Annotated in this window: 32 protein-coding genes and 1 pseudogene (3 of these 33 only partly in view); 23 read left to right on the top strand and 10 right to left on the bottom strand. The window is 39.7% G+C overall.

Annotation, left to right across the window (positions count from 1 at the left end; all coding sequences use genetic code 11):
* The 5 genes from PYW34_RS12120 to gor all read left to right on the top strand — a co-directional run.
* A protein-coding gene (locus PYW34_RS12120) for a CtsR family transcriptional regulator (RefSeq protein WP_002289036.1) crosses the window boundary here: on the top strand, positions 1 to 302 show its 3' portion. It extends 166 nt beyond the left edge of the window; the window shows 302 of its 468 coding nt (coding positions 167–468); its start codon lies beyond the left edge, outside the window; its stop codon occupies positions 300 to 302.
* Between the two features lie 6 nt (positions 303 to 308).
* Positions 309 to 2801 carry an ATP-dependent Clp protease ATP-binding subunit gene (locus PYW34_RS12115; RefSeq protein ID WP_002333193.1) on the top strand — a complete coding sequence of 831 codons (2493 nt, stop codon included), beginning with the start codon at positions 309 to 311 and terminating at the stop codon, positions 2799 to 2801.
* Between the two features lie 220 nt (positions 2802 to 3021).
* Entirely contained in the window at positions 3022 to 3945 is a 924-nt protein-coding gene (locus tag PYW34_RS12110) for a peptidase U32 family protein (RefSeq protein ID WP_002289033.1), read from the top strand.
* A 5-nt stretch (positions 3946 to 3950) separates the two neighbouring features.
* Entirely contained in the window at positions 3951 to 5204 is a 1254-nt protein-coding gene (locus PYW34_RS12105) for a peptidase U32 family protein (protein WP_002304804.1), read from the top strand.
* A 133-nt stretch (positions 5205 to 5337) separates the two neighbouring features.
* On the top strand, positions 5338 to 6684 hold the full coding sequence (gene gor, locus PYW34_RS12100) for a glutathione-disulfide reductase (RefSeq protein ID WP_002289031.1): 1347 nt from the start codon (positions 5338 to 5340) through the stop codon (positions 6682 to 6684).
* A gap of 1177 nt (positions 6685 to 7861) precedes the next feature.
* Here the strand turns inward: gor and menA are convergent.
* The 3 genes from menA to pplA form a co-directional block, all read right to left on the bottom strand.
* Positions 7862 to 8815 carry a 1,4-dihydroxy-2-naphthoate polyprenyltransferase gene (menA, locus tag PYW34_RS12095; RefSeq protein WP_002289029.1) on the bottom strand — a complete coding sequence of 318 codons (954 nt, stop codon included), beginning with the start codon at positions 8813 to 8815 and terminating at the stop codon, positions 7862 to 7864.
* A gap of 12 nt (positions 8816 to 8827) precedes the next feature.
* A complete protein-coding gene (locus tag PYW34_RS12090; RefSeq protein ID WP_002294811.1) occupies positions 8828 to 9931 on the bottom strand; it encodes an FAD:protein FMN transferase in 1104 nt (367 codons plus the stop codon).
* An 89-nt stretch (positions 9932 to 10020) separates the two neighbouring features.
* Positions 10021 to 10956, bottom strand: coding sequence for an extracellular electron transfer flavoprotein PplA (gene pplA, locus PYW34_RS12085; RefSeq protein WP_033585186.1), 936 nt, complete (start codon positions 10954 to 10956; stop codon positions 10021 to 10023).
* Positions 10957 to 11257: 301 nt separating this feature from the next.
* Here pplA and PYW34_RS12080 point away from each other — a divergent pair, with 301 nt between their 5' ends.
* The 4 genes from PYW34_RS12080 (at position 11258) to PYW34_RS12065 (ending at position 15654) form a co-directional block, all read left to right on the top strand.
* Positions 11258 to 13192: an NAD(P)/FAD-dependent oxidoreductase gene (locus PYW34_RS12080; protein ID WP_002289023.1), complete on the top strand. Its 1935-nt coding sequence runs from the start codon at positions 11258 to 11260 to the stop codon at positions 13190 to 13192.
* A 456-nt stretch (positions 13193 to 13648) separates the two neighbouring features.
* On the top strand, positions 13649 to 14065 hold the full coding sequence (locus tag PYW34_RS12075; RefSeq protein WP_002294810.1) for a NusG domain II-containing protein: 417 nt from the start codon (positions 13649 to 13651) through the stop codon (positions 14063 to 14065).
* Positions 14066 to 14078: 13 nt separating this feature from the next.
* Positions 14079 to 14645 carry a Gx transporter family protein gene (locus PYW34_RS12070; protein WP_002289378.1) on the top strand — a complete coding sequence of 189 codons (567 nt, stop codon included), beginning with the start codon at positions 14079 to 14081 and terminating at the stop codon, positions 14643 to 14645.
* Between the two features lie 22 nt (positions 14646 to 14667).
* Positions 14668 to 15654 (top strand): polyprenyl synthetase family protein, encoded by a 987-nt coding sequence (locus PYW34_RS12065; RefSeq protein ID WP_002289380.1) that lies wholly within the window; start codon positions 14668 to 14670, stop codon positions 15652 to 15654.
* 154 nt (positions 15655 to 15808) lie between these two features.
* Here PYW34_RS12065 and scm read toward each other — a convergent pair.
* A pseudogene (gene scm / locus PYW34_RS12060) lies at positions 15809 to 17503 on the bottom strand (collagen-binding MSCRAMM adhesin Scm); the annotation flags it as partial.
* Positions 17504 to 17600: 97 nt separating this feature from the next.
* Here scm and PYW34_RS12055 point away from each other — a divergent pair.
* Complete coding sequence (locus tag PYW34_RS12055; protein WP_002334558.1) at positions 17601 to 18560, top strand: IS30-like element IS6770 family transposase; 960 nt, start codon at positions 17601 to 17603, stop codon at positions 18558 to 18560.
* On the opposite strand, the gene PYW34_RS12050 is transcribed toward PYW34_RS12055, so the two are convergent.
* Positions 18542 to 18688, bottom strand: a complete 147-nt coding sequence (locus PYW34_RS12050) for a hypothetical protein (protein ID WP_002334559.1) — start codon at positions 18686 to 18688, stop codon at positions 18542 to 18544. The genes PYW34_RS12055 and PYW34_RS12050 overlap by 19 nt on opposite strands.
* Before the next feature lie 286 nt (positions 18689 to 18974).
* On the opposite strand from PYW34_RS12050, the gene PYW34_RS12045 reads away from it, so the two are divergent.
* The gene (locus PYW34_RS12045; RefSeq protein ID WP_002289384.1) at positions 18975 to 19499 is read left to right on the top strand and encodes a DinB family protein; all 525 of its coding nucleotides are present in this window, start codon (positions 18975 to 18977) and stop codon (positions 19497 to 19499) included.
* Positions 19500 to 19815: 316 nt separating this feature from the next.
* On the opposite strand, the gene PYW34_RS12040 is transcribed toward PYW34_RS12045, so the two are convergent.
* From PYW34_RS12040 to PYW34_RS12025, 4 genes are all read right to left on the bottom strand, one after another.
* Positions 19816 to 20784 (bottom strand): biotin--[acetyl-CoA-carboxylase] ligase, encoded by a 969-nt coding sequence (locus tag PYW34_RS12040; RefSeq protein ID WP_002297289.1) that lies wholly within the window; start codon positions 20782 to 20784, stop codon positions 19816 to 19818.
* A gap of 156 nt (positions 20785 to 20940) precedes the next feature.
* Positions 20941 to 21747: an ABC transporter ATP-binding protein gene (locus PYW34_RS12035; RefSeq protein WP_002289388.1), complete on the bottom strand. Its 807-nt coding sequence runs from the start codon at positions 21745 to 21747 to the stop codon at positions 20941 to 20943.
* The gene (locus tag PYW34_RS12030; RefSeq protein ID WP_002334560.1) at positions 21744 to 22649 is read right to left on the bottom strand and encodes an ABC transporter permease; all 906 of its coding nucleotides are present in this window, start codon (positions 22647 to 22649) and stop codon (positions 21744 to 21746) included. The genes PYW34_RS12035 and PYW34_RS12030 overlap by 4 nt, the downstream gene beginning before the upstream one ends.
* Before the next feature lie 17 nt (positions 22650 to 22666).
* Complete coding sequence (locus tag PYW34_RS12025; protein WP_002289394.1) at positions 22667 to 23635, bottom strand: ABC transporter substrate-binding protein; 969 nt, start codon at positions 23633 to 23635, stop codon at positions 22667 to 22669.
* Between the two features lie 727 nt (positions 23636 to 24362).
* Here PYW34_RS12025 and rpoB point away from each other — a divergent pair.
* Positions 24363 to 27980 carry a DNA-directed RNA polymerase subunit beta gene (rpoB, locus tag PYW34_RS12020; RefSeq protein WP_002295964.1) on the top strand — a complete coding sequence of 1206 codons (3618 nt, stop codon included), beginning with the start codon at positions 24363 to 24365 and terminating at the stop codon, positions 27978 to 27980.
* A 78-nt stretch (positions 27981 to 28058) separates the two neighbouring features.
* Positions 28059 to 31712, top strand: a complete 3654-nt coding sequence (gene rpoC, locus PYW34_RS12015; RefSeq protein WP_002295965.1) for a DNA-directed RNA polymerase subunit beta' — start codon at positions 28059 to 28061, stop codon at positions 31710 to 31712.
* A gap of 594 nt (positions 31713 to 32306) precedes the next feature.
* Here rpoC and PYW34_RS12010 read toward each other — a convergent pair.
* A complete protein-coding gene (locus PYW34_RS12010; RefSeq protein ID WP_002288139.1) occupies positions 32307 to 33332 on the bottom strand; it encodes a LacI family DNA-binding transcriptional regulator in 1026 nt (341 codons plus the stop codon).
* A gap of 274 nt (positions 33333 to 33606) precedes the next feature.
* On the opposite strand from PYW34_RS12010, the gene PYW34_RS12005 reads away from it, so the two are divergent.
* Positions 33607 to 35292, top strand: coding sequence for an alpha-amylase family glycosyl hydrolase (locus PYW34_RS12005; protein ID WP_002322824.1), 1686 nt, complete (start codon positions 33607 to 33609; stop codon positions 35290 to 35292).
* A gap of 13 nt (positions 35293 to 35305) precedes the next feature.
* Positions 35306 to 36589: an ABC transporter substrate-binding protein gene (locus tag PYW34_RS12000; protein WP_002288135.1), complete on the top strand. Its 1284-nt coding sequence runs from the start codon at positions 35306 to 35308 to the stop codon at positions 36587 to 36589.
* Positions 36590 to 36658: 69 nt separating this feature from the next.
* The gene (locus tag PYW34_RS11995; RefSeq protein ID WP_002288134.1) at positions 36659 to 37528 is read left to right on the top strand and encodes a carbohydrate ABC transporter permease; all 870 of its coding nucleotides are present in this window, start codon (positions 36659 to 36661) and stop codon (positions 37526 to 37528) included.
* Positions 37525 to 38361, top strand: coding sequence for a carbohydrate ABC transporter permease (locus PYW34_RS11990; protein WP_002288133.1), 837 nt, complete (start codon positions 37525 to 37527; stop codon positions 38359 to 38361). Before PYW34_RS11995 ends, PYW34_RS11990 begins: the two co-directional genes overlap by 4 nt.
* A 25-nt stretch (positions 38362 to 38386) precedes the next feature.
* The gene (locus PYW34_RS11985; RefSeq protein WP_002288131.1) at positions 38387 to 39454 is read left to right on the top strand and encodes a zinc-dependent alcohol dehydrogenase; all 1068 of its coding nucleotides are present in this window, start codon (positions 38387 to 38389) and stop codon (positions 39452 to 39454) included.
* Entirely contained in the window at positions 39451 to 40278 is an 828-nt protein-coding gene (locus PYW34_RS11980; RefSeq protein ID WP_002288129.1) for a sugar phosphate isomerase/epimerase family protein, read from the top strand. Before PYW34_RS11985 ends, PYW34_RS11980 begins: the two co-directional genes overlap by 4 nt.
* 44 nt (positions 40279 to 40322) lie before the next feature.
* Positions 40323 to 41348: a Gfo/Idh/MocA family protein gene (locus PYW34_RS11975; RefSeq protein ID WP_002288127.1), complete on the top strand. Its 1026-nt coding sequence runs from the start codon at positions 40323 to 40325 to the stop codon at positions 41346 to 41348.
* Positions 41345 to 43528 (top strand): glycoside hydrolase family 65 protein, encoded by a 2184-nt coding sequence (locus tag PYW34_RS11970; protein ID WP_002288124.1) that lies wholly within the window; start codon positions 41345 to 41347, stop codon positions 43526 to 43528. Before PYW34_RS11975 ends, PYW34_RS11970 begins: the two co-directional genes overlap by 4 nt.
* Positions 43528 to 44657 carry the 5' portion of a glycerate kinase gene (locus PYW34_RS11965; RefSeq protein ID WP_002320807.1) on the top strand. Its footprint extends 1 nt past the window's final position, so only the first 1130 of its 1131 coding nucleotides appear in the window; the start codon lies at positions 43528 to 43530; its stop codon straddles the right edge of the window (only 2 of its three bases are visible, at positions 44656 to 44657). Before PYW34_RS11970 ends, PYW34_RS11965 begins: the two co-directional genes overlap by 1 nt.
* Positions 44655 to 44657 carry the 5' end (the start) of a beta-phosphoglucomutase gene (gene pgmB / locus PYW34_RS11960; RefSeq protein WP_002333188.1) on the top strand. Its footprint extends 675 nt past the window's final position, so 3 of the gene's 678 nt are visible here — the first part of the coding sequence; it begins with the start codon at positions 44655 to 44657; its stop codon lies off the right edge, out of view. The genes PYW34_RS11965 and pgmB overlap by 4 nt, the downstream gene beginning before the upstream one ends.

The raw sequence follows: 44657 nt of genomic DNA, 5'->3' as shown, positions 1-44657 counted from the left end.
ATCTAGTAGAAAGCAAACGTGGTGGTGGTGGTTATATACGAATTGCAAAAGTAAGGATTTCAGATAAAAAACAATTACTTGAGCAGATAAATCAGTTATTTGATGATACAATCAGTGAGAAAAATGCTTTTGCTATTATTCAAAAACTTTATGAAGACCAAATAATTACAAAAAAAGAAGGAAACTTGATGTTGAGTGCAATTGCAAAAAACACATTGAATTTCAATGAATATGAAGATCATACACGTGCTCGGATTCTCCGAGCATTTCTGGAACGTTTAAGTTATGAAGATGGGAAGTGAGATTAGATGGAAGAACTTTTTACTGAAAGAGCCCAAGCAGTATTAGAAATTGCACAAGAAGAAGCAAAACGGTTGAAACATCAATCAGTTAGTTCAGAACATGTTTTACTAGCCTTAGTGGTCGAGCAAAATGGAATTGCTGGAAAAGTATTACGTGAAATGGATTTGAATGAAACGGAAATTTATGAAGAAATTGAACATCTGATTGGTTATGGTGGTATCCGTTCTTACCCTAAAGGAGTCTTTCTTCCATATTCACCAAGAATGAAACAAGTTTTTGCTTTAGCTAGCAGCGAAGTGAAGAAAATTGGTTCTCAAAAAGTTGGAACAGAACATATTTTGATGAGCTTATTAAAAGATGAAAGTATCATGGCTACTCGAATCATGATCAACTTAGGTATCAGCCTTTCAAAAGCCCGTCAAGTTCTGAAACAAAAAATGGGGCTAGCTGGTGATTCTGCTGGAAAAGGAATGAATCGTCGTAGAAATGTAAATGTACAAGATAAACGGCAAACACCGCAAGGAACACCTACGCTAGATTCATTAGCACGTGATTTGACGAAATTAGCAAAAGAAAACAAGCTGGACCCAGTTGTTGGTCGTTCGAGAGAAGTGAAACGGCTTATCCAGATTCTTAGCCGACGGACAAAGAATAACCCTGTACTGGTGGGTGAACCTGGTGTAGGCAAAACAGCCATTGCTGAAGGGTTAGCTCAAAAAATCATTTTAGGTGAAGTGCCAGAAGACATGCAAGAAAAGCGCCTGATGATGCTTGATATGGGATCTTTGGTTGCTGGTACGAAATATCGCGGTGAATTTGAAGATCGAATGAAAAAGGTCATCGACGAAATCTATAATGATGGTCAAGTAATCTTATTCATTGATGAATTGCATACCTTAATTGGTGCAGGTGGAGCAGAAGGAGCAATTGATGCTTCGAATATCTTGAAACCGGCGTTAGCTCGAGGAGAATTACAAACGATCGGAGCAACGACCCTAGATGAATATCAAAAATATATCGAAAAAGATTCTGCATTAGAGCGACGTTTTGCTCGCATTCAAGTAGATGAGCCAACTCCTGAAGAAGCAGAAGTGATTCTTCAAGGATTACGTACAAGATATGAAGAGCACCATGGAGTGGAGATCACAGATGAAGCTGTACGAGCAGCAGTCAATCTTTCTGTTCGTTATATCACTTCTCGTCAACTACCCGATAAAGCAATTGATTTGATCGATGAATCAGCAGCGAAAGTCCGTTTGGATCAAACCGATCACTTAACAAAATCAACTGTGATCAAACTAGAAATCGATGAACTAGTACAAGAAAAGGAAGCAGCGATCCAAAAACAAGACTTTGAAAATGCTGCTCAATTACGCAGACAAGAAAAAGCACTACGTAAAAAGCTGCAAAAAGTTTCTGCAATTGAAGCAAAACAGGAGCAAGGTTATTCTGATCGTGTAACAGAAGAAGATGTTGCTACAGTTGTATCGGAGTGGACTGGTGTCCCTCTACAGCAGTTGGAGAAAAAAGAAAGCGAACGCTTGTTAGAACTGGAAGGACTTCTGCATGAACGTGTCGTTGGTCAAGATGAGGCTGTCAAAGCAGTTTCACGTGCGATCCGCCGTGCACGAAGCGGATTGAAAGATCCTGATCGTCCAATTGGTTCATTCATGTTCCTTGGACCAACTGGTGTCGGAAAAACAGAATTGGCCAAAGCACTTTCAGAAGTCATGTTTGGAAGTGAAGATGCCCTGATCCGTGTTGATATGTCAGAATTTATGGAAAAATACAGTACAAGCCGATTAATCGGGTCTCCTCCAGGATACGTAGGGTATGATGAAGGTGGACAGTTGACAGAAAAAATTCGTCAAAAACCATATTCAGTGATTCTCTTAGATGAAGTGGAGAAAGCACATCCAGACGTTTTCAATTTACTTCTGCAAGTATTGGATGATGGTCATTTAACAGATTCTAAAGGTAGAAAAGTGGACTTTAGAAATACAATCATGATTATGACTTCAAATATCGGAGCGACACAAATTCGAGAAGAAAAAAATGTCGGATTCAATGTCCAAGATGTTACTAAAGATCACAAAGCCATGCAAAAACGTATCTTAGAAGAGTTAAAGAAAGCTTTCCGACCTGAATTCTTGAATCGAATCGATGAGACTGTCGTCTTCCATTCATTGAGTAAAGATGAAATCCATACAATCGTCCAAATCATGAGCAAAGCGATTATCAAACGATTGAAAGAACAAGATATTCAAGTGAAAATCACACCATCTGCAATCGATGTGATCGGGAAAGCTGGATTTGATCCTGAATATGGTGCACGTCCAATCCGTCGCGCACTTCAAAAAGAAATTGAAGATCGATTGAGCGAGGCTTTGCTTGGCGGAGAAATTCGTTTAGGTGACCACGTAACAGTAGGTGCTTCAAAAGGTAAGATCACATTGAATGTTCGCGGACCTAAAAAGGAAACAGTAGGTTCCCTATAGTTACTTGGCCTGTGTAGCTGAATTTTTATAATAGTAAGACTTGATTAAGAGGTTGTGACAAGATTTTTGTCACAATCTCTTTTTATATTTGGACAGAATATATCGAACTTTATTTTGATTTTTTGTGAAATAATTTTCAAAAATCCGACTTTAAATAGAAGAAGTATTGGAAAGTTTTTAGAGCTATGCTACTATTATGAAGTTGTAGGAGGAGAAAATTATGATCGAACTCATAACCACAGTAGAAACTATTGAACAAGCAGAACAGTTGCTTGCTGCAGGTGCAGATACACTATATTTCGGTGAAGAGCAATTTGGATTGCGTCTGCCTGCTTCATTTACACGAGAAGAACAGCGACAATTGGTAGAATTAGCACACAAGTATGGTAAAAAAGCGAATATTGCTGTAAATGGGATCATTCATCCTGAAAAAATGAAAAATGTACCTGAATATTTGGCTTTTTTAAAAGAAATAAACGTAGATGTGATCACAGTTGGTGATACAGGTATTATTTATACGATGAAAAAAAATCCTGAATTGCGTATACCGTATATTTATGATGCTGAAACATTAGTAACGAGCGCACGTCAAATCAATTTCTGGGCGAAAAAAGGCGCAGTTGGAGCAGTACTTGCTCGTGAAGTTCCTTTTGAAGAGATGAAGGCGATGGAAGAAAAACTCGATATTCCTGTAGAAACCCTTGTGTATGGTGCTACATGCATCCATCAATCCAAACGTCCACTGCTACAGAATTACTATAACTATACGAAACAAGACGAACAAAAAGATCGTGAAAGAGGTCTTTTTATCTCGGAACCTAAAAAAGAAGAGACACATTATTCTATTTATGAAGATAGTCATGGCACACATATTTTTGCCAGCAATGATCTGAATCTCTCGAATGAATTGAATGAACTTTATCAGCATCATTACTGTACATGGAAATTGGACGGATTATTTACTCCAGGCGAAAAATTCGTAAACATCACTCGACTATTCGCCGAAGCAAAAAAACAAATTTTAGAAGGTAGCTGGGATCAAGAAAAAGCGGAAAAAATGACTAGCGAAATCAGTAAATTGCATCCTGAAAACCGTGAATTAGATACAGGATTCTTTTATATTGATCCTTCTGCTATCAAATAAGGAGTATGATGAAAGAAATGACAGTAAAAAGAAAATTGAAACGACCAGAAATCCTAGCGCCAGCAGGAACACTGGAAAAGTTAAAAACCGCGATCCATTATGGAGCAGATGCAGTATATATTGGCGGGAATGCATATGGTTTAAGAAGCCGTGCAGGTAATTTTACTTATGAAGAAATGGCTGAAGGAGTTGCTTTTGCAAAAGAACATGATGCGAAGGTATACGTTGCTGCTAATATGGTCACCCATGAAGGAAATGAAGATGGAGCAGGGGAATTTTTCCGCAGTTTGCGTGATGTCGGTATTTCTGCAGTGATTGTTTCTGATCCAGCTTTGATCGAAATTTGTGCGACAGAAGCCCCAGGTCTGCCGATCCATTTATCCACTCAAGCTTCAGCAACTAATTTTGAGACATTGGAATTCTGGAAAGAAGAAGGGTTGGAACGTGTCGTTTTAGCTCGTGAAGTTTCAATGGAGGAAGTGGCAGAGATTCGTAAAAATACGGATACCGAAATCGAAGCATTTATCCATGGTGCCATGTGTATCTCTTATTCTGGTCGATGCACATTGTCCAACCATATGTCGATGCGGGATGCAAACCGTGGCGGATGTTCTCAATCTTGTCGCTGGAAGTATGGATTGTTCGATATGCCTTTTGGTCAAGAACGAAACAGTTTAACTGATACAGGCGAAGTGGAAGAAGAATTCTCGATGAGTGCAGTGGATATGTCAATGATCGAACATATTCCAGAATTGATTGAAAACGGCGTAGACAGCTTCAAGATCGAAGGAAGAATGAAATCGATCCATTATGTATCTACGGTGTCAAATGTCTATAAAGCGGCTGTAGACAGTTATATGGAAGATCCTGAAAACTATGTCTGCAAGCAAGAATGGATCGACGAGTTATGGAAAGTAGCACAACGAGAATTAGCTACAGGTTTTTACTACAATACACCAACTGAAAACGAACAATTATTCGGTGAACGTCGTAAAATCCCAGTATATAAATTTGTCGGTGAAGTATTATCTTATGATGAGGCAACACAGATTGCTACGATACGTCAGAGAAACTTGTTTTCTGTAGGAGATGAAATCGAATTTTATGGTCCAGGATTCAGTCATTTCAGTCAAACCGTTGAAGTTATGCATAATGAAGAAGGCGAATCCATTGACCGAGCACCAAATCCAATGATGATTTTAACTATGCCAGTCGCACAGCCGGTGAAACCTGGAGATATGATCCGAAAACGTAAATAAGGAAAAAGCTGATATATCCCTGTTTTAAGCATCTTCGCATACAAAATTCAAGAAAAGTGTTACACTTGTTTTCTGTAGAAAAAGGATCGTTAAATAAAGGTTTTGATTGATCTCTTCAATAAGGAGGAACAAAATGCAAATATATGATTACATCGTAATTGGTGGCGGCTCTGGCGGTATTGCTTCAGCAAACAGAGCAGGGATGCATGGCGCAAAAGTTTTGCTGATTGAAGCGAATGAATTGGGCGGAACATGTGTCAACGTCGGTTGTGTACCTAAAAAAGTTATGTGGCAAGCAAGTACGATTTTGGAAACAATTGAACGAGATGCCTCAAGTTACGGTATCCAAGCAGATTTAAAAAATGTTGATTTCGCCGGTCTAGTAGAAAGACGAGAAAAATATATTGATTTTCTACACGGTGCTTATCAAAGAGGATTAGATAGCAATCATGTCGAGGCTATAAAAGGTTACGCTACTTTTATCGATAGTCAAACGATCGAAGTAAACGGTGAAACCTATCGTGCTCCTAAAATCTTGATCGCTACTGGAGGCCGTGCAAGTAAAATGACCATTCCTGGTGGAGAATACGCAATTGATTCAAATGGATTTTTTGAATTAACAGAGTTACCTAAGAGAGCAATCGTTTTAGGTGCTGGATACATTGCGGCTGAACTTTCAGGTGTATTTCGTGGTTTAGGTAGTGAAGTCATGTGGGCATATCGAAAAGAACGACCACTTAGAACGTTTGATAAAATGCTTTCGGACAATTTGATCCAAATGTACCAAGAAGCTGGAATAAAAACTTACGCACATCATATTGCTAAAGAAATTACTAAAAACAATGACGAATATACGGTGCTATTTGAAAATGGTGAAACCTTAACTGGTGATTGTGTACTTTTTGCCGGTGGACGTGTACCGAATACCGAAAAATTAGGTCTGGAAAATACAAATGTGGAATTGGACAAAAAAGGGTTTATCAAAGTAGATAAATACCAAAATACAACGGATGAACATATTTTTGCTGTTGGTGATGTGATCGGTAAATTAGATCTGACTCCTGTTGCAATCGCAGCTGGTAGACGTTTATCAGAACGTTTATTTAATGGAAAGAAAGATTCTTATCTTGACTATAAACTTGTTCCGACAGTCGTCTTTACGCATCCACCAATTGCAACAATTGGTTTGACAGAAGAAGAAGCATTGGAAAAATATGGCGAAAATGAATTGAAAGTTTATCGTTCACGCTTTACCCCAATGTACTTTGCATTAAATGATTATCGCCAAAAATGCGAAATGAAATTGATCTGTGTCGGAAAAGAAGAAAGAATCGTCGGCTTACATGCTATTGGTGTTGGTGTCGATGAGATGCTGCAAGGTTTTGCCGTGGCTATCAAGATGGGTGCAACTAAAGAAGACTTTGACAATACAGTAGCCATCCATCCAACAGGAGCGGAAGAATTCGTAACGATGCGATAATTTAATATTAACAGTTCCAACAGCTTTTTATTGAACAAACCATGTAAAACCAGAAAATCAGTATACTGATTTTCTGGTTTTTTGTTTTTTAGTTATTTATGTAAGATTGCTTCGATAATTCTCAAAACGAAATAAGTAGGGAAGTTGGAGATTTTGATTATCTTCGTAACTGACGAAGAGTAAATGAATCCATTTGGTATGCACTCTTAAGTTCAAAATATTGGTATCGATGTTTAAAAGAAATAGAAATGTATCGAAGAACAGATGTTTAAAAAAGTGTGACTTTGTATAAATAAATTAGAAGAAGCAAACGAGGATGTTAAAAGAATACCATATAGTTACCAAACCAAGAAAGTTCTCGTCAAGTTCGCTGGTACGAATCAAATCAAGTGAAAAAAGGGACTGTGAAAAAAATTGTGTCATAGTTAGTCACTTTTTCCGAACAAATAGTGTTCAATCAGCTGTCCTTCGGTATTAGCTCAAAAAACGGCAAAATATGAGGAACTATTTTTCCATTTGTTTCTCTAATACTCAGGACAAAACACTGATTTTACAACCTCTGATAAACGGTGTTCAAAAGCCAGTTTCTCGGTATTAAGCCAAATTTATGCAAAAATGTGGAAAGCCATTTTCACAAAATTTTTCTTAATACTCGAAACTAAGCGACTTTTTCACAACCTCCTGATAAACGGTGTTCAAAAGCCAGTTTCTCGGTATTAAGCCAAATTTATGCAAAAATGTGGAAAGCCACTTTCACAAAATTTTTCTTAATACTCGAAACTAAGCGACTTTTTCACAACCTCTGATAAACGGTGTTCAAAAGCCAGTTTCTCGGTATTAAGCCAAATTTATGCAAAAATGTGGAAAGCCATTTTCACAAAATTTTTCTTAATACTCGAAACTAAGCGACTTTTTCACAACCTCTGATAAACGGTGTTCAAAAGCCAGTTTCTCGGTATTAAGCCAAATTTATGCAAAAATGTGGAAAGCCATTTTCACAAAATTTTTCTTAATACTCGAAACTAAGCGACTTTTTCACAACCTCCTGATAAACGGTGTTCAAAAGCTTGCATCTGCGGTAATAAGCCCAACCAAACGAAAAATATAAGGAGCTATTTTTATTTGGCTGTTCTTATTACTTGATGCAGGGCAGTTTTTTCACAACCTCTTCATGCTGTTAAATGGCTTGCATAATGATTGTTAGTAATAGCCCCAATACATAACTGGCATTGAATAAGACCATATTTTTGATGGAATAGCTGAAACTGATAGGCTGGGGTAACGTTTGCTTGAATTGATCCAAATGCTTCTTCACAATTGGCAAGGTCAAGAAGGTGACCAAGATCGGCCATTCATAGATACCGCTCAACAACCCCATTAAAATCACGAAATAGCAAGCATACATCAATAGCTGGAATAAGACTGTTCCCGCAGGACGTCCGATATAAAAAACTAGTGTATAGCGATGATTTTCAATATCACGGTCAAGATCCCGCAAATTATTAGCCAACATGATATTGGCAATCGTAAACACCAAGGGTAAGGAAGCTAATACGATTGCTGCTATAGCCCAAAGATTTCCTACCAAAGCAAATTGTCCAGATGAAAAGTTGACTGTCAGATCATAGACATCTGAACCGAATGTATTGACATAAACGACCATGGCAAAAATTCCAAGGCCCATAGTCACCCCACTGAAAATTTCCCCTAAAGGCATTCGAGATAAAGGAATCGGTCCGAATGTATAGAATACTCCAATAAAACAACAGATAAATCCCATCAAAAGTAAAAGCCAACCCGTATTGATCGTTAGAATAACGCCGATAACAAAAACAAATGCAATCATAGCTAAAATCATGTTTCGAATCAATACAGGAGATAGATTTCTGCGGCCAATGACATTTTCTTCATACTTATATACTTCAGAATGAGCCTTTTCATAATCCATGTAATTATTGATAGCGGTAGTCGCTAAATCAAAAACTAGCATTCCAATAAAAAATAAAAAAGTGTTTAGCCAATGTATCTCATGAAAAAAAGCGATAGAGAATAATACCCCTACCGCAAAAGGAAATACACTAGCCACCTTTGTTCGTATTTCAACTACTTCTAAAAAGATTTTTAGTGTCATGGTTCGTACTCCTTATTTTAGTTCAGAACGGTCACCCATCGTGTAATGGGAGTCCTCCGATAATTTGAAGGTGTCTTTGATTGGATCGGTCACATATACTTTATCGTCTTTTGTCACGAAGATCGCTTCCGTCCCGTTATTCAATTCGCTTTCGACGTATTCCAGTCCTTTTTTCACACCCATTGAAAAGACTGCTGTAGACAACCCGTCACCATCAATTGATTTATCTGTTATGATCGTGACACTTGCGATATCATTGTCGAACGGATAACCCGTTTTTGGATCAAACAAATGATGGTATTTTTTGCCATCTACTTCTAAATAACGCTCGTAAATTCCAGAGGTAACTAATGTTTTGTTCCGTTCTTTAATAGAACCTAAAACAGATCCGCGAGCCATGTTCGGATCTTGGATGCCGACTGTCCAGTCTTGGTTTTCGCCTCTTGGGCTGTGGCCTAAGACATAGACATTACCGCCCAAGTCAACGATGGCAGTGGTCACTCCTTGTTTTTTCAAGACTTTCACTACTTCGTCCGTAATGTAACCTTTGGCGATTGCACCTAAATCGATGATCATTCCTTTTTCTTTTAGATAAACAGTTTTTTCTTTGTCATTTAGTTCGATCTTATGATAATCCACTAATTTCAATGCCTGATCGATTTCTTCTTGGGAAGGTTTTCTGGCGTCATCAAAACCGATTCGCCATAATTGTGTGATTGCACCAATCGCCATATCGAATCCGCCTTGAGAATCTTGGCTATATTCGTAGGCCCGCTTGACTAACGTGTAGACGTCATCAGAAACTTTTACTGGTTTGATCCCAGCTTGCTCATTCACTTCATCGATCTCAGAACCTTTTTGATTGATCGTGATTTTATCACCAAGTTCTTTTACTCGATCGAAGGCAGGTTTCAATGCTGATTCTTTGCCTTCATCATACACACGGATACGAACGTAAGTCCCTAACAAGAACTGTTCATCAGAATATGGATCTTTCAATATCTTGGTAGCTGCTGAACTTTCAGTGGTTGTTTTATTTGCTGAGTTGCTGCAGCCAGTTAGCACCATAAAAGAGATGCCCAGTGTGATTAAGGAAAATAGTAGTTTTTTCCGCATCTTTTTCCTCTCTTCATTTTGAAAGGTGAGACGACTGCCTAATCTGGCTATCGTCCCACCCTCCAACTTTTATTAGTATGATTATGTGATTATTTTTCTGTTACGATATTATCTACTTCGATTGTTTGAGTGTCGCCTTTTTCAGCTGCATTCACTAATTGTTGTGCGTACATGATGAATGAATGTGAGCTGTGTGTAGCACCTGTAACAACTTCTACATTAGCAGGTGAGCCATCTTCTTCGCCCATTGCTTTGACGAATTCGTCGTTCAGAGTAGGGATGTAAGTTTTTGGTTCTGTACCGCTTTTTGCTTTCATATTTTCATTATATTCTGTATCATCTTGTTTTGATTTACCGTCTTTGTCGATATAATCAAAGTTTGATTCAGTTACTTTGCCGCCAGCAACTGTCATTTCGAATTGCACACGGTAGCCGTTAGAGTAGTTCTTTTCTTCAAGCTTGTAAGTGCCGTCTTTCAAATCAGCACCATTGTCGATTTCGATTGTATCTGTGTTACCAGCTTGAGCAGCTTGGATCAATTGTTGTGCGTAGTTTTGGAAGCTTTCAGATGAGTGAGTAGCTCCAGTTACGACTTCCACACCGCTTGCGCTTTGTGCTTTTAAGAATTGGTCATTCAACTCAGGAATGTATTTTTCTGGGTTTGTGCCAGATTTTGCTTCCATGTTTTTGTTGTATTCTGCATCTTTTGTTTTTGATTCGCCGTTTTCATTGACGTTATCATATTTTGATTCAGTGATTTTGCCGTCTTTTACAACCATTTCAAAGACTGCACGGTAACCATTTGAATAATTTTTTTCTTCTAATTTATATGTGCCGTCTTGCAAATCTCCGCCAGCTACAACTTTTGCAGATGATTCTGTTGTGCTTTTTGCAGTCGAAGATTGTGCTGTAGATGATTCAGAAGAAGAGTTTGAGCTTCCGTTGTCATCTGCGCCGCAAGCGCCTAACACTAGAGCTGAAAATGCTAATACGGCAAATCCAGTTACAAAACGTCTTTTCTTCATTTTAATACCCCACCATTCCATTTCTAGTCCACAATTTTTCTTTGTGATTCATTATACATTCTAATCTTTTTAGCCTATAAGTCAACTATTTTTGATAAATAACCCATGTAATATTTCAAACGTTTTCTTTCAGCAAATTTCGTGAAAAAACGCTTTATTTTAAAATTTGAAAAAAATCCAAAAGGAGTTAGACAAAAGAACAGAACATCTATATAATATATGGAGATTGTGTAATAAGTATCAAACTAAAAGAATTATCATATATTCATTATATAGATAGTCTATAAGGAGCGGATGATCAATGGCAAAGCAAAATATTGTCGTTGTAGGAGCAGGATATGCCGGTGTTTCAGCTACAAAATACTTGGCAAAGAAACTGAAAAAAGAAGATGTAGCAATTACTCTGATCGATCGTCATTCGTACCATACTATGATGACCGAGTTGCATGAAGTAGCTGGCGGACGTGTAGAACCAGAAGCAATCCAATACGATCTGCAGCATTTGTTTGCTCGTCAAAAGAATGTACAACTTGTCACAGACACTGTAATCGGTATCGATAAAGAACGAAAAATCGTCAAGACCAAATTAGGTTCCTATCCTTTTGATCAGCTGATCCTTGGAATGGGCGGAGAGCCGAATGACTTTGGTACGCCTGGTGTCAAAGCACACGGATTCACCCTTTGGTCATTTGAAGATTCTGTAAGGATTCGGGAACATATTGAGAAGACAGTAGCAAAAGCTGCATTGGAACCAGATGATGAACTGCGTAAAGCCATGCTGACTTTCGTTGTCTGTGGTTCTGGATTTACCGGTATTGAAATGATTGGGGAACTGATCGACTGGAAAAATCGCCTAGCCAAAGATTATAAATTAGATCCAAACGAAATCACACTGATGGTCGTAGAGGCAATGCCGACGATCTTGAATATGTTGGATCGAAATGATGCTGCAAAAGCTGAACGCTATTTGCGTAAGCACAACGTGGAATTATTATTGAATGCACCAATCGTAGAAGTGGCTGCTGATCATATCAAATTGAAAGACGGACGCAACATTCCGACTCACACACTGATTTGGACAGCTGGTGTCAAAGGAACTTCTGACGCTGCTGACTTTGGATTAGAATCAGCACGCGGACAGCGGTTGATCGCCAATGAATATATGCAGGCAAAAGGCTACGAAGATAAAAACATCTATATCATTGGTGATTTAGTCTTTTATGAAGAATTCCCAGGAACACCGACACCGCAGATCGTTCAAGCTGCTGAACAAACAGGACACACAGCCGCAGCGAATATCGTGGCTTCGATCAAAGGCGGAGAAAAGCATAAATTTAAAGGAAACTATCAAGGATTTATGGTTTCTATTGGTGCCAAATGGGGGGTAGCTAACCTATTTGATAAGATCCATTTAAGCGGCTTTTTAGCTATCGTAATGAAACATATCGTGAATTTGAAATACTTCTTTGATATTCGTTCTGGTTATTATATGTTCCAATATTTAATGCATGAGTTTTTCCATATCAAAGATGATCGCAACGTGACTCGAGGACATTCTTCTCGTTACGGCAATGTCTTATGGAGTGTGCCACTTCGTATTTTCTATGGTTTAGTTTGGTTCGTTGAAGCTTCCAAAAAAATCATTGGGAATGGTGAAGTGTTCAAACCAAGTACTTGGTTTGGTGAAGGATCATGGTTCACTGGAAACAGTGTGTTCCCTTGGACATGGGAATACAATGTAACAGATGTTGCCAGTGGTGCTTCTGCTGCTGGTGATGCAACCACAGCTGCCAGCGGAGCAGGGGCAAGTGCCGGAGAAGCAGCGACTCAAGCTGCACATTTTGGTTTGAGTTATGCATACGGTGAAGAACCAATGGCTGTGATTGAGAAGTCACCAGACTGGTTCACAAAGATCATGCAAGTGATCATGCCAAACAATGATGTAGCAATGTTCTTCCAAAAATTCATGGTATTCTTTGAAATTGCCTTGGCATTAGCATTGATTGCTGGATTATTCACATGGCTATGCAGTGCGACAACGATTGTATTGGTGATCACGTTCTGCTTATCAGGCATGTTTTACTGGGTAAACATTTGGTTCATTTTTGTTGCTTTCGCATTGATGAACGGTTCCGGACGTGCGATTGGGTTGGATCGCTGGGTAATTCCATGGCTACAACGTACACTAGGTAATTGGTGGTACGGTAGACCAAGTTCCCAGTACGGCAAGAAATAAATAGATAAAGAACGTTATTTGAATGCAAGATTTCAATAGAAAGGGGCTGAGACAAACCGTCACAGCCTCCTTTTTATGTAAAATTAAAGGAATAAGATGCCCGAGATAAGCCTCCATGAGCAAGACACAGGTGTCACAACCTCTGTTACAACCTCTTGTTATAAACGGTGTTCCAGAAGTAGCTTCTTCGAAAAATAAGCCGAAATTTCACAAAAACTTGAAAAGTAATTTTCGTAAATTCCTTCTTATTTCTTGAAGTTGCCCACTTCTGTCACAACCTCTTGTTATAAACGGTGTTCCACCTGCTGCTTCTCGGTAATAAGCCCAAAGAATTAGAAAACATGGAAAGCTGTTTTCTATTCTTCGTTCTTATTACTCAAAGCAAGACACAGGTGTCACAACCTCTTGTTTTTATGCTAAAATTGGGTGAGTTAATCTGGAAAAAGGAGAACAAAAATGAGCCTTAAAGAATTTGCTGAAAAAAGTCTGCTCAAACCTTGGGATGTTTTTATTATTTTGCTTTTGACTGTTCTTTCTTTTTTACCAGTCATGATTTTTGGTCTTCAGCAAAACACCGCAACAGCAGAAAAAGAAGCGGTACTGCGTGTGGATGGCACAGAAATCAAAACATTCCCTTTGATGGCTGGAGAAGAGAGCAACACATATACTTACAAAGATGAACACGGAGATTATAACTTGATCGAGATAGATGGCGATCGAGTACGGATAAAAGAAGCAGATTGCGATGACCAGATCTGCGTACGTCGAGGCTGGGCAACGAAAAATGGCGAAACCATCGTCTGTTTGCCACATAAATTAGTGATCGAAGTCCGTTCAACAGATGGAGGTGACGAAGACAGTCTGATTTATTAGACCTTCACACACCATGAGTAAATTACAAAAAATGATTTATATTTCGCTACTTGTTGCACAAGGAGTGATCATTGGTTTATTGGAAAATATGATCCCTTATCCTTTTTCTTTTGCGCCTGGTGCAAAACTAGGCTTAGCCAATCTAATCACGATCGTTGCCATTTTTACCATGAAAAAACGAGACAGCTTCTTACTACTTTGGCTACGACTATTCCTGACTACTTTGCTAGGCGGAACGATTTCCACATTCCTTTATAGTATGAGTGGTGCTTTGCTTAGTTATTTTGGAATGTTATTGGTCAAGCAATTAGGACCAAAACGTGTCAGTATCATCGGAATTAGTGCGGCCGGCGGTTTCATGCATAATGTCGGACAGCTTTTGATGGCTTCTTTCATTGCACAATCATGGACAGTCATGTTGTACTTGCCAGTCCTTTCAGTTTTAGGGATTTTATCAGGGATTGCAATCGGGATCGCAGCGAATTATCTTTTACGACATGTGCAGACACTTCAACGATTCCAAAAAGATTATGAGCAGGGAACCAAACAAAAATGGAGCCCAATGTTTACCAAAAAATAATCGTCACACAAGGAGTTTTTTTATGAAGCTACATCCAATGTGGGAAAACTATCCTGCTTTAAGTAAAGAATTGACAGAAACACTAAAACGGATGGAAGAAACTGTCCGCCTGAAAAACAAACCTGTCGAACAAGCAATCAAAGAAACGATCCATGCCGGCGGAAAGCTGTTGCGTCCTGCCTATCAGCTATTGTTCTCACAATTTGGACCAGAGCAAGATCGAGACAAAGCCATCGCTTTGGCAGCTTCTATCGAAATGCTCCATACGGCCACACTGATCCATGATGATATCGTTGATGAAGCGGATCTGCGACGTGGTCAGCCTAATATCCGTAGTCAGTTTGGTAATGTCGTTTCTGTCTATGCAGGAGACTATTTATTTGTCTGCTGTTTTAAACTATTGTCTGATTACTCCACTTCCTTGAAAAGTCTCCAATTGAATTCTCGCAGTATGGAAAAAGTATTGAATGGCGAATTAGGGCAGATGGATGATCGCTATAATTATGAACTTTCTGTAAAAGAATATTTGGAAAATATTTCAGGTAAGACAGCTGAACTGTTCCAATTAAGTTGTTCTGTTGGCGCTTTTGAAAGTGGAACAAGCGAGCGCTTCGCAAAAAAAGCAGGAGATATCGGACTTTCTATCGGGATGGCCTTTCAGATTATCGATGATATTTTAGATTATACAAAAGAGAGCCAGGAAATCGGCAAACCTGTACTAGAAGACATGCGTCAAGGGGTCTATTCTTTACCGTTGATCTACTCTTTGCAAAAAAACAAACCAAAGCTACTACCTTATTTAGAGAAGAAAGCGGCAATGACAGAAGAAGATGTCGACGCCGTACGCAAAATCGTTGAACATACAGGAGGCGTGGAAGAAGCTAGGAAGTTAGCGGCCTCTTACACAGAAAAGGCTTTGAAGGAAATAAAGAAATTACCTGCCACCTCTCTTCGAACAAAAGAGAATCTCTTTTCCCTTACCCAACTGATTTTGGATCGCAAAGACTGAATAGGGAAAGGTTCGATACGTAAATAAATTTCTCAGAAGGAAATCTACGTGTTTTTTGACAAATTGAATTGTAGTTCTTGTATTTATGATAAAAAGCAAAAATAAAGAGCAACGTCCGTTAGCGACGTTGCTCTTTTTTATCTTGAATATTTTTTTACCTTTTCGATTTCTTATAACTCATAAAAGTGATTCTTAAACCGATTACAAGTAATATAACGCCTGCGAGTGTTATCCAATTATTCGATTGACTTCCAGTTTTAGGAAGTGCTCTTTTTGATTTGTTTCCATTGTCATTGCTTGTTTTATTAGTTAAGTTAAAGTTCGTCCTGTTATCCGAACTTGTTTTTGAGAAGGAGACACTTGCATGACGTGTATCGCTTGTGGTAGACGACGTGTCTGTACTATCGCTTGAAGTTGATGAATCTGAGCTATCACTTGTGGTAGAGGATGTATCTGTACTGTCACTTGAAGCTGACGTGTCCGTGCTATCACTTGTAGTGGTAGATGAATCTGAGCTATCACTTGTGGTAGAGGTAGTATCTGTACTGTCACTTGAAGCTGACGTGTCCGTGCTATCACTTGTTGTGGTAGATGTATCCGTACTGTCGCTTGAAGCTGACGTGTCCGTGCTATCACTTGTGGTAGAGGTAGTATCTGTACTGTCGCTTGAAGCTGATGTATCCGTGCTATCACTTGTGGTAGAGGTAGTATCTGTACTGTCGCTTGAAGTTGATGAATCTGAGCTATCACTTGTGGTAGAGGTAGTATCTGTACTGTCACTTGAAGCTGATGTGTCCGTGCTATCACTTGTGGTAGAGGTAGTATCTGTACTGTCGCTTGAAGCTGATGTATCCGTGCTATCACTTGTGGTAGAGGTAGTATCTGTACTGTCGCTTGAAGTTGATGAATCTGAGCTATCACTTGTGGTAGATGTATCTGTACTGTCGCTTGTGTCTGTCGTATCTGTACCATTGTCGCTGATAAATATTTCGTTAGGATCCCAACGATTGGTAGCTGCATCTAAAATCACATTTGTTCCTATAATCGTTCCGTCTTGGTTTTGAGTAATGCGGATAGTAGCATTAGGCGCAAGGATTGTTCCTTGAAAAGGAGCACTGATTGTCAAATCAGTCATCTCATTTCCAAAATTCCAAGAGATATTCGCATCCGAAAAATCTTCTGTTTCATGATTTGAACGATCATTGTATTTGATTGGTGACTGTACGTTCAATGCAGAAGAACTGTTGATGACATTAAATACAACTACTTGATCATTTGGATTAATGATTTGAAGTGGCGTATTCATCGTTAACACTTCTGCATCGATATTTACCAATAAAAACCCGGTATCTGATAAATCAGTTAAATCGATTGTCCGATTGTTCATGTCTGGAAAATCTGCAGCAGTATATGTTTTAGCTGGAGTGATCGTTGCAAGATCATTTGCTGCTACATTCAATTTAGCAAATTCCTGCTCGAAATCAATATATTCATGCCCAGCACGATCTTTATAAAAATCATCTGGAGTTAAGTGATCAAGCCTGGATCCATTGACTGTAGGATGACCATCTTGAAGTGCTACATCCACGTTACTGCCAACGACAAATTTATTCATTCTTGTGCTACCTGTAGGTATGCCTGAAGAATTAGCGAAAGAATCAGTTTTTTGTATATAATTTATTTCTTGGTTCAATAAACCTTCATGAAGCTCTGTACCAAAATTATTTTTTGCATCAAGTTCATGTGTTGCTATATTTCCGTCTGTATGTGCATTCACAGTTGTCTTATTTTTAGCAAATACGTGGAATTGACTAGCAATTCCTAACAAGCCATAGTTACCAGTTAGATCACGCGAATTGTAAAATTAAGTTAGAAAAATAAAAAGGCATTTATGGTACACTCAAATTGTATTTCCGACGAAAGAAAACAAAGGAGTGTAACCATAAATGACCTACAAACATCTTACCATAGACGAACTGACAATGATAGAATCATATTATCTTCAACATAATAAGCCGGTTGAAATCGCTAATCGAATGGGACGTGCTATACAAACTATTTATAATGTAGTCAATAAGTTCAAGCAAGGCAAGACTGCTCTTGATTATTGGCACCAGTATAAAGAAAATAAGAAAAAATGTGGTAGAAAAGTCATTCAATTACCTGCTCATGAAGTAGATTACATTAAAAAGAAAGTCACTCTTGGTTGGACGCCTGACGTCATTATCGGGCGAAAAGAAAGGCCTGTTTCATGCGGTATGAGAACACTTTATCGTTTATTTTCTAAAGGAATATTTGATATTGACACACTACCGATGAAAGGTAAAAGAAAACCCAATGGCCATCAGGAAAAACGGGGAAAACAACAGTATCAGCGCTCAATCCATGATCGACCTGATAATTATCCTGATTTCAATTCTGAGTTTGGTCACCTTGAAGGTGATACGATCGTTGGCATTCATCATAAAAGTGCCGTCATTACTTTAGTTGAAAGATTATCTAAAGTCATTATCACGATTAAACCCAACGGCCGTAAGGCATTAGATATTGAAACTGCCCTTAATCAATGGTTTTCTCGCTTCCCTAAAAACTTCTTTAAATCTATTACGTTTGACTGTGGAAAAGAATTTTCTAACTGGAAAGCCATTAGTAACCAACATGATATTGATATATATTTTGCGGACCCTGGAACACCTTCTCAACGCCCATTAAACGAGAATTCTAACGGGATTCTGCGTCGTAATGGACTGCCGAAATCAATGGATTTTAGAGAAGTGAATCAGACATTTATTTCCAGTGTCAGCAATCAACGTAATCATATTCCAAGAAAATCATTGAATTACAGAACACCAATCGAAATATTTTTGAGCTATGTACAAGAAGCATTTTATTCTAGCTTAATTTGACAAATCATATCATTATAAATATTCCCAGGGTCTTTAGGAATGTATGTTTCCGCTGAAACGGCCACACCATACGAAAAGATATTGAACAACAAAGCAACTAGGACTAGTAAACTTGCCCTTTTTTTCATTTTTCCCCTTCCTTTCCTTTCAAACATTTTCCTATTATACTCTTTTTCTCCTAGTCTTAAACTGTTCGTTTGAAAAATCATTGTTTATTTAAAGAATATTAATGAAACGTTCATATTGTTGCTTCTTGTTCAATTGATAGTTCGACACTATCTTTTTCTTTCAATCTCCAAACTATTGATGATGGTGACTGTTAAAGTGTAAAAAATAAGGGTGTGTAGTAACATATAAGTAGGTATCCTAGAATTAGGAAAAAGTAAGTAGGATAAATAAAAAGGAGGAAAATAAATGGATTATTTAGATATGCTATGCGAGAGTGTGGATCGGGCATACGATCGGTTTGAACGTTTGTTTGAAGGCGTCTCTATTGAGGAGGCCAATCGTTTTCCAGTGGAAGATAGAGCCCCGCAGATCAAATCAATGACTTGGCTGGCTTGGCATACCGCTCGAGAATTAGATTTCCAGATTGCTGATTTAGCAGGAACTTCTCCAATTTGGCATAGTCAAGACTGGGAAAGCCGGTTTCCGATGACGATAGCAGATAACGAACAAGATTGGAAGCATAGTCTGGAACAAGCAAAGCAGATCCAAGCTAATCAAATAGAAGATCTGCTAGGATACTTGCGAGGAGCTGCTGATTTTGCTATTTCTTACTTAAGAAGGCTGGAACCTTCCGAGCTAGATGAAGTAATTGACGAGAACTGGACACCACCAGTCACACGAGGAATGCGTCTCGTTTCTATTATTGATGATGCTGCTATGCACTCTGGTCAGGTGATCTATGCGAGACGTTTGTTGGGATTAAGAGATTAAGGCACTAGCTAAAAAAGAACTTACGGCAAAATAAGTCGCAAGTTCTTTTTTGTTTTTATCGTTACCCATGGTCTATCTATAAGATTGAAAAAGGAAGCGGCCTGCTATCTCTTTTGATCGTGTAAACTGATGACTCTCTTGTTTTTTGCATTGATTCATTTAAAGAAAGTGTACCATGCTTTATAGATATTTTTAGAATACCTTTTTCTAGAGGATAGAGAAACTGTCAGCTGATAGAATAAGGAGAGTCTTTTGAAGAGAATTCAGAAAAAAGGACACTGTATGAGATCAGGTGTCCTTTTGTGAAATCTGATAATTATTGCGTACGGATAGATGTGAGACTGATTTCGCCAGAAGACAAACTCATCTTCTGTTCATTTGTTTGGACGATCAGTTCGCCATGATCACCGATTTCTTTTGCAAGACCGACATAAGTCGTTCCTTTTTGATTGAACGACACGGTTTTTCCCAATACGAATGATTTTTCTTTATAGAAGTCCAACGCTTTTTCTGGGTGAGAAAGATAAGTGAACAATTCTTGCCAGATTTTGCTGATTAGCTGATTCCTTGTGACACTAGCTTGTCCGTCGGGAAAGACAGAGATGGCTTTTTCTTGGAGATCAGCTGGAAAATGATTTTGAGGAACAGAAAAATTAAGCCCGATCCCAATGATGATATGACTGATCCTGCCGCTTTCCATATCACTGACTGCTTCAGATAAAATCCCACAGACTTTTTTTCCATCCATGTAGATATCATTGACCCATTTGATCGAAGCAGAACGACCGGTTACAGATTCAATGGCTTTCACACAGGCACTGGCTGCGATGATCGTATATTGAGGCAATTCATCAAACCGTTTGTCTGGATGGAGCAAGAGACTCATGTAGATTCCTCGTCCAGGTTCAGCGAAAAAAGGCCGTCCAAAACGTCCACGAGCTTGTTCTTGTGTATCAGCAACAAATAACTTCGAAACAGAATCTCCTTGAGCTGCTGCCAGTTTGGCATCTTTCATCGTAGATTCAGAAGTCAACATCGTTTGTACTTTCAAATCAGGAATAAACGACCGTAGCTCTTGCTGGATTTCTTTTGCATCTAGTACGTCAGAGGGCAGGTAACGATACCCTGTAGGCCCGTGCTCAAAACGATAGCCTGCCTTTTCCAATTCTTTGATGGCTTTCCAAATACTTGTCCGGGAAACTTCCAGTTGCTGTGCCAACTTTTCTCCGGAAAGAAAATCTGGTGTCTTTTTCAATAATTGAAGTACCTTGTCTTTCGTTGTCATGGCATCAAGCTCCTTTCCCATCCATTCTATCAGGAAGAAGGAGAGAACAAAATAGTTTTCGAAGAAACAACGGTTGATACATAAAGCAAAAACGAAAGAAGGAAAGAGAAAAAAGAAGAGGGTGGGCGTTCATTTTTTGTCCCATCCTCTTTCTGATTATGAAGATAAAAGTACTTGATCGTCTTTTAATGCCGTGCCGCTGTTTTGTTTGAACAACGCTAATAATTGGGGCACTGTGAGCTGCTGTTTTTCCTCTTGCTGGATATCTACGACGATCCTTCCTTGATGCAGCATGATCAGTCGACTCCCATAGCGGATCGCGTCTTCCATGTCATGAGTGACCATAAAAGCAGTGAGATTCTGCTCAGTGATCAGCTTTTCTGTCAATTCCATCACCGTTTTGGAAGTAGCAGGGTCAAGCGCTGCAGTGTGTTCATCTAATAAGATCAGTTCTGGACGCTGTAATGTGGCCATCAATAACGTAATAGCTTGACGTTGTCCTCCAGACAGCAAACCGATTTCTGAGGATAAACGATTTTCCAACCCCAAATTTAGCCGAACCAGCTGGTCTTTGAAAAATGTTCGGTCTTGTGGTTTGACACCACGGAAGAAGCCGCGTTTTTTTCCTCGTTTCATAGCAAGAGCAAGATTTTCTTCTACCGTTAAACGAACGGCTGTCCCTAGTTTAGGATCTTGGAATACGCGACTGATGGATTTCGAACGTTCGACAACAGATTTTTTCGTGATATTTTTTCCATTCAATAAAATTTGACCCTGATCGACAGAAAATGTACCGGCGATGCTGTTCAGCAAAGTAGATTTACCAGCCCCATTTCCACCGATGATCGTCACGAAGTCGCCGGGATCTAAGGAAAGATTAATGCCTTTCAGGACATGATTTTCGTTGATCGTTCCTTTTTCAAAGGTATGATGGAGATTTTCCAATGTTAAGACGTCATTCATTTGACACTACCGCCTTTCTTTTTTTGAGGTAAATGGAATTTTTGCTGGATCTGCGGGAAAGAAAGACAGATCACTAGCACGAAAGCAGAAGCAAGTTTCGAATCACTTGGTTCAACATTCAGTTCGAAGACTAACGCTAAAATAAAACGATAAATGACCGCACCTAAAACGACAGTCAAGAGACGGAGAAATAGTGGCTGGTTACGTAACAAAACTTCTGCGATGATAATAGAAGCAAGTCCAATTACGATCGTTCCAATACCAGAATTTAAATCAGCAAAGCCGTTGTTTTGCGCAAGCAAGGAGCCAGAAAGAGCAATGCATCCATTAGAAATCATATAACCGATGATCTTCATATTATCTGTGTTGATCCCGTTTGCTTCGCTCATTGCCAGATTATCGCCAGTTGCACGAATAGCAAGTCCTGTTTCTGTACGTAAGAACAAAACAAGTAAACATACAACGATCAAAGCAAAAAGCAGACCGACGATCAGTACAGCGTTGTCTTTTGTTATGCCGAATGACTCGACCCAATGAAAGATCGTTGGCTGACCCAATAAAGAGATGTTCGGCGCACCCATCACACGGGATGTGACAGAATATAAACCAGTCATGGTGATGATCCCTGCAAGAAGGGCGGGAATTTTCAATTTTGTGTGAAGCAGTCCGGAAACAAGCCCTGCTGCCGCACCCCCTAAAAAGCCTAGAAGACAAGCTGTCAATGGATGATAGCCATTTGTAATACTTACTGCCGCGATCCCTGCACCTAAAGGAAAGCTTCCTTCAGCAGTCAAGTCGGCAATGTCCAAGATACGGAAAGTGACGTATACACCAATCGCAAGTAGGGCCCATAAGACCCCTTGCGATGCAGATGATAAGAAAAGAGAGAGCAAATGTGTCATGAGAATCCTCCTGTGTTTTATTCAGCTTCTTTGATGCTGTCTGGATTGATGCCTAATGCTTTGGCCATGTCTTTATTGACATACAGTTCCAAATCATTCGCTGTTTCGACAGGAAGTTCACTTGGATTCTTGCCGTCTAAGATTTTTGCTGCCATGATCCCTGTTTGTTTGCCCAAGCTTTCGTAGTCGATTCCTACTGTTGCTAGACCGCCGTCTTTGACTTGATCAACTGCGCCAGCAACGACAGGTGTTTTTGTTTCTTTTGCGACTTCACCGACAACACTTGCCGCACTTGCGAACGTGTTATCAGTAGGAATATAGATTCCATCTACATCTTTAGCTAGACTTTTCGTCACTTGTTGGACATCATTTGTGGAATTTGCTGTCAGTACTTTGACTTTGACGCCCGCTTTTTTCAATTCTTTTTCTGCCAAATCAGCTTGGATCTTAGAGTTTGCTTCACCGTTGTTATACATGATGCCGATTGTTTTGGCGTCTGGCACGATATTTAACAGTAAGCCGATTTGTTTTTCGATTGGCACCATATCTGTCGTGCCAGTCACATTGCCGCCAGGTTTTTCATTGGATGTGACTAAATGGGCTTGTTCCAAGTCTGTGACCGCTGTGACAGTCATCGGGATAGTGGTTGTTTCATTTAATAAAGATTGTGCTGCTGGAGTGGCGATTCCAAGTAGCAAATCAGGATCTTCTTTGACGAGTTTCTCACTCATACTTTTCAGGTTGTCTTGATTGTTTTGGGCATTTTGATAATCGATTGTTAGATTATCGCCTTCTTTATACCCTTCTTCTGCTAATCCTTCTTTGAATCCTTTATAGGCAGCATCTAACGAGTTATGTTGTACAAGTTGCAATACGCCAATTGTTTTTTGTCCATCTGATGCCTCTGCGGAATTGTCTTTTTGTGCGCAACCTCCTAAAGCTAGTAGCAGGGCAGCGCCTAATCCGATGATTATATTTTTTTTCATTTCTTTTTCCTCCTTAATTTTGGGAAACAAAAAATCCATTCAGACAAAATGTCCAAATGGATTGAAAAGTCGGAAAATAAATTGAAAAAGTAGAATGCTTGATACTTTTACTTTGTATTTTCATTGCTCAGCCACTTAGCATTTTGTCTACGTGGCTTTTTGCTGCAATACAAAGTTCTTTAGCCATCATAGATACAAACTGTCGTTTAACGTTTGTATCCATCATGATGAATACAAACCTATCTAAAGTAGCTAAAGTAAAAGTTATTCAGTTGTGTTGGTGCGATTTGGTTGATGTTGGTTCGCATAGAAGTTCCTCCACAAAATGAATTTTCTAAAGTATAACCGAGATAAAAAGGTCTGTCAATTAAGAATTGTCAGATAATTGAAAACATAAAATTGAAAACATTAAGAAAATGTTGCGAAAAAGCAGAAGAAACGCCAGGAAGTGTTGACTTTTATAGAAAATAAGTGTAGTATATGAAGTTGCAAAAACTATCTGATGAAGAAAAGGCAGAAACGAAATATTGTCCGTTTCGGCTTTAATATAAGGAAACAAAAGTAGAAGCTCACGAAGTAAGGTTTCAAGAGAATGTTCTATTTTTGGTTTTTTTTTGCCTAAAAGCCGCAAAAAATGTCTGTTGTTACCTAAAAATAATATTTGAAATATTATTGTAACAATTGATCGGGTAGTCTTTTTGAATGACATTTTAGAGGGGTGAAGAGCTTGGCTGGACACGTAGTAAAATACGGAAAACATCGCGAACGTAGAAGTTTCGCAAGAATCAGTGAAGTGTTGGAATTACCAAATTTGATCGAAATTCAAACAGACTCTTACCAATGGTTCTTAGATGAGGGACTTAGAGAAATGTTTGAAGACATTTTGCCAATCGATGACTTCAATGGCAATCTATCTTTGGAATTTGTAGATTATGAATTGAAAGAACCAAAGTATACAGTAGCAGAAGCTCGTGCGCATGATGCAAACTACTCTGCACCATTACATGTAACATTGCGTTTGACAAACCGCGAGACTGGCGAAATCAAAGCACAAGAAGTATTCTTCGGTGATTTCCCATTAATGACAGAACAAGGAACATTCATCATCAACGGGGCAGAGCGAGTAATCGTTTCTCAGTTAGTCCGTTCACCAGGTGTCTATTTCCATGGAAAAGTCGACAAAAACGGAAAAGAAGGATTCGGTTCTACTGTTATCCCTAACCGTGGAGCTTGGCTAGAAATGGAAACTGATGCAAAAGACATCTCTTATGTACGTATCGACCGTACACGTAAGATTCCTTTAACCGTATTAGTTCGTGCGTTAGGATTTGGTTCCGATGATACGATCTTTGAAATCTTCGGCGACAGCGAAACATTACGCAATACAGTCGAAAAAGACTTGCATAAAAACGCAAGCGACTCAAGAACAGAAGAAGGTTTGAAAGACGTTTACGAACGTTTGCGTCCAGGCGAACCAAAAACAGCAGACAGCTCACGTAACTTGCTGAATGCTCGTTTCTTCGATCCAAAACGTTACGACTTAGCAAACGTTGGTCGTTACAAAGTAAACAAAAAATTAGATTTGAAAACACGTCTATTGAATCTGACATTAGCTGAAACATTAGTTGATCCAGAAACAGGCGAGATCATCGTTGAAAAAGGAACAGTTCTGACTCACCAAGTCATGGAAACACTAGCTCCTTTCATTGATAATGGCCTAAATTCAGTGACTTACTATCCATCAGAAGACGGTGTGGTCACAGATCCAATGACTGTCCAAGTCATCAAAGTATTTTCACCAAGAGACCCTGAACGTGAAGTAAACGTGATCGGAAACGGCTATCCAGAAGCAGCTGTAAAAACGGTTCGTCCAGCCGACATCATTGCTTCAATGAGCTATTTCTTGAACTTGATGGAAGGTATCGGCAATGTCGATGATATCGACCACTTAGGAAATCGTCGTATCCGTTCAGTCGGTGAACTTTTACAAAACCAATTCCGTATCGGGCTAGCACGTATGGAACGTGTGGTTCGTGAAAGAATGTCGATCCAAGATACTGAAACATTGACACCTCAACAATTGATCAATATCCGTCCAGTTGTGGCAAGTATCAAAGAATTCTTTGGTTCTTCTCAGTTGTCACAGTTCATGGATCAAACAAACCCTCTTGGCGAATTGACACACAAACGTCGTCTTTCAGCCTTAGGACCTGGCGGATTGACTCGTGACCGCGCCGGTTATGAAGTTCGTGACGTTCACTACTCCCACTATGGCCGTATGTGTCCGATCGAAACTCCTGAAGGCCCAAACATCGGGTTGATCAATAGTTTGTCCAGTTATGCGAAAGTAAATAAATTCGGATTTATCGAAACACCTTATCGTCGTGTAGACCGTGAAACAGGTCGTGTTACTGACCAAATCGACTACTTGACAGCTGATATCGAAGACCATTACATCGTAGCCCAAGCAAACAGCCCATTGAATGAAGATGGAACATTTGCTCAAGACGTTGTTATGGCTCGTGCTCAAAGTGAAAACTTAGAAGTATCTATTGATAAAGTAGACTACATGGACGTATCACCTAAACAAGTAGTTGCCGTTGCGACAGCATGTATTCCTTTCTTGGAAAACGATGACTCCAACCGTGCCTTGATGGGTGCCAACATGCAGCGTCAAGCAGTGCCGTTGATCAATCCTCAAGCACCATGGGTTGGTACTGGTATGGAATACAAATCAGCGCATGACTCAGGAGCTGCTTTGTTATGTAAACATGACGGTGTCGTTGAATACGTTGATGCTTCTGAAATCCGCGTACGCCGCGACAACGGTGCATTAGATAAATACGATGTAACAAAATTCCGTCGTTCAAACTCCGGAACAAGCTACAACCAACGTCCAATCGTTCATTTGGGTGAGAAAGTCGAAAAAGGGGATACTCTGGCAGACGGACCATCTATGGAACAAGGCGAAATGGCTCTAGGCCAAAACGTTTTAGTTGGTTTCATGACTTGGGAAGGGTACAACTATGAAGATGCGATCATCATGAGCCGTCGTTTGGTAAAAGATGACGTATACACTTCTATCCATATTGAAGAATATGAATCAGAAGCCCGCGATACAAAATTAGGACCTGAAGAAATCACACGCGAAATCCCTAATGTCGGGGAAGACGCATTAAAAGATTTAGACGAAATGGGTATCATCCGTATTGGTGCAGAAGTCCAAGATGGCGATTTGCTTGTAGGGAAAGTCACGCCAAAAGGGGTAACAGAATTATCTGCAGAAGAACGTCTATTGCATGCGATCTTTGGCGAAAAAGCTCGTGAAGTCCGCGATACATCATTACGTGTACCACATGGCGGCGGCGGTATCGTTCACGATGTGAAAATCTTTACTCGTGAAGCTGGAGATGAATTGTCACCAGGCGTAAACATGTTAGTTCGTGTTTATATCGTTCAAAAACGTAAAATCCATGAAGGGGATAAAATGGCCGGTCGTCACGGAAATAAAGGGGTTGTATCCCGTATTATGCCGGAAGAAGATATGCCATTCCTACCTGATGGAACACCAATCGATATCATGCTGAATCCTTTAGGGGTGCCTTCACGTATGAACATCGGGCAAGTATTGGAATTACACTTGGGTATGGCTGCACGTCAGTTAGGTATCCACGTAGCAACGCCAGTATTTGATGGTGCAAGTGATGAAGACGTATGGGAAACAGTTCGTGAAGCCGGTATGGCCAGCGATGCGAAAACTGTTCTGTACGACGGACGTACAGGTGAACCATTTGATGGACGTGTGTCTGTCGGTGTGATGTACATGATCAAACTTGCTCACATGGTCGATGACAAATTGCATGCACGTTCAATCGGACCTTACTCATTGGTTACACAACAACCATTGGGAGGTAAAGCTCAATTTGGTGGACAACGTTTTGGTGAAATGGAAGTATGGGCACTGGAAGCTTACGGTGCGGCTTATACTTTACAAGAAATCTTGACATACAAATCAGATGACGTAGTCGGACGTGTGAAAACATACGAAGCAATCGTCAAGGGTGAACCAATTCCAAAACCAGGTGTACCGGAATCATTCCGCGTATTGGTGAAAGAATTGCAATCACTAGGTCTGGACATGCGTGTCTTGGATATCGAAGAAACAGAGATCGAACTTCGCGACATGGACGATGAAGACGACGATTTGATCACTGTTGATGCTTTGACAAAATTTGCCGAACAGCAAACTGCCAAAGAATTAGAAAAGAAAGCTGCTGAACAAGTGGAAGATGAAAAAGACGATGTCATCCAAAACTTTGAAACCGCAGAAGATAATTTAGACTAATCCGGTCTATGAGCTGCAAGGCGGTCGAAGATCAGCCGTCTTGCGGTTTGCCATTAAATGAAATGGAGGGAACCCCTTTTGATCGATGTAAATAAATTCGAAAGTATGCAAATAGGTTTGGCTTCTCCCGAAAAAATCAGAAGCTGGTCTTACGGTGAAGTAAAAAAACCTGAGACGATTAACTATCGTACCTTAAAACCTGAACGCGAAGGGTTGTTCTGTGAGCGGATTTTTGGTCCTACAAAAGACTGGGAATGTGCCTGCGGAAAATACAAACGTATCCGTTATAAAGGAATCGTTTGTGATCGATGCGGAGTGGAAGTTACTCGTTCGAAAGTTCGCCGTGAACGCATGGGACATATTGAATTAGCAGCTCCTGTTTCACATATCTGGTACTTTAAAGGGATTCCTTCACGTATGGGTCTTGTATTAGACATGAGCCCACGCGCTTTGGAAGAAATCATTTATTTTGCTTCATATGTAGTCATCGAACCAGGAAATACGAATTTAGAGAAAAAACAATTGTTGACAGAACGCGAATATCGCGAAAAACGTGAACAATATGGACAAGAATTCCAAGCTGCTATGGGTGCAGAAGCGATTAAACAATTACTTGATAATGTTGATCTAGATGCAGAAGCAGCCGAATTGAAAGAAGAATTGAAATCTGCACAAGGACAAAAACGTACACGTGCAATCCGCCGTTTGGATATTTTAGAAGCATTCCGCGCTTCAGGAAATCAACCAAGCTGGATGGTTATGGACGTTATCCCTGTTATTCCACCAGATTTACGCCCAATGGTTCAATTAGAAGGTGGACGTTTTGCAACAAGTGACTTGAATGATCTTTACCGTCGTGTAATCAACCGTAATAACCGTTTGAAACGTTTGTTAGACTTGAATGCACCTGGAATCATCGTTCAAAATGAAAAACGTATGCTGCAAGAAGCAGTAGATGCATTGATCGATAACGGTCGTCGCGGACGTCCAGTTACTGGACCAGGTAACCGCCCATTGAAATCTCTTTCTCATATGTTGAAAGGGAAACAAGGTCGTTTCCGTCAAAACTTGCTAGGTAAACGTGTCGACTACTCAGGTCGTTCCGTTATCGTTGTTGGACCTTTCTTGAAGATGTACCAATGTGGACTTCCAAAAGAAATGGCCATTGAATTATTCAAACCATTCGTGATGCGTGAGCTTGTTCAACGCGAACTAGCTTCAAACATCAAAAATGCGAAACGTAAAATCGAACGTCAAGAAGACGAAGTATGGGATGTTTTAGAAGACGTAATCAAGGAACACCCAGTATTGCTGAACCGGGCACCTACGCTTCACCGACTTGGTATCCAAGCATTCGAACCAGTTTTAGTACAAGGACGCGCAATCCGTTTGCATCCACTTGTATGTGAAGCTTATAATGCCGATTTCGATGGAGACCAAATGGCTGTCCACGTTCCATTGAATGAAGAAGCACAAGCAGAAGCACGTATGTTGATGTTAGCTGCTCAAAACATCTTGAACCCTAAAGATGGTAAACCAGTTGTTACTCCTTCTCAAGATATGGTTCTAGGTAACTACTACTTGACAATGGAAGAAGAAGGACGCGAAGGCGAAGGAATGGTCTTCAGAGATCAAAACGAAGCCGTTATCGCATGGCGCAACGGATATGTTCATTTACATTCACGTATCGGTGTGAACCCTAACTCATTAGGTGAAAAACCATTTACTGAATGGCAAAAAGAACGTACGATGATCACAACAGTTGGTAAGATCATCTTCAACGAGATCATGCCTCCTGAATTCCCTTATCTGAATGAACCAACAGACTTCAACTTGACCGTCCAAACACCGGACAAATACTTTGTTGAAGCTGGTACTGATATTCCTGCACATATCAAAGAGCAAGAATTAGTATTACCGTTCAAGAAGAAAAACTTAGGAAACATCATCGCAGAAGTCTTCAAACGATTCAAAGTAACAGAAACTTCTAAGATGCTTGACCGTATGAAAGACTTAGGGTACAAACATTCGACACATGCCGGTATCACAGTAGGGATCGCTGACATCAGTGTACTGAATGAAAAACAAGAAATCATTGAAAATGCCCATAAACAAGTTGAAACTATTACAAAACAATTCCGTCGTGGTCTGATCACAGATGACGAACGTTATGAACGTGTCATTGCTGTTTGGAATGCTGCAAAAGACAGCATCCAACAAAAACTGATGGAAGGTTTGGAAGCGAAAAATCCAATCTTCATGATGTCTGATTCTGGAGCTCGTGGTAACATTTCCAACTTTACACAGCTTGCCGGAATGCGTGGTTTGATGGCCGCTCCTAATGGTCGAATCATGGAATTGCCAATCATTTCGAACTTCCGTGAAGGACTATCCGTCTTGGAAATGTTTATCTCAACTCACGGGGCTCGTAAAGGGATGACCGATACAGCCTTGAAGACTGCCGATTCAGGTTACTTGACTCGTCGTCTGGTTGACGTGGCCCAAGATGTAATCATCCGTGAAGAAGATTGCGGTACTGACCGAGGTCTTGAAATCCAAGCCATCCGCGAGGGAAATGAAATCATCGAATCATTAGAAGATCGTTTAGTGGGACGTTACACTCGTAAAGAAGTACGTCATCCTGAAACAAATGAATTGATCATTGCAGGAAACCAATTGATTTCCGAAGACATCGCAAAACAAATCGTTGATGCAGGTGTCGAAACAGTGACAATCCGTTCTGTCTTCACATGTAATACAAAACATGGTGTCTGCAAACATTGTTACGGACGCAACCTTGCAACTGGCTCTGACGTTGAAGTCGGAGAAGCAGTTGGTACGATCGCCGCTCAATCAATCGGTGAACCTGGTACTCAGTTGACGATGCGTACATTCCATACAGGTGGGGTTGCCGGAGACGATATCACTCAAGGTCTTCCTCGTGTCCAAGAAATCTTTGAAGCACGTAATCCGAAAGGGCAAGCAGTGATCACAGAAGTAACAGGGGATGTCATCGATATCTCAGAAGATCCTGCAACACGTACCAAAGAAGTAACAATCAAAGGAAAAACAGATACACGTACGTATACTGTTCCTTATACAGCACGTATGAAAGTAGCAGAAGGCGATATGATCCACCGTGGTGCACCATTGACAGAAGGATCAATCGATCCAAAACAATTGTTGCAAGTTCGCGATGTATTATCTGTTGAAAACTACTTGCTTCGTGAAGTACAACGTGTTTACCGTATGCAAGGGGTAGAAATCGGCGACAAGCATATCGAAGTAATGGTTCGTCAAATGCTGCGTAAAGTTCGTGTAATGGATCCAGGTGATACAGATATCTTACCAGGTACATTATTAGACATCGCAGACTTTAAAGATCAAAACTACAATACGCTAGTCTCAGGAGGCGTTCCTGCAACTTCTCGACCTGTCTTACTAGGTATCACAAAAGCATCATTAGAAACAAATAGTTTCTTATCTGCTGCATCATTCCAAGAAACAACTCGTGTCTTGACGGATGCTGCGATCCGCGGTAAGAAAGATCCTCTTCTTGGTTTGAAAGAAAATGTTATTATAGGTAAGATCATCCCAGCTGGTACTGGTATGCAACGTTACCGTGACATGGAACCAAAAGAAGTCGGTGTAGCAAGCGAAAATGTCTACAGTATTTCAGATATTGAAGCGCAAATGGCTGCAGAAGACGCAATGAACAATCAAACAAAATAGATATTTTAAAAAAGAGGTTGTGACAAATTATTGTCACAACCTCTTTTTTGGTTTGTCTAAAATAATTTGTCTAACTAGAAGAAAAGTGGGAAAGGATCTTAACAACATCGGTTCGTATCCAATTAAGGTATCGGAACGATCATCTTCCAAGAGAAGTCAATCAACAAAAGTAAAGATAGATCATTTTTTGAATGCAAAATAAATTGATGGGAAGATAGAGCGGTTATTTTTAATATTTTGCTAGCTATTATTGAATAATTCCTCGAATAAAACAAAACCAGTAGACATGTCTGTTATTCTATTTATGTTTTAGAGATAAGTATCCCCAAATAACATGGATTGAAATAAGGGTAAATGTGTTTAAAAAAACGAACTATAAAAACTTATACACAACGTGGTTAAAAATAGTTTTTTCTTCCCTGTGGAAAAAATAGTTTAACACAAACATTATAGTTATCCACAGCTATCTAAAACAGATGGAAAATAAGAAAAATTCGCTAAAATACCGGGAGGGGGTAACGAGGGATGAGTGATTGAAAAAAGAACAGAGTAACTGACTTATCCTCAGTGTTTCTGTTCTTTTATAATTCTGTTCTACATTTCTTGTTGTTGGATCGAATCTGTGAGAGTAATCTCGGTTGAAAGAATGATTCTTTTTTCTTCAGGGTATTGGTGGTGGATTAGTTGGAATAAAAGTTCTGTGGCTTTGATTCCTAACTGATTTGTCGGAATGTCTATCCGAGTCAACTGTGGCGAAAATAGGGAGGACAATAAGGGATCACTGAATCCTGCGATCGAAAGATCATCAGGTATCTGCTTTCCAGATTGTTCTGCCACTTTGTAAATACTCAATGATTTTAATGCATCGGTAGAAAAAATCGCAGTTGGTCTTTCTCGTAGCTTCATTAAATCATTCATTGCTGCCATGCTATCTTCTAAGCGAAAGCCGCCGTCTATAATCCATTCATTACGGATATCTAGGTGGTGATCAAATAAGCATTGACGGTAACCATTGAGACGATCATTGGATACATAAACTTCTGTCGGAGCATGGAGACAGCCGATATGACGGTGTCCATTCTTGATCAGTGTTTCCACCAAATCGTAACTATCCTGGAAATTATCCGTGTCCACTGAGTAGATGTTCGTGTAGTCGTTTCCGACTTTTCCGATTACCACAATAGGAATATTGTATTGATCCAATTCAAAAAGAAGTGTTTCATCCATCGTAGAGCTTAAAATAATAATTCCTCGGATCATTTTTTCTTGGATCTTTTTCGCGCATTTTTCTAGCTCTTCTTCTGGTGTTTTTGCCGTTTGTAGAATCAAGTCGAAGTTATTTTGTTCAGAAACGGCAGAAATGGATTGAATAACATCTGAAAAAAAAGGATTGCCATAGGTCGTATGAGAAGTACGATGAGATAATGCTAGAATCGCGTCAAAACCATTTCCTGACAGTCCTCTTGCAATTTTGCTCGGTTCATAATTCAATTCTTTGATTGCTTGAAGTACACTTGCTTTTGCTTTATCAGAGATATTTGGCTGGTTATTTAATACTCTGGAGACAGTTGATTTTGAGACATTAGCTTTTTTCGCAATGTCATAAATAGTAGGTTTCAATTTTATATGCACCTCCTTTTTGGGAGCGTTTTAGAATAATTCCATAGTACAATAGACATTCTTTTTTGTCTATGATTTTGAAAATTTAGGAATAGCTTGCATGATCATGAGAGACCATATTTTTTTAAGAAGCTATTAATTATTGATACATAAGCTTTCTTATTTGTATTTTTGTGTATATCAAAATTATTTAAAAAAATGCTATTGACAGTAAGCGTTTTCCATAATATGATCAAATCGTTGGGAACGCTCCCAAAAAAGAAAGGGGAATCCGATGTATACAAAACTTTTACAAGCGATTTATCGCGACTCAGATTTGGCTGAGAAAACCGCCTCTATGATTGAACAAAAAGTCAGTGTTTATCAGCAGAAGAAAGGCCAGGCAGGCAAACTGCATTGGGACGAAGAAGATATTTTCTTGATTACTTATGGGGATCAATTTTTTGAAGAGCAGCAACCAACTTTGCGTACATTTAAGAAATTTTATCAAAAGTATTTGGCAGATACATTTAGAGTTGTACATTTCTTGCCATTTTTCCCATATACATCTGATGATGGTTTCTCCGTTGTAAATTATCAGGCAATCAACGACCGTTTGGGCACATGGGAAGATATAGAAGAAATGAGAAGCGAAACACGGTTAATGTTCGACTTTGTCTGCAATCATATGTCTGCCGAAAGTACTTGGTTTCAGGAATATTTAAACTTGAATGATACGTACAAAGATTTTTTTATTGATTTGCCACTGGATACAGATACAAGCAGCGTGACTAGACCAAGGACCAGCCCGTTACTTACAACGTTCATTGACAAAAACGGGAAAGAAAAACACGTATGGACGACTTTTAGCGAAGATCAAGTAGACTTGAATTTTAAAAATCCAGAAGTTTTATTGAAAATGATCGATATTCTTTTGTTTTACTTAGAAAAAGGCGCTTCATTTATTCGCTTGGACGCTGTGGGATTTTTATGGAAAGAACTAGGAACTTCTTGTATACACCTGCCAGAAACGCATAAAATCATCCAATTATTCCGTGCAATCGCTGATGAAGCAGCTCCAGGAACGGTATTGATCACTGAGACAAATGTGCCACACAAAGATAATATCAGTTATTTTGGGAATGGCGAGAATGAAGCACAGATGGTCTATCAGTTTTCGCTACCACCTTTGACCCTTCAAGCGATTCGTTCGGGTAATACAAGTAAGTTGAAAGAATGGTTAAAAACCATCGATTTCGCATCGAAAAAAACAACTTTTTTTAATTTTTTAGCCTCCCATGACGGTATCGGATTGAATCCGGTACGAGGTATTCTGCCGGAAAAAACGATCCTTGAATTAGTGGAACAGCTGAAGAAAGAGGGTGCCCGAGTAAACTACAAGAAAAACCCAGATGGAACGACCAGTCCATATGAGATAAACGCTACGTATCTAGATGCGTTAAGTTCTCCAACAGATACGACGGAATGGAGAAGCAAACGCTTTTTAGCTGCTCATTCATTTTTGGTAACGTTACCAGGCGTGCCGGCAATTTATATTCAAAGTGTGCTGGGAAGTCGAAATGATTACAAAGGCGTAGAAAAAACAGGAGAGAATCGAAAAATCAATCGGCAAAAATTTTTGTTAGCAGATATTGAGAAAGAGTTGCAGACAGATCCATTAAGAACAGCAGTATATGGTGAATTGACCCAGATGCTATCTATTCGAAAAAAAGAAAAAGCCTTCCATCCGAATAGTTTGATTTACTTACTGGACTCAGCAGATTCTTTTATCAGTTTTATTCGCGAAGCGAAGGAAGAGAAAGTCTTAGTTATCCATAATTTTTCCAATCAATCAGCAGGTTATCTTTTACCAAAAGGAGATTACCTAGACCTGTTTTCTGGACAAATTATCCATTGCAGTCAAGAACGAAAGTTGATATTCCAGCCGTATGAATATATGTGGCTGAAAATAATAAAATAAGAGGTGGAAAAAAATGAAAAAAATTATTGTTACTACCTGTCTGCTAGCTACTGGATTTCTTCTTACTGCTTGTGGTGAAAGTCAAAGCTCTAACGAATCACAACAGACAACGATTCAATTCATGCACTCTTCTGTCGAACAGGAACGATTAAGTGTGATCAATGAACTGGTTGCTGATTTTGAAAAAGAAAATCCAGACATCAAAATCAAGCAAGTGCCGGTAGAAGAATCAGCGTTCAATACAAAAATCGTTACGTTAGCTCGTTCCGGTAAATTACCAGAAGTAATGGAAGTCAGTCAGGATTTTGCTAAAGTGATGGATAAAGATGAACTGATTGATCAGACGGCAGTCCAAAACGTTATCGAGGAAGCTGGAGAAGATAATTATTATGACGGAGCCAAAAACCTTGTTCGTTCAGAAGATGGAAAAAGCTATATTGCTGCACCAATTAGCGGCTGGGTTCAAGGTATTTGGTATGACAAAGAAAAATTATCAGAAGCTGGTTTTTCAGAACCAGAAAATTGGGATGATATTTTAAAAATTGCTCAACATTTCACAGATAAAGAGAATAAACAATATGGAATTGCTATGCCTACTGCTGAAGGAACAATGAGTGAGCAAGCGTTCTCTCAATTTGCTTTGTCAAATGGAGCAAATGTTTTGGATGATGAAGGCGAGGTAACGATCGATACGGAAAAGATGAGAGAAGCATTGTCGTTTTATCAAAACTTATCCCAATACACGATGCCAGGCTCTAATGATGTGACAGAAATCAAAGATGCTTTCATGAATGGAACAGCACCAATGGCAATCTATTCAACTTACATTTTGCCTTCTGTTTATGAAGCGGGGAACTCAGAAAATATCGGTTTTGCTATCCCAACACAAAAAGATCAAGCTGTCTATGGCACAGTATCTGGATTGACGATTTCTTCTGGTCTAGACGAGAAACAAAAAGAGGCTGCTGAAGCATTCACAGCTTTCTTATCTCAACCGAAAAACATGGAAAAGTGGGTCTTGATGTCTCCTGGTGGTGCTCAACCAGTGAATAAACAAGTAGTCGAACTGGATGGTTACAAAGAAAATGAAGTCATCAAGTCTTTTGGCGAGCTGCCATCTGAGATTGCTAGTGCTTTTGATGAAGTACAAGTCTTTGGACTAGTCGGGGAAAAGAATTTCACGAAAATGGGAGATATCACAAGCTCAGGTGTGATCGGAAAAGCAGTGAACCAAGTAACTGTCGGAAACGAAGATGTCGATCAAGCTTTAGCTGACGCACAAAAAAATACGAAATAACAAGAAGTTCTGCCAATGGTGTTCGAAAAAAGTAGATAGCTATTGGCAGATTATCAGGGGGAGGTTTCAATGAATCGTCCAAGGAAACATTCTGACTTAAAATTAGCCATGGGACTTTTAGCACCAAGCATGCTTTTATTAGCTGTTTTAGTGCTGATTCCAATGCTTTCCAATATTCAGATCAGTTTTTTCGATATGCCGCTGAATCCTAACTCAGACGCCGTTTTTATCGGATTAAGCAATTATCTTGAAATTTTAAGTGATAGTGAATTTTATCGTTCTTTAGGTTTAACAGTTGCTTACACATTCTTAGTTGTAGCAGGCAGTACAGCTTTAGGATTAGCCGTAGCTATTTTGCTTAACCGCAAGTTCAGATTTAGGAAAACGGTGCGTTCACTGATTTTATTAAGTTATGTTACGCCATCTATTTCTTTGATTTTTGCTTGGAAATATATGTTCAATAATAGTTATGGAATCGTCAATGATCTGTTAGTAGATAGGTTGCAGCTTTTCAACGAAGCACCGCTGTGGTTCGACCAGCCAGTTGCTAGCTTCTTTATGGTCGTTTTGTTTGCTATCTGGAGATACTATCCGTATGCGTTTATTTCATTTTTGGCTATTTTGCAAACAGTCGACAAAACGCTTTATGAAGCAGCTGAAATGGACGGTGCAAATGCTTGGCAGAAGTTCAAGATCGTGACACTGCCGGCAATCAAACCAGTACTAGCAACTGTGATTGTTTTACGATCTATCTGGATGTTCTATATGTTTACAGATGTCTATCTACTGACGAATAAAGTCAATATCTTAGGCGTTTATTTGTATCAGACAGCCTTTGCGTTCAATGATCTTGGAAAAGCAGCAGCTATATCGATTCTATTGTTCATCATTATTGCAGCGGTCGTCTTGCTCTCACGAAAGAAGGTGGACTTGAAATGAAAAATAAAAAGAGCAGGAAAATCTTATTTTACGCGACGATTTTGTTGCTATTAGCTGTCAATTTGTTTCCATTTTTGATCATGCTGATGACATCATTCAAGGATTCACAAGAAGCAATTGCAACGACACAAACTATTTTTCCGAAAGAATGGACTTTTGAACATTATCAGGATATTTTCAATGCTGAGATTTTTCCATTCATCATGTATTTCAAAAATAGTTTAGTGATCTCCTTGATAGCCTCCGTAACTGCAGTAGTGATTGGGATCAGCGGGGCATACGCTTTGTCAAAACTACGCTTCAAAGCTCGCTCGAAAATCAATGCTAGCTTTTACACCGTTTATATGTTTTCCGGTATTTTGATCGTTGTTCCATTATTTAAAATCATTTCCGGTCTAGGTTTGTATGATACCAATACAGCACTGATTATCACGATGGTCGTTCAAACACTTCCTACTGCGATATTCATGCTAAAAAGTTATTTTGACACGATTCCGACTGATATTGAAGAAGCAGCAATGATCGATGGTCTTAGCCGGATCCAGATCATTATTCGGATCATTATACCATTGGCTATTTCTGGAATCATTTCTGTCTTCGTTTATTGCTTTATGGTTTCGTGGAATGATTATTTATTTGCTTCGATTTTCCTGTCGACCTCCGAAAAATTTACTTTACCAATCGGTTTGAACACATTATTCAGTACACCAGACTACATTTGGGGACGAATGATGGCCGCTTCATTGGTGACCGCTTTACCAGTCATCATTATGTATGCGTTATCTGAACGATTTATTAAAGGTGATTTAGTCGAAGGCGGCGTAAAAGGATAAAAAGAAAAGAAAGAGGAAAGAAAAGATGAAAAAATTAGTTGCATTAGAACCAAGAATAGCCGGATTCAAAGATTACGAAGACCGTGAGATCGAAAAGAACGAAGTACGTATCCGAGTAATTTTCGCTACTCCAAAACCAGGAACAGAAATTGTCGACTTTAGAGGATTAAGTCCATTTATCGATGAAGAATTTTCAGAAGAATGGCGCCTATTCTTGCCAAGAGAAGAAGGAAGCCAACGCGGTGTGGTATTTGGCGAATTTCAATTAGGAAATATGATTGTCGGTACGATCGAAGAAACGGGCAGTTTGGTGACAGAGTATCAAAAAGGAGAGTTAGTCTGCACTTATGGACCCATTCGTGAAACGCTGATTACAAACGGTGTTGATAATTATAAACTACGTAAACTTGATCGGTTGGATCAATGGAAAAATGCAGTATGTTACGATCCTGCTCAATTCGCTTTAGGTGGTATCCGGGAAGCACATGTTCGAGCAGGTGATGCTGTAGCAATCTTCGGTTTAGGCGCTATCGGGCAAATTGCGATTCAATTAGCTAAAAAAGCAGGTGCTACTACCATCGTTGGGATCGATCCCATAGCGCAGCGTAGAGAATTAGCAGAAAAATACGGTGCCGATTACACGCTAGATCCTATGAAAGCAGATGTCGGTTTTCGTCTAAAGGAATTGACAGATAAACGTGGAGTAGATTCAGTTATTGAAACGAGTGGCAGTGCTGCCGCATTACAAGCTTCTTTAAGAGGGATCGGCTATGGCGGGATCATTTCTTATGTTGCCTTTGCTAAACCTTTTCCAGCTGGGTTTAATCTTGGTCGCGAAGCACATTTCAATAATGCAAAAATCGTCTTTGCTCGAGCATCTAGTGAACCAAACCCAGATTACCCAAGATGGAACCGTAAACGAATCGAGGACACATGTTGGGAATTATTGATGAACGGTTACTTGGATTGTGAAGAAATCATTGATCCAGTTGTGCCATTTGCAGAAAGCGCAGAAGCTTACATGCGTTATGTAGACCAGCACCCAGAAGAAAGTATCAAAATGGGCGTTCAAGTCCGAGGAGGAGAACAATGAAATTCGGTACGCAAGATCAAGCATTTTTCCCAAGAGACATTTTAGAAAAATTTAGATTTATCAAAGACTGTGGATTTGAAGAATACGAAATCGACGGTAAGTTGTTAATAGAAAATATCGACACAGTCAAACAGGCAATCAAAGAAACAGGGATCCCAGTAGTGACAGCTTGTAACGGCTACGATGGGTGGATCGGTGACTTTATCGAAGAACGGCGTCTTAATGGTGTACGTCAAATTGCTGAGATTTTGCGTGCACTAAGCGAGGTTGGAGGCAAAGGAATCGTTATCCCAGCAGCTTGGGGAATGTTCACTTATCGATTACCGCCGATGGTTTCACCCCGAAGCAAAGAAGGAGACTATAAAGCAGTCAGCGAATCACTTCGTTATTTAGATAAAGTAGCCGAAGAAACAGGTACGGTTATTTATTTGGAGCCTTTGAACCGATACCAAGACCATATGATCAATTTGTTAGCGGATGCGCGTCATTACATTGACTCTAATCAATTGAAACATGTGCAGATCATCGCTGATTTTTATCATATGAATATTGAAGAAGATGATATTTCAAAAGCATTGACTACGCAAAAAGAGTATGTGGGTCATATCCATTTAGCAGATAATCATCGCTACCAACCAGGATCTGGCGCAATTGATTTTACTCGCCATTTTCAAACGCTACTTCAAAATGAGTATGAAGGTTATATGGTATATGAATGTCGTTTGCGAGGAGAAAATGAAGTGAAAATTTATCAGGAATCATTGCAATACTTGAAAAACTGTCTGGAAACAGCGCGTCATTTAAATGATTTAGAGAAAGAATAGAGAAAGAATAACAATAAGTAAATAAGCAAAGGAGGGAGAAATAAATGAAGAAAGTAGCAATCATAGGCGCTGGACAAGTAGCAGAAAAAGTACATGCTGCTTATTATCAAAAAAGATCAGATGTCTTAGAATTGGCCGCTGTGGTTGATCCAGTCAGCCAGCGAGCAGAAGACTTTTGCCGACGTACAGGATTTTCTCATGCGTATACATCAGTTACACAAATGCTGAATGAGATTTCTCCCGATATCGTGAGTGTCTGTACACCCAATCGCTTTCACTTCGAACATGTATTGGCTGCCCTCGAAGCTAATGCTTCAGTGATGTGCGAGAAACCACCAGCTATGACAGCTGATCAAGCAAGAAAGATGGCAGAGACAGCCGATAAAAACGGGCAGATTTTGGCTTATGGATTCCAGCATCGTTTTTCTGACGAAGCAACAATGATCAAGAATCATCTTGATGTTCTCGGGGATATTTATTACGTAGAAGCGAATGCGCTTCGTCGGTCTGGTGTTCCAGGCTGGGGAACGTTTATCGACAAAGAACTTCAAGGAGGCGGGCCTTTGATCGATTATGGCATTCACATGCTTGATACAGCGATGTATATTACTGGATTTCCTAAAGTAAAAAGCGTTCGGGCGTACAGCTTCCAAAAAATTGGTACGAAAAAAAATTCAGGGAAATTCGGGAAATGGGATCCAAGCAAATTCACAGTAGAAGATGCAATTTTTGGCACACTGGAATTAGAAAACGGCAAGATCATCCAACTGAATACTTCGTTTGCTTTGAATATCAGAGAAGACAAACTGAATGTGGCTTTTTGTGGCGATCAGGCAGGTGCTAATCTGTATCCAGGCGAACTATTCGAAGATGTAGATGGAAAGCTGGTTTCCTTACAAAAGACCACGCCAGTTAATGACCCACATGAACTAAGTATGGCTCATTTTGTGAATCGGGCGCTCGGTGACCAGACTCAGATGATTGCAGATGGCTGGCAAGGATATGTCATCCAGAATCTGGTGGAAAATTTATATCGTTCGGCAGAAACAGGAGAAGTTATTACCTTATGAAAGTAGAAGAAAAACAGTTTGATTTAGAGTATATCAATAAGTATGCGAGTCAGATGACCATTGGAAATGGATTTTTTGGTATCAGAGGAAGCCAGGAGGAAGACTATCGGAATCAAGTAAGGGGAATGTTTGCAGCTGGTGTATATAACCGACCTTTAGGAGCAGAATCAGCCGAGTTAGTGAATCTCCCAGATGTCATCAGATGGGAAATAAAAATCGACGGTGAACATTTTTCTCTTGAGACGATGAAAGTTCTTGCATACGAGCGGGCACTAGATTTAGAAATGGGAGAGCTTAAACGCTATGCGCTCATTGAAACTGCTCAAGGAAAAAAAGTGGAAGTCATTACTTGTCGTGTTGCTGATCAAAATAATCTCCATCAGGCAGCCCTGAAAGTGGTCATCAAGCCGTTGACCGAAGACTGCCAAGTAGATGTGAAAACGGGTATCGATGGACAGCAAACCAATTTTGGTACACAGCAGTTGGTTGAAAAAGAACTGCGAGTATTTGGTGACGATTTGATCAGTGCATCCTACCAGACAACAGAAAGTAAAATTGATATTGGGATTGCAGCTAAATTCAATAAAGCAGGTGTATTCCAAGCAAAAAATCGCCGGATCACCGCTTCCTTTTCAGAAAAGATCAGAAAAAATACGTCCTTTACGCTGGAGAAGATCATCGTGCTCTCTACCTCTCTTCAGCAAACAGACCCGTTTAAGAAAAGTATTGCCCAAGCCCAGAAAAGCGTTAGTTATACAGAAATTTTAGAGCAGTCGATGTCTTATTGGACAGATTTTTGGCATCAGCATCGGATAACGATCCAAGGCGATTCTTCTTTCGATCAGTTAGCGATGGACTTCGCTGCTTACCATTTACAGATTATGACTCCCCGCAATGATCCAAGTGTTAGTGTAGGGGCGAAGGGACTAACTGGCGAAGGTTATAAAGGGCATGTTTTCTGGGATACGGAAATTTTTATCCTGCCTTTCTTTTTATATCAGTTTCCTGAAGTAGCAAAGAATTTGCTGCTGTACCGTTATGATCGATTAGAAGGCGCACGGCAAAAAGCAAGAGATTATCACTATCAAGGTGCACTTTTCCCATGGGAAAGCGCACACACTGGTCAGGAAGAGACACCCAAATTTGCTGCATTGAATATCAAAACCGGAACAAGACAAGAAGTTGCTTCAGCTGCCGCAGAACATCATATCAGTGCAGACCTTGCTTATGCCGTTCAAGAGTATGTCCAAGCAACAGAGGATCAATCGTTTTTAGAAACAAAGGGAAAAACGCTCATTCATGAAACAGCAGCTTTTTGGCTGAGCAGAGCTGTAAAAGTCGATGATCATTTAGAGATACACAGAGTCATTGGTCCAGATGAATACACAGAATATATCGACAATAATGCATATACGAACTATCTGGCGCATTATAATGTGGCCTTAGCTGTTAAATATCAAGCTGGCGATCCGCTTTTTTTGAAAGAATGTCAAAATTTTTTAGATAAGTTATATTTGCCAGTGCCTAACAAAGAACAGCTGATTCCGCAAGATGACACGTATCTCAGTAAGCCAGTTATTGATTTGACCACTTACAAAGAACGTCCTGGCAGCCAGTCTATTTTACTTGATTATGCCCGTAGCGAAGTAAATGAACTCCAAGTCAGCAAGCAAGCAGATCTTGTCATGCTGTTATACTTATTACCTGAGTATTTTTCTCAACCAATCGTTTCTAAGAATTTGCATTACTATGAAAACAAAACAATCCACGACTCATCGTTGAGTAAAGCGATTCACGCCATAGAGGCTTGCCGTATCCAAGAAATGGAATGGGCGTATCATTTATTCCAAGAAGCGTGCCTGATTGATTTAGGACCAGATCCGCATTCATCAGATGACGGAATTCATGCTGCTTCATTAGGAGCACTATGGCTAGCAGTTATATTTGGTTTTTCAGGTATTACAGTAACGAATGGAACTCTTTCTATTTCTCCAAGACTTCCTTCAGCATGGGAAAAAATTTCTTTTCCTTTTATTTGGAAAAATCACAGGTTGCTATTTGTTTTGACAAAAAAACAAATAGTAATAAAAAAAGAGACGAAAGAAACATTACCTATTTTTGTCAATGGAGACCAATACCAGCTGGAAAAAGAACTGATCTTGGAACGGAGGGGAAAATAATGCGTATTCTGATTGCGCCAGATTCTTTCAAAGAAAGTCTGACAGCCTTAGAGGCAGCACAAGCCATTCAATCAGGTTTTCAAGAAGTTTTTGTTCAGGCTGAATATGATCTGCTACCTATAGGCGATGGAGGAGAAGGAACGGTTTCATCATTAGCAGACAGTTTAAGGTTGAAGCGGCAAACAGCAGTCGTTACTAATGCATTTGGCAAAAACAAAGAAATCCAGTACGCTTCAGACGGTCAAACTGCGATTTTTGAAATGGCAGAAATCGTCGGATTGAAAGATGTCCCACTAAACCAACGACAGCCACTTAGGTTATCCACGCGAGGAGTAGGAGAACTGATACGACAATTGTTGCAACAAGGTGTTCGACACATCATCATCGGCGTTGGCGGAAGTAGTACCAACGATGGCGGCATCGGCATGGCAGAAGGTCTAGGTTATGCTTTTTACGATCAAGATAATCAAAAAGTAGAAGCACTGGGAGAAAATCTAGGTAAAATTGCTACAGTTGATAAAACGAACGTGCCTATTGAGCTGATTAAAGCCAAAATCACTGTCATTACTGATGTTACTAATCTTTTATGCGGAAAAGAAGGCGCTTCTTTTGTTTTCGGACCACAAAAAGGCTTGAAAGAAAATGAATTAGCAGTGGCTGACCAAGCCATGCATGATTTTTATATGAGATTTGCCCCTCAAGTAATCGAGGCATCGGGCAGTAGTGCTGGTGGTGGAATGGGTGCAGGACTGTTAGCATTTGCTTCAGGGAAAATAGTCTCTGGCATCGACTACGTATTGGATTTACTGGAGTTCGATAAACGGGTACAGCAAGCAGACCTCGTAATCGTAGGCGAAGGACGTCTAGATGGACAAAGTCTAAAAGGAAAAGCGCCAGTTGGGATTGCTAGAAGAGTACCAGAGGGCGTTCCTGTGATAGCTATTTGCGGAAGTGTTGGTAAAGGAAGCGAAAAAGCAGCAGATGTTGGCATTTCGGCCGTTTTTCCGATCCTTCCTGCAGCTGTGCCTTTACAAGAAGCTTTACAGCAAGCCACTGATAATCTTCATCGCACAGCTAAAAACATCGCATCTTTACTTCAAGTCGTTCATTTTCAAGGAGGTAATCGATG

Source organism: Enterococcus faecium (assembly GCF_029023785.1).
Classification (GTDB): Bacteria; Bacillota; Bacilli; order Lactobacillales; family Enterococcaceae; genus Enterococcus_B; species Enterococcus_B faecium.
This window is presented reverse-complemented; position numbering and strand designations above follow the sequence as displayed.

Bases quoted from the DNA above. Each gene is read 5' to 3' on its own strand.
- PYW34_RS12115 (WP_002333193.1), top strand. From the start codon at position 309: ATGGAAGAACTTTTTACTGAAAGAGCCCAAGCAGTATTAGAAATTGCA.
- PYW34_RS12110 (WP_002289033.1), top strand. From the start codon at position 3,022: ATGATCGAACTCATAACCACAGTAGAAACTATTGAACAAGCAGAACAG.
- PYW34_RS12105 (WP_002304804.1), top strand. From the start codon at position 3,951: ATGATGAAAGAAATGACAGTAAAAAGAAAATTGAAACGACCAGAAATC.
- gor (WP_002289031.1), top strand. From the start codon at position 5,338: ATGCAAATATATGATTACATCGTAATTGGTGGCGGCTCTGGCGGTATT.
- menA (WP_002289029.1), bottom strand. From the start codon at position 8,815: ATGACACTAAAAATCTTTTTAGAAGTAGTTGAAATACGAACAAAGGTG.
- PYW34_RS12090 (WP_002294811.1), bottom strand. From the start codon at position 9,931: ATGCGGAAAAAACTACTATTTTCCTTAATCACACTGGGCATCTCTTTT.
- pplA (WP_033585186.1), bottom strand. From the start codon at position 10,956: ATGAAGAAAAGACGTTTTGTAACTGGATTTGCCGTATTAGCATTTTCA.
- PYW34_RS12080 (WP_002289023.1), top strand. From the start codon at position 11,258: ATGGCAAAGCAAAATATTGTCGTTGTAGGAGCAGGATATGCCGGTGTT.
- PYW34_RS12075 (WP_002294810.1), top strand. From the start codon at position 13,649: ATGAGCCTTAAAGAATTTGCTGAAAAAAGTCTGCTCAAACCTTGGGAT.
- PYW34_RS12070 (WP_002289378.1), top strand. From the start codon at position 14,079: ATGAGTAAATTACAAAAAATGATTTATATTTCGCTACTTGTTGCACAA.
- PYW34_RS12065 (WP_002289380.1), top strand. From the start codon at position 14,668: ATGAAGCTACATCCAATGTGGGAAAACTATCCTGCTTTAAGTAAAGAA.
- PYW34_RS12055 (WP_002334558.1), top strand. From the start codon at position 17,601: ATGACCTACAAACATCTTACCATAGACGAACTGACAATGATAGAATCA.
- PYW34_RS12050 (WP_002334559.1), bottom strand. From the start codon at position 18,688: ATGAAAAAAAGGGCAAGTTTACTAGTCCTAGTTGCTTTGTTGTTCAAT.
- PYW34_RS12045 (WP_002289384.1), top strand. From the start codon at position 18,975: ATGGATTATTTAGATATGCTATGCGAGAGTGTGGATCGGGCATACGAT.
- PYW34_RS12040 (WP_002297289.1), bottom strand. From the start codon at position 20,784: ATGACAACGAAAGACAAGGTACTTCAATTATTGAAAAAGACACCAGAT.
- PYW34_RS12035 (WP_002289388.1), bottom strand. From the start codon at position 21,747: ATGAATGACGTCTTAACATTGGAAAATCTCCATCATACCTTTGAAAAA.
- PYW34_RS12030 (WP_002334560.1), bottom strand. From the start codon at position 22,649: ATGACACATTTGCTCTCTCTTTTCTTATCATCTGCATCGCAAGGGGTC.
- PYW34_RS12025 (WP_002289394.1), bottom strand. From the start codon at position 23,635: ATGAAAAAAAATATAATCATCGGATTAGGCGCTGCCCTGCTACTAGCT.
- PYW34_RS12005 (WP_002322824.1), top strand. From the start codon at position 33,607: ATGTATACAAAACTTTTACAAGCGATTTATCGCGACTCAGATTTGGCT.
- PYW34_RS12000 (WP_002288135.1), top strand. From the start codon at position 35,306: ATGAAAAAAATTATTGTTACTACCTGTCTGCTAGCTACTGGATTTCTT.
- PYW34_RS11995 (WP_002288134.1), top strand. From the start codon at position 36,659: ATGAATCGTCCAAGGAAACATTCTGACTTAAAATTAGCCATGGGACTT.
- PYW34_RS11990 (WP_002288133.1), top strand. From the start codon at position 37,525: ATGAAAAATAAAAAGAGCAGGAAAATCTTATTTTACGCGACGATTTTG.
- PYW34_RS11985 (WP_002288131.1), top strand. From the start codon at position 38,387: ATGAAAAAATTAGTTGCATTAGAACCAAGAATAGCCGGATTCAAAGAT.
- PYW34_RS11980 (WP_002288129.1), top strand. From the start codon at position 39,451: ATGAAATTCGGTACGCAAGATCAAGCATTTTTCCCAAGAGACATTTTA.
- PYW34_RS11975 (WP_002288127.1), top strand. From the start codon at position 40,323: ATGAAGAAAGTAGCAATCATAGGCGCTGGACAAGTAGCAGAAAAAGTA.
- PYW34_RS11970 (WP_002288124.1), top strand. From the start codon at position 41,345: ATGAAAGTAGAAGAAAAACAGTTTGATTTAGAGTATATCAATAAGTAT.